Here is a 55,240-nt window from a genome sequence, read left to right as displayed (position 1 = left end):
GGCGAGTGCCAGGACGGCGAGCGAGAGCGGCAGGTTGACCAGGAAGACGGCGCGCCAGGAGGAGCCGAACAGGTCGGCGTGGGTGAGCAGCCCGCCGAGCACCGGCCCGGTCACCGCCGCGAGCCCCATCACCGGTCCGATCGCGCCGAGCGCCCGGGCCGTCTCCTCGCCCCGGTACATGGCCCTGATCAGGCCGATGGTCTGCGGCACGATCGCGGCGGCCGCGCCGCCCTGGACGGCCCGGAGGGCGAGCAGCGCACCGAGGGTGGGGGCGCAGGCGCAGGCCAGGGAGGCGAGCAGGAAGACGGTGACGCCGGTCCGGAACACCCGGCGCCGTCCGAACCGGTCGCCGAGCCGGCCGCCGGTGAGCAGCAGGACGGCGAACGGCAGGGTGTAGGCGGAGGTCAGCCAGGGCACGGCGGCCACCGGGCCGCCCAGGTCCGCGCGCATCAGCGGTGCGGCTACCTGGACGACGGTCGCGTCCAGCAGGTTCATCGCCTCGGCGGTGAGCAGTGCGCAGAGCGCGAGTCGGCGGTGCGGGTGGACGGGCATGGGAGTGCTCCGGAATAGGGCGGTCGGGACGTCGCCACCCTCGGTCCGGACGGCCTCCTCCGCCAGTAGCGCCCGCCCGGAACGACGAAAAGCTCCACCGGCCCCGCCCGTGGCGCCGAAAAGCGCCGCTCAGGCCGGGACGGTCACCGCCACCCCGGCGAGCAGGCCGGTGACCGCCGGGGACCAGGGGCGGCCGGTCGGCCCGGTGAGGGTCAGGGTCCGGTGCACGGCGGGCCGGATCGGGACGAGGACGCAGTCGGGCGGCAGCATGGTCAGCGCCAGCGCCGGCATCACCGAGACGCCGACGCCCGCGTGCACCATGCCGATCAGGGTGTTGAGGTCGCGGATGCGGTGGCGCGGCGCGAAGCGGGTGCCGGCCCGGCGGTAGGCCTCGCGGATGTGGCGTTCGCAGCCGCCCTCCGAGAGCAGGAAGTCGTCGTCCTCCAACTCGGCGACGTGGATGGACTCCTGACCGGCCAGCGGGTGGTCGCGGCGCAGCAGCGCGTGCATCGAGTCGGCGCCGAGCGTGACCGCCCCGGGCGGTGGCGACCCGGCGTCGACCAGGACGGCGGCGTCCACCGTGCCGGCCTCCAGCCAGGTGGGCAGCTCGGCGTCCTCGCCCTCGAAGACCCGTACGGTGAGCTGCGGGTACGCCGCCTTCCAGTCCCGCAGCAGCCCGGGCAGCAGCGCCTGGCAGACGGTGGTCGGGGCCGCCAGCCGTACGGTGCCGGTGAGGCCGCCGGAGTGTCGGGTGGCGATGGCGCGCACGGCGGCTGCGGAGGCGACGGCGGTGCGGGCGTGCGGCAGCACCTGCTCGCCGAGCGGGGTGGGCCGGCACGGGGTGCCGCGCCGCAGCACGGGGGCGCCGAGCGAGCGCTCCAGCGCGGCCACGGCGTGCGACACGGCGGACTGACTGATGCCCAGCTCGTCGGCGGCCGCGCCGAAGCCGCCGGTGTCGGCGACCGCGACCAGCGCCCGGAGCTGGGCCAGGTTGACCTCCGAGGCCATGAGAGTTGCTCATCCTTCCGGCACTGCCACTTGTTGGACTCATGTTCCGCCGCCGGGCCACGCTCTGTCCAGCACACGGAAGTGGGAACGGACGGGGAGGTGGTCGGGGTGCGGCGCTGGTTGCCGGGCTTCGTGGCACTGTCGGCGATCTGGGGCGCCAGCTTCGCCCTGATCAAGGTGGCGGTCGAGGCGGGCGTGCCGCCGCTGTGGGTGGCGCTGTCGCGCAGCGCGCTGGGCGCCGCCACGCTGTGGACGGTGCTGCTGCTGCGCGGCGAGCGGGCCCCGCGCGACCGGGTGCTGTGGGGGCACTCGGCGGTGGTCGCGGTGCTGCTCAACACCGTGCCGTTCACCCTGTTCTCGTTCGGCGAGACCAGGGTCAGCTCGGTGCTCGCCGGGGTGATGAACGCGACCACCCCGCTGTTCACCCTGCTGTTCGCGGTGCTGAGCGTCCCCGAGGAGCGCCGCCCGGGCGCCCGCCGGCTCGCCGGCCTCGGGCTCGGCTTCGTCGGCGTGCTCACCGTGCTCGGGGTCTGGCACGGCCTCGGCTCCGGCGAGACCGTCGGCGCCCTCGCCTGCCTGGCCGCCGCCTGCTGCTACGGCGCGGGCTTCGCCTACCTGCGCCGCTTCCTGTCCGGCCGCCCGGAGACCGTCACCACCCTCTCCACCCTCCAGATCACCTGCGCCACCGCCGAGTTGGCCCTGATCGCCCCGGCCGCCGCGGGCCTCCCGCACTGGCCGGGCGGCCCGGCCGCCGCCGCCCTGCTGCTGCTCGGCGCGCTCGGCACGGGCCTGGCCTACCTGCTCAACCTCGGCCTGGTCCGTACGGCCGGCACCGCCGTCGCCTCCGCCGTCACCTACGTCATGCCCCTGTGGTCCACCGCGCTCGGCGCGGCCCTGCTCGCCGAACCGGTCGGCTGGAACGCCCTGGCCGGCGGCATCCTGGTGATCGCCGCCGTCGCCCTCGCCCGCCCCCGCAGGGCCGCGGCCCTCGCGACCCGGAGGGTCCTCGGACGCTCGGGGGCGGCCGGGTGACGGACTTGGGGAGGGCGGGCGGACTGGGCGCGCAGGCGCCGGCCGACCTGTCGACCCGGCCGGAGTGCGACGTGGATCCCGAGCCGCGGGGTTCCACCGCCTCCACCGCCGAGGAGGTCGCCGCAGCGCAGGCGGAGGTCGCGGCCGACCTGGGGTGGTGGGGCTGACGTTCGGTGCCCGGTGGATTACCGGTCGTGCCCGGAGGGCCGCTAGGGTGGCCCCCGTGGTGAGGTCGTGGGATGCGGCGGTCGAGCGGGCGCAGGACCGGTTGGCGGCGGGGGTGCGGTTGCGGGCGGCCGTCGAGGCTGAGGAACGACGGTTCGCCCGCTGGGACTTGGCGTCCCTGGTGGAGGGCGAGCTGGGCGAGCCGGTGGACCCGGACGCGCTGGCGCCGCAGGCCGAGCGGGACTGGCGGGAGCGGCTGGGGGAGAGCGGCCGGGAGTGGCCCGGCGGGGAGCTGTACCGGCGCCGGTACTGGATCCGGGACGACCGGGGCGCGGTCGCCGGGACGGTCGCGGTGGACAACTGGACCAGGGGCCCGAGCCAGCTCGCCGTGTCCTCCCTGTACGTGCGGCCGCGGTCGCGTGGCCAGGGGCTGGCGGCCGCCGCGCTGGACGAGGTGTACGCGGCGGCCACCGCCGAGGGCCTGCCGGGCTTCCGGCTGGAGGCGCACTGGACCTGGCAGTCGGCCGTCCGCTACTACCTGCGCCGCGGGCTGTGGGTGGTGGGCTGGAAGCGCTCGCTGTCGCTCGCCCGGATGCCCCAACTGCCGCTCCACCGGGTGCGCGAGGAGGACGGGCGGCTGCTCCTGCTGGTCGCCGACCGGCAGCGCGGCTGGGTGCCGATACTGGCCGCCGGGCAGGAGGGCCGCTGGCTGCGGCTGGACGAGACGGCGGACTACCGGGGCTGTGACGGCTGGGTGCACGAGTACGCCCGCTCCACGCTGGCGCTGTACCTGGCGCTGGCGGGCCGTCCGCTGGTGCGCGGGCCGCAGTGGTGGGCGGAGGCGTGGCGCTGGGCGGACGCGGGCGAGCCGGAGGGGCTGGCGTCCAGGATCGAGGAGTTCGAACGGGCGGCCCGGGCGTCGGGCCGCACGGTCGTCAGCCCGTACCGGCCGGTGGTGCTGCCGGAGTCGACGCCCCTGGTCTCCCCGCGGCTGGCAGACTCGGGCGATGACTGAGATCGAGATCGACGGCGCGCCCGCCGACCCGGCGCGGCTCGCCGCCCTGGGGCTGCTGAACTACGGGCACTTCACCACGCTGCGGGTCGAGGCGGGCGGCGTCCGCGGTCTGGCGCTGCACCTGGACCGGCTGGTCCGGGACTGCCGGGCGCTGTTCGCCGCCGAGCTGGACCGGGCGGTGGTCAGGGAGCGGATCCGCGCGGTGCTGCCCGCCGACGGCTCCCCGGTGATCGTCCGGGTCACCGGCTACGACCCCGCGCTCGGCCTGGAACGCCCCGCCGCCCCCGCCACCCCCGCCCTGCTGGTGACCACCCGTCCGGCCGCGACCGCCGAGCCCGCCCCGCTGCGGGTGCGCACGGTGGCCTATCGGCGGGAACTGCCCGAGGTGAAGCACGTCGGCCTGTTCGGCCTGGTCCACCACCGTCGCACCGCCCAACTCGCCGGGTACGACGACGTGTTGCTGATCGACGAGGACGGTCTGGTGACCGAGGGCGCGACCTGGAACGTCGCCTTCCTGGCCGGAGACCGGCTGGTGCGGCCCACGGGCCCCAGCCTGCCCGGCGTCACCGAGGCGCTGCTGGCCGGGGCCTACGACGGCCCGCAGTCCCGCGAGCCGGTCCGCGCCGCCGACCTGGCGCGCTTCGACGCGGCCTTCGCGCTCAACGCGGGCGTCGGCCCGCGCCCGCTGGCGGCCGTCGACGGCACCGCCTTCGACCCCGCCCACCCGCTGCTCGCCGAACTGCGCGCCGCCTACCTCGGGATCGCCGCCGACCCGGTGTAGCGGCGGCCGCGCCCCGCCGAGGCGGTGGAGGTGCTGGTGCGCTTCACCGACTACGCGGGGACGTACCTGCTGCACTGCCACGACCTGGAGCACGAGGACATGGCGATGATGGCCGACTTCACCGTGGAGTGAGCCGGTCACACCCGAACGGCCGGCTGCCGGAAGGCGGTTGCCGCGCCGCCCTCCGGCACGCTTCGTCCCATCACCACGACCCGGGGCGGGTGAGCGCGGCGAGGCGCTCCAACTGCTCGTACTGGTCCGCGAGGTCGAGCGCGCCGAGCCGGGCGACGACGTGTTCGGCGCCCGCCTCGGTGTAGCGGCGCAGGGTGGCGGCGACCTGCTCGGGGGTGCCCATGGCGATCGCCTGGATCCGCTCCACCTCCTCCAGCGGCAGGCCGTAGTTGGAGCGGCCGTAGGCGTCCATGGTGCGGCGGGCCGCCTCGGCGTCGTCGTCGATCCGGACGTTGACGAACAGCGCCGGGGTGACGGCCTCCGGCGGACGCCCGGCCTCGCGGGCGGCCCGGCGGACGCCCGCCAACCCGGCGGCGTAGTCGGCCGGTTGGGGCGGGTAGGGCAGCCAGCCGTCGTAGCGGCGCCCGGTCCGGGCCAGCGCCGACGGGGTCGCGCCGCCGAGCCAGACCGGCGGTCCGTCGGGGCGGAACGGGAGTGTGGCGGGCGGGAGTTCGGGGAAGGAGTGGAACTCGCCGTGGAACTCCGTCGCCCCGGCCCACAGCGCCCGCCAGAGCGCGACCGTCTCGTCCAGCCGGGCGAAGCGGCGCTCCCACGGCACCTGGGACAGCTCGTGCAGCGGCTGCCCGAAGCGGCCCGGGAAGCCCGCCCCGACGGTGACCGTCAGCCGTCCGCCGGAGAGCAGGTCCACCGAGGCCAGCGCCTGCGCGGCCTGCACCGGGCGGCGCAGCACCGGCAGCAGCGCGCCGGTGCCGAGCCGGATGCGCTCCGTCACCGGGGCGACCGCCGCCAGCATGGTGAGCGGTTCGATCCGCGGGGTGAGCAGGGAGTCGTTGACGAAGAGCGAGGCGAAGCCCGACTCCTCGGCCCGGCGGGCGAATCCGATCAGGTCGCGCGGGTCGCCGGCGGGCTGCCACTGGGCCTGGCCGGTGGGGAGGAAAACACCGATGTCCATGTCGCTGATCCTGCGCCGTGGTGCGGCATGGGCTCAATTCCCCCGCGGGAATGGCGGGGCGCGCGGCACCCGGATAGAAGTGGGGAATGGACTTCCCCCGGGCGCTGCGCGAGCGCCGCACCGACCGCCGGCTCAGCCAACTCGACCTCGCCACCCGGGCGGGCACCACCCAGCGGCACCTCAGCTTCATCGAGTCCGGCCGCTCCGTGCCCGGGCGGGGCATGGTGGTGCGGCTCGCCGAGTCGCTCGACCTGCCGCTGCGCGACCGCAACGAGCTGCTGGTGGCGGCCGGTTACGCCCCCGTCTACCCGGAGACGCCGCTGGACGGGCCGCGGTTGGCACACGTCCGGGCGGCCATCGACCACCTCCTCGCCGGGCACCTGCCGTACCCCGCGCTGGTGGTCGACCGGCGCGGCGACGTGGTGGCGGCCAACGAGGCGTTGGACGTGATCACGGCGGGCGCCGACCCGCGACTGGTCGGGCCCGGCACCAACGCCTACCGGCTCGCCCTGCACCCGGACGGGCTGGCGCCGCGCATCCGCAACTTCGCCGCCTGGGCCCGGCACATCGTCGAACGCACCCGCCATCTGGGCGAGTTGCACGAGGAGTTGAGCACCTACGTGCCCGAAGCGATGGTCGGCGACCAGCACCTGGGCTTCGCGGTGCCGCTGGAGCTGCGGACCGGGCTCGGCGAGCTGCACCTGATGACGACGGTGACCACCTTCGCCACTGCCGTCGACGTCACGCTCGCCGAGCTCAAGTTGGAGGCCTTCCTGCCCGCGGACGCGCGGACGGCGGAGCTGCTGCTCAGAGCCCGGGGAACCGGTAGTCGGCGGTGATCCGCCCGGCGGCGTCGAGGAGGACGAACTCCACGCCGCCACCCGCGAGTTCACCGGTCTCGACGGACACCATCTCCCAGGCCGGCGTCGGGCTCCGTCCACAAGGCGGCGTAACGGTCGGCGAGTTGCTGGGCACTGGTGGTCATGGTCGGCTCCTTCACGGGTTCGGTCGGTCACTGTGTGCCCCCATCCTCGAAGCGGCGTCGTCACCGGACGATTCCCGCCGGGGAATGGCCGCCCGCTCCCGGAATGGCTTCTGCGGGGCGCCGGTGGGAGGGTCGAGGTGAGGGGGCCCTGGCCGCTGCCCGCAGGAGGTGGACGCGATGAGCGCCGAGGTCAACAAGCAGGTCGTGGAGCGCTTCGACGCGGTGGTCCGGGCCCGGGACATCGGCCTCCTGGACGAGCTCTGCACTCCGGACCTGGTCAACCACGCCCTGGACCCCAGCCGGCCCGCCGGGCTGGAGGGCACCCGGGAGTTCCTGTCCACGGCGGCCGGGCGGTTCGAGGACGACCACTGGCGCAGTTGCCGCACCGTCGCCGAGCACGACCTGGTGGTCCAGTTCGGCCTGCGGGTCGGCCACTGGACGGGTGGCGACTTCCTCGGCTTCCCCACCCACCACGGCGACTACGCCCGTGAGGCCGCCTTCGCCTACCGCCTGCGGGGCGGTCGGATCGCGGAACGCTGGGCGATCCGCGACGACCTGACCATGATCCGGCAGCTCGGCGGCATCCGGCTTTGAGCCGGCTCGGTCGCCCCTGGGCCGGACCGCGGCGAGCAGCGGGTCCACCGTGGCGCCGACGTTGAGGGCGGCCGCCGCGTAGGCGCCGGCCAGGGCGGGGCCGGCGGCCTCGTACCGGACCCGGGTGATCAGCGTGCCGCCGACCGCGAAGGACAGCGCACCGAGCACCAGCACCAGGGCGAACAGGGCGACCGGCGCGGGCGGCCGCGAGGGCGAGCAGCGGCCGGCCGAGCAGCAGCAGTGGCCCGGAGGACGCGGCGGAGGCCGTCGCCTACCGACGGGGGCGAGGCCTGAGTTCCCCGGGCGGCCGCCGCTGCCCGGGGAACGCTTGAGGGATCAGGGCACCAGCAGTCGCAGCGCCTCCCGCCGGACGGTGACCTCGATCGGGAGGGCGGTGATGAACTCGCCGTCGGCGTAGGCGGTGATGCCCGGGGACTCGATCCGCAGGGATGCGGTGCGCAGCGTGGTGACCTCGGGGTGGTGGATGTGGGTGCCCTTGAACAGGGTGGGGAAGAAGCGGGCGATCCGCAGGCGGGGCATGGCGTCGACCAGGGTGAGGTCGAGCAGGCCGTCGTCGGGGAGGGCGGCGGGGCAGATCAGCATGCCGCCGCCGTAGCTGCGGGTGTTGCCGACGGCGGCGAGGGTGAGGTCGCGTTCGATGACGGTGCCGTCGGCGAGGGTGATCCGGAACGGCAGGGGCCGCAGGTTGGCGAACTCGGCGAGGATGGCGAGGTTGTAGCGCATCCGGCCGCGGGGCCAGCGCAGCCGGTTGGCGCGGTCGCTGACCAGGGAGTCGAAGCCGGTGGCGAGGACCGAGCCGTACCAGCGGACGGCGCCGTCCGGACCGGTGATCCGGCCGAGGTCGATGCTCCTCACCCGCCCGGCGGCGATGACCTCGGCGGCGGCCTCGGGGTCGTCGAGCGGCAGGCCGTACTCGCGGGCGTGGTCGTTGCCGGTGCCGGCCGGTATGACGCCGAGCGGGACGGTGCCGTCGGCGAGGGCCTGGAGGGCGAGGTTGATCATGCCGTCGCCGCCGACCACGACCACCGCGTCCGCCCCGCCGGCCGCCGCCTCGCGGGCGAGGCGGACGGCGTCGTCGGCGGAGCGCCCGGCCCGCGGTTCGACCTCGACGCCGAGGGCGCGCAGCCGGGCGACGGCCCGGTGGGCGGCGGGTCCGGCGTGCCCGATGCCCGCCGCCGGGTTGGTGAGAACGGCGACCCTGCGGACGGTTCTCGGCCTCATGCGCCCGCCTCGCTTCGCTCGCCAGGGGCATTCGCCCGCCCGCCCCTTTCGACGACTCTCCCCCAGCCTCCGGCCGGGGGTGCCCCCATGCTGCGCTCGCTCATGAGGGGATCAGCTTGCCGGGGTTGAGGATGCCCGCGGGGTCGAGCTCGGCCTTGACGGCGCGCAGGATGCGCACGCCGAGGTCGCCGATCTCCTCGGTCATCCAGGGCCGGTGGTCGGCGCCGACCGCGTGGTGGTGGGTGATGGTGCCGCCCGCGCCGATGATGGCGTCACCGGCGGCCCGCTTGGCGGCGCCCCACCGGGTGAGCGGGTCCTCGCCGAGGGCGGCGACGACGGTGAAGTAGAGCGAGGCGCCGGTCGGGTAGACGTGCGAGACGTGGCACAGGACGAGCGCGCCGGGCAGGGCGCCGGTCAGGGCCTCGGTGACGGCCGTACGGAGCTGGGCCAGGTCGCTCCAACTGGCCGCCGTCTCCAGGGTTTCGCACAGCGCGCCCGCGTTGAGCAGCGAGTCGCGCAGGTAGGGGGCGCTGAACCGGCCGTGCTCCCAGGCGCGGGCGGGCGCCTCGCCGAGCGAGCTGCCGCCGGCGGCGAGCAGGACCTCGCGGGTGAGGTCGTGCCGGGCGGCGACCTGTTCGGCGTCGCCCTCGAAGACGGTGACGGCCAGACAGCCGCTGACCGCCGGGGAGCCGCCGATCTGCTCGGTCATGGCGAGGTTGACCATGGTCTCGGCCTCGTCGGAGAGCCGGATGACGGTCGGGCCGGTGCCCTGCTGTTCGACGGCGCGCAGCGCCGCCGTCCCGGTGGCGAAGTCGGGGAAGCTCCAGGCCTCGTGGGCCTTGACGGCGGGCAGCGGGTGGACGCGCAGGCGGACGGCGGTGATCACGCCGAGGGTGCCCTCGGAGCCGAGGAAGAGCTGGCGCAGATCGGGGCCGGCGGCGGAGGCGGGGCCGCGGCCGAGTTCGAGCGTCCCGGCGGGGGTGACCACGCGCAGGCCGCGGACCATCTCGTCGAAGCGCCCGTGGCCGGCGGAGTCCTGGCCGGAGGAGCGGGTGGCCGCGAAGCCGCCGATGGTGGCGAAGCGGAAGCTCTGCGGGTAGTGGCCGAGTTCCCAGCCGCGTTCGGCGAGCAGTGCTTCTGCTGCGGGCCCGGTGAGGCCGGCGCCGAGGACGGCCTCGCCGGAGGTCTCGTCGAGGGCGTGGAGGCGGTCGAGGCGGCGCAGGTCGAGCGAGACGACGGCTTCGAGGCCGCCGCGCTCGGGGTCCAGGCCGCCGACCACGCTGGTGCCGCCGCCGAACGGGACGACGGCGATCCGGCGTTCGGCGCACACGGCCAGCACGGCGGCGATCTCGGCTTCGTCGCCGGGCACGACCACGGCGTCGGGCGCGTCCTGCGGCTCGCGGCTGCGGCGGCGCAGCAGGTCGGGGGTGGACTTGCCGCCGGCCCGGGGCAGGCGGTCGGCGTCGGCGGCGCTGACGTGCGTCTCGCCGACGGCGGCGGCGAGCGCCTCCAGGGCGTCGGCGGTGATCCGGGACGGACGCAGCACGACCTCGGCGGCGCTCGGCCCGGGGGCGGCGTCGCCGGTGACGCCGAGGGCGGCGGCGAGCAGTCCCTTGATGTCCGCGGACAGCTCCTTGGCGAGGGCCGGGTCGCCCCAGGCGTCCCACTTCATCGGGGGGAGCGGCAGCGCGGCGCCGGCTGCCCCTGCTTGCGTCTCAGGTGCCATGCGTTACAGTTTCACACATCATGTCAAGTAGTAACGCCACGGCCGGAGCGCCGCGCAGCACCGACGACGCGATCCTGGACGCCGCCGCCGACCTGATCGTCCACCTCGGCGTCCGCCGCACCCAGCTGGCGGAGATCGCGCGCCGCGCCGGGGTCAGCCGCCCGACCGTCTACCGGCGCTGGCCGGACGTCCAGGCGGTGATCGGCGCGCTGCTCACCCGCGAGATCCTGGCCACCCTGGAGGGCACCTCGCTGGACGTCCACGACCGGGAGACCTTCGTGGACCGGGTGGTCGAGGTCGCCGTACGGCTGCGCGACCACCCGGTGCTCGGCGCGCTGCTCCACTCCGACGACTCCGACCTGTTGCTCCGGTACGTGGTCGAGCGGCTCGGCGCCAGCCAGCGCGGCCTGCTGGAGGCGCTGCGCACCGGCATCGAGCAGGGGCAGGCCGAGGGTTCGGTCCGGGCCGGCGAGCCGACCGAACTGGCCGCCATGGTCCTGCTGATCGCCCAGTCCACCGTCCAGTCGCACCGCATGGTCGCCTCCTTGCTGCCCGAGGCGGCCTGGCGGCGCGAACTGGCCAGAGCGCTGAACGGATACCTCGCCCCATGACCTCCACCGCAGGCCGTCCCACCGCAGGCCCGTTCGCGGGCACCACCCGACTCAACGGCGTCCGCCGGACGGTGGAGCTCGACGCGCTCGCCGACGACCCGCACGTCGACCTGCTGGTGATCGGCGGCGGGGTCACCGGCGCCGGGGTGGCGCTGGACGCCGCCGCGCGCGGCCTGCGGACCGTCCTGGTCGAAGCCCGCGACCTCGCCTTCGGAACGAGCCGTTGGAGTTCCAAGCTGGTGCACGGCGGCCTGCGCTACCTCGCCTCCGGGCGGGTCAAGGTGGCCCGGGAGAGCGCCGTCGAACGCGGCGTGCTGATGACCCGTACCGCCCCGCACCTGGTCCGCGCACTGCCACAACTGGTGCCGCTGCTCCCGGACTTGCTGCGCCCGGGCCAGGCCTCGCTGATCCGCGCGGGCTTCCATGCCGGGGACGCGCTGCGGCTGGGCGCCGGGACGCCGGGGGCACTGCTGCCCCGGATGCGCCGGATCGACGCGGCCCGCACTCGGCAGCTGGTCCCGGGAGTCCGGACGGCGGGCCTGCGCGGAGCGCTGGTCGCGCACGACGGCCAACTCGTGGACGACGCACGTCTGGTGGTCGCGCTGGCGCGCACCGCCGCGCAGTACGGGGCGAGCGTGCTGACCCGGGTGCGGGCGCAGGAGGTGACCGGGACCTCCGCCCGGCTGGTCGACGCGCTGAGCGGCCAGACCCTGACCGTCACCGCGGGCGCGGTCGTCAACGCCACCGGCGTGTGGGCGGGCGAGGTGGACACCTCGATCAAGCTGCGGCCCAGCCGCGGCACCCATCTGCTGGTGGACGCCGCGGCCCTGGGGCACCCGGTCGCCGCGCTCACCGTGCCCGTCCCCGGCTCCACCAGCCGCTTCGTCTTCGCGCTGCCGCAGCAGCTCGGCCGGGTGGCGATCGGGCTGACCGACGAGGACGCGCCGGGCCCGATCCCGGACCAGCCGCAGCCCACCGAGGCCGAGCTGAGCTTCCTCCTGGACACCGTCAACGGCGCCCTCGCCACCGCGCTCACCAGGGCGGACGTGCGCGGCGCCTACGCCGGACTGCGCCCGCTGATCGACACCGGGGGCGGCAGCACCGCCGACATCTCCCGCGAGCACGCGGTGCTGGAGTCCCCGTCCGGGATGATCACCGTGGTCGGCGGCAAGCTCACCACCTACCGGCGGATGGCCGAGGACGCGGTGGACGCCGCCGTCCGGCTGCGCGGCCTGCCCGCCCGCACCTGCTGGACGGCCCGCCTGCCGCTGGTCGGCGCCCCCGGCCACCGCGACAGCCGCCCGACCCCGGCCGGCGCGGTGCCCGCGGCGCTGCGCGCCCGGCACGGCGGCGCGGCCCACGAGGTGCTGGCAGCGGGGGAGTTGACGCCGGTGGCGGAGCGCCTGGAGGTCACCCGCGCCGAGGTCGCGTACGCGGTCACCCACGAGGGCGCGCTGGACGTCGCCGACGTCCTCGACCGCCGTACCAGGATCGGCCTGGTGGCCGAGGACGCCGAGCGGGCCCGGGGGGCGGTCGAGGAGATCATCGCGGAGCTCGCGGCGGGGTAGCGGCCCGTCGCGGGCCCTCGCGCCGCAGGGCGCGGTCGGGGCTCAGCCGGCCCGGGGGAACGGGGCGAGGTCCGGCTCGACCCGGGTGCTGCGGGCCCGTTCGCCCGCCGGCGTCTCGGGCATGGCGGTTCAGCGGGCGGTGCGTTCCGGCATCGGGTGCTCGGCGCCCGCGAGTTCCAGCACGCAGGCCAGCGGGTGCTCCGCCCGGCCCGTGCGGTCCAGCCGTACGGACAGCGGCCGCGGTGGCTCCTCGGCGAGTTGCCCGGACAGGGTCAGCGGGTAGCTGCCGTGGCCGTGGACGCGGTGGAAGGCGCACTCCTTGCCGTCCACCAGCAGCTCGGTCTCGGTGATCCATCCGGAGCGGACGTTGACGGTGACGGAGTGCCCGCTCCGGTCGAGGTGGAAGCTGTACCGCTGGCGCATGGGAACCTCCCGCGAAGGCCTCGGATCGAGGCGGCCACCGGGCTTGAGGCGATTCACCGCCAGTCTAGGTCTGCCCCGTGGCCCGGGCGCCCCGGCAGGTGAACTGGCGGTTCCCTCCCGCGCCCCTGAGAAATCCCCGGGCCGGGCCCGCCTGCAGGCGGATTCTCGTGATCTCTACAGTGCTGTAGATTCGTCCGCAGGGAGAGATCCGAGGAGGGCATTGTGGGAGTTTCGCTGGCCAAGGGCGGCAACGTCTCGCTGAGCAAGGAGGCGCCCGGTCTGAGCGCCGTGATCGTGGGCCTCGGCTGGGACGTGCGCACCACCACCGGGGCCGACTACGACCTGGACGCCAGTGCGCTGCTGTGCAACGCGCTCGGCAAGGTGGTCTCGGACCAGCACTTCGTCTTCTTCAACAACCTGCGCAGCCCCGAGGGTTCGGTCGAGCACAGCGGCGACAACCTGACCGGTGGCGGCGACGGCGACGACGAGCAGATCAAGGTCGACCTGGCCCGGGTGCCGGCCGACGTCGCCAAGGTGGTCTTCCCGGTGTCGATCTACGACGCCGACGCCCGGCTGCAGAACTTCGGCCAGGTCCGCAACGCCTTCATCCGGATCGTCAACCAGGCCAACGGGCAGGAGATCGCCCGCTACGACCTGACCGAGGACGCCTCGACCGAGACCGCGATGGTCTTCGGCGAGCTGTACCGCAGCGGCGCCGAGTGGAAGTTCCGGGCGATAGGCCAGGGTTACGCCTCCGGCCTGCGCGGCATCGCCACCGACTACGGCGTGAACGTCTGATCCACGCAGCTCGACGGGCGGGCCGGCTCAGAGACTGCCCCCAGGGCCTGTCCTAGCCGGTCCGCCCGAGCGCGTGGCCGCCGAAACCGCCGCTGCCGCTGAGCTGTTCCCGCCACCAGGCGGTCATCGCCGGCTCGTCCATGGCCGACCAGTCGGGCGCCCCGGTGACCTGCGCCCGGCCCAGGGTCCGGCCCAGGTTCACCAACTCCAGCCCGGCCGCGGTCCGTTCGCGGTCGTAGGCGGCCAGCAACGGCGCCCACGAACCACCGCCGAGCCGCCGCCCGGCCTGCTCGAAGGCGTGCGCGTCCTGCAGGGCCTTCACCGCGCCGCTGGTGTTGTGCGGGCGGACGATGGTCGCCGCGTCCCCGCCGATGAGCAGCCGGCCGGCCGTGCGGTGCGGGGTCGCCAGGTCGTAGACCGGCTGCAGCAGGGTCCGTTCGCGCGGGGTCAGCGCGACCACGCCGGCCCAGTACGGCGGCAGCCGCCGCTCGGCGAACTGCCGTAGCCCCTCCAGCTGTTCGTCGCTGAGGGCGCCCGCGGCGACGGCGGTGGGGCCGTCCAGGCGCAGCCAGTCCGGGGTGGGGGCGTAGAACACCCAGTTCACCTGGGTGGTGCCGGGGGTGAGCCCGGGGATGCGGTAGATCACCACCTGGCCGCCGCGGTAGCAGACCGTGATGCACTCCTCCTCCGGCCAGACCCCGGCCCCACCGGGCAGTTCGGCCAGCAGCGCGGAGTCGAAACTGCCGCGCCAGCACACGTACCCGGCGTACTCCGGCAGGGCCTGCGGGCAGACGGCCGCGCGGACCACCGACCGGTAGCCGTCCGCCCCGATCACCAGGTCGTACGGGGTGCGGGTGCCGTCGGCCTGCTCGGTCCAGGCGCCGCCGCCACCATCGCCATCGTCACTGGCGTTGCCGACGGCGGTGACCGTGCTGCCCAGCCGGTACTCCACCGCCGCGGGCGCGCTCTCGCGCAGGGCCTGCCAGAGCACCGCCCAGTGGTGGGAGTGGAACGGGAACGGCTGGGCCCAGAGCAGCCGCCCGCGCCCGTGCGGGCCGTCGCCGTGGCCGGCCGGCTCCCGGGTGACCCAGCTGCGCACGGTGAGCCGGTGGCGCCGGGTGTCCGGGGCGAGATGGCCGGCGTCGACGAGTTCGGCGAAGCGGTCGTTGTGGGTGCAGATCCCCAGCCCGCGGTCCTCCAGTCGGCCCGGGCTGCGTTCCAGCACCACGACCCGTTCCGCGCCGAGCCGGGCCGCCGCCCCGGCGAACGCGCTCCCGGCGATGCTGCCCCCGACCACGGCCACCGAGCCACCCCGCACGGTCGCCCCCTCTCCCGAGCCCGCCGACAGTGCCGTCGGTGATGTCGGGACACGACGATACGCCGCCGGGCCGGGGCGCGGGCGGTACGGGCGTCCGCGCCGAGCGAAGGCTATGCAACTAGTTGCATAGCGCGACGGCCGTCCCCTACTCTGCGGTAACCATCCGGGAGGCACCTCCCCCCGGCCGCCCCCTCAGGAGACGTCGATGAGTGCGACCCCCGGCAGCAGCCGCTACCCGCACCTGCTCAGCCCGCTCGACCTCGGCTTCACCGCCCTGCCCAACCGGGTGATCATGGGCTCGATGCACGTCGGCCTGGAGGAGGCCCCCGGCGGCTACCAGCGGATGGCCGCCTTCTACGCCGAGCGCGCCCGCGGCGGCGTCGGCCTCATCGTCACCGGCGGCATCGCCCCCAACGAGGCCGGGCGGCCCTGGGAGGGCGGCGCGATGCTGACCACCGAGGAGGAGGCCGACGAGCACCGGGTGATCACCGACGCCGTGCACGCCGCCGGCGGGAAGATCGCCCTGCAGATCCTGCACTTCGGCCGCTACGCCTACCACAAGGACCTGGTCGCCCCCAGCGCCCTGCAGGCCCCGATCAGCCCCTTCGTGCCCAACGAGCTCACCGCCGAGCAGGTCGAGCAGACCGTCGAGGACTTCGCCCGCTGCGCCGAACTCGCCCGCCGGGCCGGCTACGACGGCGTCGAGATCATGGGCTCCGAGGGCTACCTGATCAACGAGTTCGTCGTCGCCGCGACGAACCACCGCGAGGACGAGTGGGGCGGCCCCTACGAGCGGCGGATGCGCTTCCCGGTGGAGATCGTCCGCCGGGTCCGCGAGCGGGTCGGCGAGGACTTCATCATCGTCTACCGGCTCTCCATGCTCGACCTGGTCCCCGGCGGCTCCACCCTGGACGAGGTCGTCCAGCTCGCCCAGGCCGTCGAGGCCGCCGGGGCCAGCATCATCAACACCGGCATCGGCTGGCACGAGGCCCGCATCCCCACCATCGCCACCTCCGTGCCGCGCGGCGCCTTCGCCTGGGTCACCAAGCGGGTGATGGGCAAGGTCGGCATCCCGCTGGTCACCACCAACCGCATCAACACCCCGGAAACCGCCGAGCACTTGCTCGCCGACGGCTGCGCCGACCTGGTCTCGATGGCCCGCCCGCTGCTCGCCGACGCCGACTTCGTCGCCAAGGCGCGCGAGGACCGCGCCGAGGCCATCAACACCTGCATCGGCTGCAACCAGGCCTGCCTGGACCACACCTTCAACCTCCAGATCACCTCCTGCCTGGTCAACCCGCGCGCCTGCCACGAGACCGAACTCGTCCTGGCCCCCACCAGGTCGCGCAAGGACCTCGGTGTCGTCGGCGCCGGACCGGCCGGCCTCGCCTTCGCCGTCTCCGCCGCCGAACGCGGCCACGCCGTCACCCTGTACGACGCCGCCGAGAGCATCGGCGGGCAGCTGAACATCGCCCGGCGCATCCCCGGCAAGGAGGAGTTCGACGAGACGCTGCGCTACTTCCGCACCCGGCTGGCCGAGTTGGGCGTCACGCAGCGACTCGGTGCGACCGTCACCGCCGAGCAGCTGGCCGGGGCCGGGCACGACGAGATCGTCCTCGCGACCGGCGTCACTCCCCGAACTCCCGCCGACATCCCGGGAATCGACCACCCCAGCGTGCTCGGCTACCTGGACGTGCTGCGCGACGGCGCACCGGTCGGCGAGCGGGTCGCCATCCTCGGCGCGGGCGGGATCGGCTTCGACGTGGCCGAGTACCTCACCGACCAGGGCGACCAGGCGAGCCTCAACCCGCCGGTGTTCCAGGCGAAGTGGGGCATCGACCCGGAGTACCGCGAGCGCGGCGGCCTGCGCGCGCCCGAGCGGCCGACGCCCCCGCGCAGCGTCCACCTGCTGCAGCGCAAGACCGGCAAGGTCGGCGCCGGACTCGGCAAGACCACCGGCTGGATCCACCGCACCGAACTCAAGCACCGCGGCGTCACCATGGTCGCCGGCGCCACCTACGACCTGATCGACGACGCCGGGCTGCACTTCACCGTCGACGGCGAGCGCCAACTCCTCCCCGTGGACACCGTGGTGCTCTGCACCGGCCAGGAGCCGCGCCGCGACCTGGACGAGGCGCTGCGCGAGCGCGGCCTGTCCGTGCACGTGATCGGCGGCGCGGACGTGGCGGCCGAGCTGGACGCCAAGCGGGCCATCAAGCAGGGCACCGAGCTGGCCGCGACCATCTGACGTCGGGTGGCCGGGGGGCTACCCGGCGCACCGGGGCCCGCGGCACCGCGCCGCGGGCCCGGTCCGCTGTTCCTCCCGACTCCCGATCCCGGTCGCTGAACCGCTGACCTGCCGACCCGCTGACCTGCGCCGATGCCCGCCCGCGCGCCCGGCCCGACCCCCGGTGGGAGACTGGTGCCCTGTCCCTGTCCTGACTCTCGACCGGGGGGCCAGCATGTCTCTCCCGAGGCCTCTCCACGCCCTCACCGCCGCCGTCCTGGTCGTTGCGGCCGCCCTGGGCCCGGCCGCTGCCGCCGGGGCGGCCGGCGCCGTCGGTGACGCACCCACTCCGACGCTGCCCTCCGCCGACCAGCTGAAGCCGGCGTTGCTCACCGTGGACGACGTCGGCCCCGGCTACACCGAGGTCCCCAGCACCGAGAGCCCCAGCCCCAGCCCCAGCGCGAACCCGACCCCGGTCAGCGGCTGCGACGCGCTCAGCGCCCTGATCAACATGCACGCCACCGCGCCCGGCCCCGGGACCCCGCACGCCGAGACCGAACTCGACGGCCAGGACGGCAACCCGATGGTGATCGAGTCCCTCACCGCCGAGGACCCGGCCAAGCTGACCACCGACTTCAACACCGCCACCGACGCCTTCAAGACCTGTCACACCATCACCTTCAACGCCGGCACCGAGGACTCGGTGACCTTCACCGTCACCCCCGTCACCCTCGGCGACCGCCCGGACGCCCCGGCCGTCCGCCTCGACGGCACCGTCGCCGGTGTCCAGCTCAACGCCTACCTCGGCGTCGAACGCTTCGGCACCGTCGCCATGGCCTACGGCTTCTTCCAGCGCCAGGCGTCGGACTCCCAGACCGCCTCGATGCAGTACCGCACCGCCGTCGCCAAGGTCGAGCACATCCTCGGCACCACCGCGGGCAGCACCACCCCGCCCACCGCCGTCGCCACCCAGGGCATGTCGGTCTGACGCCGCCGCGAACACGGCGCGGCCCCCGTCGAGCAAAGCGCTCGACGGGGGCCGGGGTGTGCCCGGTCAGTACGAGCCGGTCCGCTCCCACCCGTTGGCGGTCGTGTCCTTGGCCTGCGAGGTGAGGTCCGCGTCGTTGACCATCCGGGTCCAGAGGGGGCCGCCCGAGGGCGAGGAGACGCCGTAGGACTGGCCGGCGCTGTTGGTGACGGTCAGCAACTCGCCGGGGACCGAGTACCGGTCGCGCCCCCACGCGGCCCGACAGGACGGGCTGTAGCGCAGCTCCAGCGAGCCGCTGGTGGAGACGGTGACGGCGTCGTCCGCACAGGTGGTGGCGGCCGGGTCCAGGCCGTTGCAGCCGCTCGCGTAGCAGTTGGTGGCGGCGGAGGCCGGGCCGGCCGCGAGCACCGCCCCCGACATCGCCAGCACCAGGGTGGCGCCGGCCGTGATCGTCTTTCGGGCGATGGAACGCATGGGGTCCTCCGGAACGGTGCGGGATGGAACGGATCAGCACCCCAATCTCGGGCCCCGCGCCACCGTCCCGCTAGCCTTCGCGGGTCCCGGGGACGTCCCCGCCCGTCCCGGGACACCCACCGCGAGCGGGCGGCCGCACCCCCGTCGCGGCCGCCCGGTCCCGTCCCCCGTGCCCGGTGTCACGGAAGGAACTTGACCTCCGGGAAGCGCGGCGACGGTCCGTCGAGCAGGGAGCCACGGCGGTGGCGGAGGTGGAGGTCGAAGAAGGCGAGCGGGTAGGCCTGCTGGATGCGGGTGGAGCTGTCGGCGGGGAGCGTGCCGACCATCTGCTGGACCTGCTGCTCGGGGATGCCGAGGAGCTTGCCCACCTGGGGTATCAGCACCGCGGCGTCCTCGTACGAGAGGTGGCGGACGCCGTCGGCCTGGATGTTGAGCCGCCAGCCGCGCAGGTGGTTCCAGAAGGTCACCGCGTTCGGGTTCTGGTCGCGGTCGAACTCGGCGGTCAGCATCAGGAAGGGGCGGTCGACGTCGGTGATGGTGATGCCTCCCATCGGCCCGTCGATGCTGAGGCCGGCCCGGACGCGGCGGTCGGCCATGATGACGGCGGCGGTCGCCGAGCCGCCCTTGGACCAGCCGAACATGCCGACGTCGAGCGGGTCGGGGGCGCCGAGCAGGCCGTCGGGCAGGGCCTTTCCGTCGACGTCGGGGTTGCGTCCGGCGGCGAGTTCCTCGACGCAGTCCAGCACGAAGCGGGCGTCGGCGGCGTAGTCCCGCGGGCTCAGATTGGGCGCGCCGTCGATCCACGGGGTGAGGACGCGGCCGTCGGGGAACTCGGTGAAGGCGTCCCAGGTGTGGTCGACGGTGACCACGACGTAGCCGTGGCTGGCGAGCTCCTGGACGGTGATCGTGTTGGCGGCCCGGTTGGCGTGGGCGCCGTGGGAGTAGACGACGACGGGCAGGCGCTGGCCGAAGCGGTGGACGGGCGCGCCCACGTGCCCGGCGGTGAGCGGGCCGGCGGTGACGGGGAGCGGGTAGTTCTGGTCGTCCAGGAAGGCCTTCAGGGCGCCGTCGGTCATCCAGGGCGCGAGCGGGAAGTCGCCGGCGTGCTGGGCGGGGTACCAGACGCTCGCCATCAGCTCGCGGTAGCGGCCGGGGCCGGCGAACGGGTCCGGCCGGGAGGTGTCGCGCAGGTGCAGGGCGACCGTGCCGACCCGGTGCGGGCCGGTGGGCTCGGGCAGGGTGATCCGCCCGGGCGTGGGGGACGGGGCGGGGGAGGGGGCGTCCGCCGCCCGTGCGGTGGAGGCCAGGCCGAGTGGGGCGGCGGCACCCAGGGCCAGTGCGGTGCCCAGCATGCGACGGCGGGTCAGTCCGTTGGGGCGGGTGAACGGCGTGGTGTCCATGCGGGGAACGCTGTCACGCGGCGCGGGCCGGCAGCATCGGCCCACCGATTGATCTCCCGGGCGCCCGCATTGGTCCACGGGTCTACATCCCCGGGCTGATGACGGGTCACGACGAAGCCCGGGCGCGCGGTGGGGTTCCGCGGGCCCGGGCTCCGCTTGCCGGTGGGGTCTCCGGCCGTGTGCGTCAGGTCAGTTGAAGACCAGGACGTCGGTGCGCATCGGCAGCGAGCTGCCCCAGTCGATGTTGATCTTGAAGGTCACCACGCCGTTGCCGGGGGCGATGCTCGAGACCTGGAAGGCGGCGGCGCCGACGAACCGGTTCCCGCTGGAGTCGATCTCGGAGGCGGTGATCACGACGGTCGAGTTGATCCCGATGACGTTCCACGGGAGCTGGAGGTTGAAGATCCCGTGCGCCGGGGTCCAGGTCCACCAGGCCCGCCACACGGCACCGACGTTGCCGCCGACGTCCGCGAGGTTCTCGCGGTGGATGGTGGGCTGGGAGTGGTCCGCGATCTGCGGGATCTCGGAGGCGGAGGATTCGGTTGCGGTCATGGCGGCAACTCCTTACGCCGGGAGAGCCTCAAGAAGCCCTCCGATTACTCCGAGTGTCCGTCAGTGTGCGGAGTGTCGCAATCACTCGTCCGGGTGAAGCTCCGGCGCGTCGGCGCACATCGACCCGCTCCCGACCTCCCCCCCATCTCGGGCATCCGCATCGGGTCAAGTAGCCTCGCGCGCCGCCCAGTTGACCGCCCCGGCGTCGAGCCTCTCGCGCCCATGTGCTGACGGGTCCGAACTCCCGTCGGCACGGACCGGGTTGCCGGGCGGGGATCAGGCCGGTTCGTACGTCGCCCGCCGGACCAGCGCCCGCGCCCGGGGCCCGTCCATCGGGTGTGCGAAGAGGTACCCCTGCCCGAGCGGGCAGCCCATGGCGGCGAGCAGGTCGCGCTGGTCCGGGTGCTCGATGCCCTCGGCGATGACCTGGACGCCGAGGGTGTCGGCGATCCGGGTGATGCCCTCGACCAGGGCGTGCTGCTGGGGGGAGAGGCCGAGTCCGTCGATGAAGGACTTGTCGATCTTCAGCAGGGAGATCGGGAACTCCCGCAGGTAGGACAGCGAGGAGTAGCCGGTTCCGAAGTCGTCGATGGCGAGGCCGATGCCGAGGTCGCCGAGGGTGTCCATGTCGGCGCGCAGCCGGTCGTCGCGGCGCATCAGGACGGATTCGGTGAGTTCCAGGACGAGGGTGCGCGGGTCGATGCCGGAGGAGTCCAGGGCGTGGCGGACCACGTCCACGAAGCCGGCGTCGCGGAACTGGCGGGCGGAGACGTTGACGTTGACCCGCAGTGGGGGGAGGCCGGCGGCGGCGCGGGCGGCGTGCCAGACCGCGGCCTCCTCGGCGGCGCGTTCCAGGACCCACGCGCCGAGCGGGACGATCTGGCCGCTCTCCTCGGCGAGGGCGATGAACTCGTCGGGCAGCACCATGCCGCGCCGGTCGTGCGGCCAGCGGACCAGGGCCTCGAAGGCCACCAGGTCGCCGGTTCGCAGGTCGACGATCGGCTGGTAGTACAGGTGGAAGGCCGCTTCCGCGATGGCGGAGTCCAGGTTCTCGTTCAGCTCGTGCCGCTCCACCAGCCCGGCCTGCAGGGCCGGCCGGTAGTGGCACCACTGGCGGCGGCCGGCCGCCTTCGCCGAGTAGAGCGCGAGGTCGGCGTGGGTGAGCAGTTCGGCGGCGTCCACGCTGTCCTCGGTGGTCGCCACGCCGATGCTGGCGCTCACCCGGACGGCGCCCGCGCTGAGCTTGAACGGTTCGGCGAACACCGAGAGCACCACGCCCGCGATGGTGTCCACGTCGCTCGGGCACAGCGCGTCCTCGACCAGGACGGCGAACTCGTCGCCGCCGAGCCGGGCGGCGGTGTCCGAGCTGCGCAGCGCGGTGGAGATCCGCAGCGAGACGGCGACCAGCAGTTCGTCGCCCACCGCGTGGCCCTGGGTGTCGTTGACCACCTTGAAGTCGTCCAGGTCGATGAACAGCACCCCGGTGACGGCCCCGCTGCGCTCGCCGCGCGAGAGCGCGTGGCCGACCCGGTCCTGGAACAGCACCCGGTTGGCGAGGCCGGTCAGCGAGTCGTGGAAGGCCCGGTGGGTCAGCTCGCGCTCCATCTGGCGCTGCTCGGTGACGTCGCGCAGGGTGAGCACCAGGCCGCCGACCGTCGGGTCGTCGCGCAGGTCGGTGTAGCGGACCTCGGCCTCGATCGGGGTGCGGTCCTGGCGCAGCAGCCGCCAGTGCTCGCGCGGTTGGTCGCCCCGGTGCGGGTCGGCGGGGCCGCGCATCCGGGCCAGCGCCTTGCCGACCTCCCGGCTGTCCTCGGGCGGGACGAGGTCGGTCAGCAGGGTGCCGTCCAGGCTGGGGTGGCCGAGCACGCGCTCGGCGGAGGAGGAGGCGTAGCGGATGCCGTCGCCGGCGTCGAGGATCAGGATGACGTCGCTGGCGTTCTGCACCAGGGTGCGGAAGTACAGCTCGCTGTTGCGCCGGGCGATCTCCCGGCTCAGCACCACGCGTTCGACGGCCAGGGCGGCCTGCGCGGCCAGGATCTCCAGCGAGCCCCAGAGGCTGGTCAGCTCCTGCTCGGTGCCGGTGACCACGAGCGCGCCGATCAGCGGGTCGCCGGAGGGGCGTTCGGCCAGCACGAGGGGGCAGACCAGGGCGGCGGGCATGCCGCCGAGGTGGGCGGGCAGGTCGACGGAGCCGACCGGCAGCAGGCGGGTCTCGCGGTGGGCGGCGAGGCGGGCGAGCACCTCGGCCTCCCGGGGAGCGAGCACCTCGGCCTCCTGGTGGACCTCCGCCCGTCCGTCCTGAGCGGCGTCCGTGCCGTTGCCGGCCCGCCGGACGTGCAGCACCCCCGACTCGGTGACCGCGAGCAGCGCGACGTGCCCGCGCTCGGCGGGCATCAGGGTGGAGGCGGCGGACTGGACGGCGTCCGCGACCTCCGCCACCGTGACGGCCGCGGTCAGTCGGGCGCCGGCCTCGCGCAGCGTCCGTTCGCGGGCCACCGCCTGGCGCCGGGCGACCACCACGACGGCCAGCCGGGCCAGCACCAGCAGGTAGAGCAGGGCGGAGAAGGCGCCGATCACGCCCGCGTTGCTGGTGTTCGCGGCCAGCGACTCGATGATCAGGATGGCGGGCGCGATCAGCGAGGCCAGGGTCAGCAGGGCGAGCCGGGTGGCCGAGAGGTCGGGCTGCTGGGTGGGGACGGGCCTGGTCAGCTCGACCATCGAGGGGTGCAGCGCGGCCGCGCCCCAGGCGGTGTAGAAGGCGGCCCAGCCGAGCTCGACGCCGGTGCCGATGTGCCAGGTGCCGTGCAGCTGGATCAGTCCGTACAGGACGTCCGAGGTGAGCAGGCCGAGGGCGCCGGCGGTGAGCAGTTGCAGCGAGCGGGAGTTGCCGCCGCGCGGGGTCAACAGCCGCAGCAGCAGGGCGAGCACGACCACGTCGCCGAGCGGGTAGGCGATCGAGACGGCCTTCTGGAACCAGGTGAGGTCCGGGTTCCGGGCGTACGGGAGGATCAGGTAGATCCAGACGAGCAGGGCCAGGCCGAGCGTGATGATCAGGGCGTCGAGCAGTCCGGCGCGGTCCTGACGGGCCGTGCGCCAGCGGATGAAGCCGAGCAGGCCGATCGCGTACAGCACGAACTCGGCCAGGTAGAAGCCGTCGGCGACGGACGGGAACGGGTTCTTCAGGTGCAGGATGTCGAGTTGGAGGGCCTGCACCGCCTCGCCGGTGGTGAAGCTGAGGTTGGCCAGCGCCAGCAGGTACCAGAACAGCGGGTGCCGGGGGCGGTTGAGCCGCACGCCGGCCACGATGGCGGCGACGCCGCCCAGGCCCGTGCCCGTCCACCAGATGATCCGCAGACCGGGGTCGGCGAAGTAGATGCCGGTGAACAGCACCATCCAGAGCAGGTAACAGGCCATCAGGCGTTGTCGCCGGCGAGTCAACGAGGCTACCTCCTCCACGGCATCACCCTGCCGCCGGGGCGGGGGAGTTCGGTGAGGGCGGGCTTTTCGGGGAACGATCCGGCCACGGTCGAGCAGCGCCCGGCGGATTGATGCGACGGACGTTCTCGGTGCGCCCTGAGTGCGTATAGTCGGAATTGTCGCACTCCCAGCATTCTGCCGCTCCAGCACGAGGTCAAGCCGGTGGACGACGCAGCCGACAGCGCACGGGGCGTACGCACGGATGTGAACTCCGGGCGTCACGCCGTGGTACGGAACGAAGACGGTCAGTACGCGCTCTGGCCCGGGGACTTGACCCTGCCGGCCGGGTGGCGGCAGGTGTACGGGCCGGCCGGGCGGGCGCAGTGCCGGGCCTGGGTGGAACGGAACTGGCAGGGCACGCCGGTCCGCCGTGCCCGCGCCGGCTTCGCGGAAACCGTGCACGGGCTGTTCCGGGCCAGGGCCGCGCACGATCCGGCGGCGGTCGCGGTGGTGGGGGAGGGCGCCACCGCGCTGAGCTACCACGAGCTGGACCGGCGCAGCGACCGGCTGGCGGCCGCGCTGCGGGCCCGGGGGGTCGGGCCGGAGCAGGTGGTGCCGGTCTGCCTGGGGCGCGGGGTGGAGCTGGTGGTGGCCTGGCTGGGGGTGCTCAAGGCGGGCGCGGCCTTCCTGCCGCTGGATCCGGCGCATCCACCGCGGCGGCTCGCCGGGCTGGTGGCGGACTGCGGGGCGCGGGTGGCGGTCACGGACGGTCCCGGGTTCGACGGGGTGGAACGGGTGGAGCCTACTGGGGAGGTTCCGGGAGCCGGGGCGCCGCACGGCGGCACCCCGGCTCCCGCGCCGGACGAGGCCTCCCCGGACGACCTCGCCTACCTGATCTACACCTCCGGCACCACCGGCCGCCCCAAGGGCGTGCCGGTCACCCACCGTTCACTGGTGTTCACCCTCGACCGGGTCATCCGCGCCTACGGCCTCGCCCCCGGCGAGCGGGTGCTCCAGCTGGCCGCGCTCGGCGCGGACACCGCACTGGAGCAGGTGTTCTCCGCGCTGCTCGCGGGTGCGACCGTGGTGCTCGGCGGCCGGGACACCTGGGCGCCCACCGAGCTGGTCCGGCGACTGCCCCGGCTCGGACTGGCCGTCGCCGACTTCACGCCCGCCTACTGGCACCACGTGCTCGACCTGCTGCCGCCCGGCGGCCCCGCCCCGGCCGGACTGCGGCTGGTGGTGCTCGGTGGGGACGTGGTGCACGCCGACGACTGCCGGGCCGGTCTGGAGCGGCTGCCGGGGGTTCGGCTACTCAACGCGTACGGGGTCACCGAGGCGGCCGTCACCTCGTTGCACGGCGAGGTCACTCCAGAGCTGCTGGCCGCGCCGACCGCGCCGGTGCCGATCGGCCGCCCGCTGCCAGGGGTGCGGGTGCACGTGCTGAACCGGCGGCTGCGGCCGGTGCGGCCCGGCGAGCGGGGCGAGATCCACCTCGGCGGGCCGGGCCTGGCCCGCGGCTACTGGCGGCAGGTCGGGCTCACCGCCGAATCGTTCCTACCCGATCCGTACGCGCCGCTGCCCGGCGAGCGGATGTACCGCACCGGCGACGCCGGGCGCTGGCGGGCGGACGGGCAGCTGGAGATCCTCGGGCGCTTCGACGACCAGGTGAAGGTGCGCGGGCACCGGGTCGACCCGGCCGAGGTCGAGGCGGTGCTGGCCGACCACCCGGCGGTGCGGCAGGCCCGGGTCGCGGCCGACGGCAGCGCGCCGGACGGCAGCCGGGTGCTCACCGCCTACTACACCCTCGGGGACGCGGCCGTGGGCCCCGAGCGGCTGCGGGCGTTCCTGGCGGAGCGGTTGCCGGAGTACCTCGTCCCGGCCGAGTTCGTACCGCTGGAGGCCATGCCGCTCACCGCGGCCGGGAAGATCGACCGGCGCTCGTTGCCGCAGGCGGTCCAGGTGCGGACGGCCCCGGTCCCGGCCCCGGGCGCGGCTCCGGCTCCGCTCCCAGCCCCGCGGGCGGGCGCGGTCGTGGGCGCGGTCGCGGGAGAACCCAGCGCCGTGGAGTCCGCCGTCGGGCACCTGTGGGCGGAGCTGCTCGGCTCCGAACTCGTCGGCCCCGACGACGACTTCTTCGCCCTCGGCGGCACCTCGCTGCTCGCCATGGAGATGCTCGCCCGGAGCCGGATGATGTTCGGCCTGGACGTCGGCCACGTCCGCACCCTCACCCGGGCGCTGCTGCGCTCGCCGGTGCTGCGCGACTTCACGGCCGCGCTGCAGGCCGCCCGCACCGGCGTCGTCCGGGGTGAGGCCGCCGTCGACTGGCACGCCGAGGCCGAACTCACCCAGGCCGTCGGGCAGTCCTGGAGCCCCGCGCCCTCCCGGGCCGAGCCCGCCGAGATCCTGCTCACCGGCGCCACCGGCTTCTGCGGCACCCACCTGCTGGACGCCCTGCTCGCCACCACCCGGGCCCGGATCCACTGCCTGGTCCGCGCGCCCGACCAGGAGCACGCCCTGGAACGGCTGCGCGCCAGCCGACAGCGCTTCCTGCGGCGGGACCTCACGGACGCCCGGGTGGTGCCGCTGGTCGGGGACCTCGCCGCGGAACGATTAGGTCTGTCTTATCGTCAGTTCGACTGGCTGGCCGCGCACCTGGACGCGGTCTACCACCTCGGCGGGCAGGTCAACTTCCTCTACCCGTACCACCAGTTGCGCGCGCCCAACGTCGGCGGCACCCGGGAGGTGGTCCGGCTCGCCGGGCACGGCCGGGGCGTGCCGGTGCACTACCTCTCCACCCTCGCCGTGCTGGCCGGCTTCGGCGCGGCCGGCGTCCGCGAGGTCACCGAGCGCACTCCGCTCGCCCACCCCGAGCGGCTCGGCGTCGGCTACGTGGAGAGCAAGTGGGTCGCCGAGCAGCTGCTGCACAACGCGGCGGCTGGCGGGCTGCCGGTCACCGTGCTGCGCACCAACGACGTCACCGGGGACCTGGCGGCCGGGGTGATGAACACCGGCACCGAACTGTGCGCGCTGATCAAGTACTTCGCCGACAGCGGCACCTGCCCGGACGTCCGGCTGCCGCTGGACTTCGTCCCGGCCGACCGGTTCGCCCGCGCGGTCGCCCACATCGCCGCGCACGCGCCCGCCGGCGGCGAGGTCTACCACCTCACCTCGCCGAACCCGGCCGGCCTGCCCGACCTGGTCGACCGGCTCCGGTCGCACGGCCACCCGGTCACCGAACTCCCCTACCGGGCCTGGGTGCAGCGGCTGGTCCGGTTCGCCGCCGGGCATCCGACGCACCCGATCACGCCCTTCGTCCCGCTGTTCGTCGAGCGGGCGCCGAGAACGGAACTGTCCATCAGCGAGCTGTACTTCCAGCCGGTGTTCCCGCGCTTCGACCGGTTGAACGCGGAGGCGGCGCTGGAGGGCAGCGGGATCGAACTGCCGGGCGTGGACGGCGCGCTGCTGGACCACTACCTGGAACGACTGGCGGATGAGGGTTTCCTGTGACGGCCTTCGCTGCGCTGGACCTCCGACTCGCCTCCGGTGACCGGCCGGTGGCGTTCGGCGGGACGCTCGGACCGGAGCAGCTGCTGACGGCGTACCGGCACGGGCTGTTCCCGCTGCCGGCGGCGGACGAGTACGCGAGCGCCTACAACGAGGCGGTGCACGGGGAGGCGGTCGGGGCCGGGGAGGTGGCCCTGCTGCCGGGCGCGGCGGACCCGTACGCGCTGGCCTGGTGGTCACCGGACCCGCGGCCGGTGCTGCGGCCCGGGGAAGTGCGGCTGCCCCGCCGGCTCGCCCGGCGGCTGCGCGGCGCGGCGCAGTGGTTCACGACCGTGGACGCGGCCTTCGGCGCGGTGCTCGAGGCCTGCGCCGAGGGTCGCCAACCCGCTTGGCTCACCGATGGGTTGCGGACGGCGCTGGTGGAGCTGAACGCGCTCGGCGCGGCCCACAGCGTGGAGGTGTGGGAGGACGAGGAGCTGATCGGCGGGGTGTTCGGGGTGGCTGTCTGGCCGGTGCTGAGCCTGGACTCGATGTTCCACCGGCGGCCGGACGCCGCCCGGGTCGCCGTCGCCGACCTCGGCGCCAGGTTCGGCGCCGCGGGCGGGCGGCTGCTCGACGCCCAGTGGGACGGGCCGTACGTGCGCAGCCTCGGGGCGGTGCCGATGGCGCGCTCGCGCTACCTCGCCGAGCTGGCCGGCACCCCCGCGACGGGTACTCTGCCGGGGGGTCGGCTGCCCGTCGCTCGGCTGGTCTGACCAGTCCTTTCGCGGCGACTTGAGCTCACTTCGACAAACTTATTCCTCGTCAGTAACATGACGCTGCGTGTTCAAGCCCTCGATACGCCGGGCCGCACCCGCAGCCCTGCTCACCCTCATCCTCGCCGGAACGGCCGCCTGCGGGCCGACCTCCCCCGGCAACGCCCCGCAGGCCGCCGGTGAACCGGCCGCCGCCGCCAGCACCGCCGACACCGGCGCGACCACCGCCGGGGGCAGCCCGGCGGGTGCCGCGACCGCCCCCGGCGCCCCGCACGCCCGGGCCGGCGTCCCGGCCTCCGGCCGTCCGACGCCGGTCGGCACCAACGTCACGGCCGCGCCGGCCGGCGACAAGCAGGCCGCCATCGGCACCCCCGGCAAGGACGGCGGCGCGGTCACGGCCGCGACCAAGGCCCTCCAGCTCACCGCCTACGACCCGGGCAAGGGCACCGCGGTGCTCACCGCCGGCGGCGCGAGCGCCTCGCCGACCGCCTCTCAGACCGCTTCGCCGACCGCCGGCCCGTCGGCATCCGCGTCCGCCTCCGCCACCGCCGCTGCCGCCGCCGTCCAGCCCGGCCAGCTGATCGCCAGTCCGCCCACCGCCGCCGCCCCGCAGGGCGCGCTGGTCGCCATCACCGGCGTCAACCCCGGTGCGGGCAACACCGTCAACCTCACCACCCGCCCGGCCACCCTCTCCGAACTCCTCGGCGGTACCGAGGCGGACGGCCAGGTGCCGATCGACGTGCACGGCATCCAGGTGACCCCGCTGGTCAAGGACCTCAAGGCCACCGTCGGCGCCGACCTGGGCGGCGTGAAGGCCGACGCCTCCGGCACCCTGGAGGTCGACGTCAACGCCCCCGTCCCGCTGCCCGGCGGCGCCAGCCTGGACGCCTCCGGCTCCCTCCAGCTGCACCCGGCCGTCCACTTCGCCTACCACGGCGCGGCCGCCACCAGCCCGCGCACCGCGTCCATCGGCTTCGACCTCGGCGCCCACGCCAACTGGAAGGTCACCGGCGACGTCGCCCGCAACACCGGCGCGGCACCGATCCGCGTCCCCTTCGCCAAGCTGCAGGCCAGCCCGGTGCTGACCGTCGCCGGTCTGCCCGTGGTCGTCAACCTCGGCCTCACCTGCTACCTGGAGGTCGGCGCCGACGGCCAGGTCCACCTGGAGGTGGCGCAGGACGCCACCGGCACCTGGACCGCGCGCGCCGACTACACCGGCGGCAAGGGCTGGACCTCGGCCACCAGCGCCGACACCAAGATCTCCCCGGTCCACCTCCGCCTCAGCGGCAAGGCCTCCGTCCGCGCCGCCCTCGGCGCCGAGATCAGCCTCGGCCTCTACGACACCGTCGGCGTCGAGACCACCGTCGCCCCCTACCTGGGCGCCAAGGCCGACGGCTCCCTCGCCGTCGACCTTCCCGGCAACACGCCGCAGCTCCAGGGCAGTTGGTCCCTGGTCGGCGGCGTCGACCTGAACGGTGCCCTGACCGCCCACCTGAAGGTCTTCGGCACCCCCATCATCGAGGGCAAGATCCCCTTCCCGCCCTTCCACAAGGAATGGCCCCTGCTCACCGGCTCGGCCTCGCTGCCCGCCCCGCGCCCCAGCAGCAGCTGATCACCCGTAGACGAGCGAGGAGTGGGAAGTCGGCCCCGCCGACTTCCCACTCCTTTCGTCGTTCGGGCCGGCGTCAGTCCTCGATCGCCTGGTAGACCGTGGTCCAGAAGTCGTGGATCATCTGCGCCGAGTTCGGGACGGACATGCCGACCTGGGTGAGCAGGATCCCGGTGAGCCGGTTGTGCGGGTCGGCGTAGGCCGTGGCGCCGCTGCCGCCGTCCCAGCCGAACTGGCCGACCGGTGCGTAGTCGCCGCGGTAGGTGCGCACCGCCATCCCGAAGCCCCAACCGCCGTGCTGCCCCTGGCCGTACGAGAGGTGGACGTTGTCGCGGGCCAGGGCGGTGCGGGCGGCGTTCTGCTCGGGTGTGAGGCGGTCGGTGGTCATCAGCTCGACGGCGGGCCGGGACAGGATCCGCTCGCCGCCGTGGGTGCCGTGGTTCAGCAGCATCCGGAAGTAGGCGTGGTAGTCGTCCACGGTGGAGACCAGCCCGCCACCGCCGCCCGGGAACGCCGGGGGCTTGCTCCAGCGGCCGTCCGCCGCCTCGTCCCAGACGTGGAACTCCCCGCTCCGCGGGTCGGGCGCGTAGAGGGTCGGCAGCCGGTCGATCTTGTCGGCGGGCACGTGGAAGCCGGTGTCCGCCATGCCCAGCGGCTCGAAGACGCGCTCGTGCAGGAAGTCCTCGAACGGCCGCCCGGTGACCCGGGCGACGAGCACGCCGAGCAGATCGCTGGCGATGTGGTACTGCCACCGCTCACCGGGCTGGTGCATCAGCGGGAGCGTGCCGAGGCGGCGCAGCCACTCGTCCGGCTCGGGCATCGGGGTCGGCAGGTCCGGGGTGAGCCCCTGCTCGAAGACCGCGTTCATGATCGGGGTGCCGAGTGCGGTCATGTCCATACCGAGCCCGAAGGTGGAGGTCAGTACGTCCCGTACGGTGATCGGCCGCCGCGCCGGCACGCTTTCGTCCAGCGGGCCGTCGACCCGCTGCAGCACCCGCCGGTTCGCGAGTTCCGGCAGCCACTGCTCGACCGGGTCGTCCAGCCGCAGCCGGCACTCGTCCAGCAGGACCATCGCGGCAGCCACCGAGACCGGCTTGGACGTCGAGGCCATCCGGAAGATCGTGTCCCGGCGCATCGGTGCGCCACCGTCATGGCTCATCGTGCCGAGCGCTTCGACGTGGGTCCCGTCGCCCCGGCCGATCAGGGCGACGACGCCGGGGATCCGCCCGGAGTCGACGTGCCGCGCCAGGACGTCGCGGACCTTGCGCAGCCCTGCCGCGGAGAAGCCGCCGTTGCTCGTGCTCATCATGATCTCCCCCTGGGTGAATGTTCGGGAATCGCTGAACGGCAACGAAGCTACATTGCGTTCACTGATCCGTCAACGCTCCTCCGATGGCAAAAATGCTTGATGTAGCAGCGATTATCGCTCGATATTGCAATGAGTCTGACGATGAATGCAATGTTCGATCGAGCCCTGCGTTGCAATGAGCTGTGAGTGAAGCGAACTCCTGCGCTCACGCATCCGGGTGACGGGCGGTTGATTCCACCAGGCCCACTGCCCCTACGCTTTGCCCATGCTGAGTGTCGTGGTGGCCCCTTGGGCGGGCGATGCCGAGCCGGTGTTCACGCGCGCGCCGGACGAACTGCACGATGCCGCGAGCACCATGAAGGTCGCGGTGCTGGCGGCGCTCGCCCGTGGCGGGGCGGACCTCGATGCCGAGGTGCCGGTGGTGAACCGGTTCGAGTCCGTGGTCGGCGGGGAGTTCGGCAACGACCCGGATCGGGACAGCGATCCGCTGCCCTGGGAGCTCCTCGGCACCCACGTGCCGCTGCGGCTGCTGGCCGAGCGGATGATCACCCACTCCTCCAACCTGGCGACCAACCTCTGCCTGGCCCGCACCGACCAGCGGGCGGTGGCGGAGGTCTGGCGCCGGGCGGGGGCCACCCGCAGCGCCAGTCCGCGCGGGATCGAGGACTACGCGGCGCGCGCGGCGGGCGTCCACAACCGGGTGAGCGCCCGTGACCTGGTCCGGCTGCTCCGCTCGCTGGGCGACGAGCCGGAGCTGCTGGCACTGCTGGAGCGCAACGACTTCCGGGTGGACCTCGCCGCCGGCCTGCCGCCGGGCATCCCGATCGCGTTCAAGAACGGCTGGGTCCCCGGCGCCCGGCACTGCGTGGGGCTCGTCCACCCGTACGACTGCCCGCCGTACCTGCTCGCCGTCTGCTACACCGGCCCGCTCGCCACCGGCGCGGACCGCACCGACCCGGCGGCCCGCCTGCTGGCCCGCATCTCGGCGGCGGTCTGGAGGCGGCGCCGGGAGATCAGCCCGTACTAGGGCCTGTCCGAGCCCCGGGCCCCGCGCGGACGCAACTCCCGCGCGGGGCCCGGAATCACGGCACCGGCCTCAGTACGGCTGGACGAGGACGTGGGCCGCGCCGGGGATGCCGATCTTCAGCAGCTCGTCCTCCTCCGGGGTGGTCGGGGTGCCGGTCTCCTGCTTGAGGATCGCCCGGGACAGCGCCTGCACCCACATGGCGCGGGGGCGGCGCCTGGCCTCCCAGGCGGTGAGGGCGGCCGGGACGTCCTCCGTCGTGTCCAGGCTCTCGGCCAGCACCAGGGCGTCCTCGACGGCCATCGCGGCGCCCTGGGCGAGGTGGGGGGTGGAGGCGTGGGCGGCGTCGCCGGCGAGGGCGATGCGGCCGACGTGCCAGGGCTCCTCGACGGTGACCTGGGAGATGCGGGAGTAGACCACCGCGGCCGGGTCGGTGACCTGGGCGAGGGCCTCGGCGATCGGGCCGCCGAAGCCGGCCAGCCGTTCGTGGAGCTGCCGGTGGGCGGTCGACGGGTCCGGGCGGAAGTCCTCGGCCTCGGCGAACACCGAGCCCAGGTACATGAGTTCTTCGTCGATCGGGGTGAGCAGCGCCTTGGCCTCGAGGTTGCCGGCGGACATCACCACGCCCCGGACCTCGGGCGAACGCGGCAGCGTGACCCGCCAGTTGGCGAAGCCGGTGTACTCGGGGACGTACTTCTCGCCGTACAGGTGCCGGCGCAGCGGCGAGCCGATGCCGTCGAAGCCGACGACCAGGTCGTAGCGGCCGCGGTGGCCGTCGGTGAGGGTGACGTCGACTCCGGAACCGTCGTCGGTGATCGCCGAGACGGTCGTCCCGAAGCGGACGGTGGCGCCGGCCGAGGTGGCGGCCGCGGCCAGCACCCGGGCCAGCGCGGGGCGGGGGATGCCGTTGTTGGCGGGGGCGTCGCCCATCCGGGGCTGGGGGATCCGGGCGAGGGTGGCGCCGGCCGGGTCGCAGATGGTCAGCACCTCCCACTCGAAGCCGACGGCCAGGCATTCCTCGAGCACGCCGATCTCGCGCATCACGTGCAGGGCGTTGGAGGGCTGGATGATGCCGACGCCGAGGGCCTCCAGCTGGTCGCGCAGTTCGGCGACCTCGACGTGGTGGCCGCGCCGGGCGAGGGCGGTGGCGAGGGTGAGGCCGCCGATGCCGCCGCCGTGGACGAGGACGCGGAGGAGAGAGGTCATGGGGTGACTCCGGTACGGGGGAGGGGAGTTCAGCCGACGGGCGCGACGGCGGCGAGGTCCATCAGGTGGTCGACCAGGGCGAGCAGCAGGTCACGGCCGAAGTCGCGCTCGCGCACGTCGCCGATCAGCATCGGGACCTGCGGGTCGAGGTCGAGGGCGGCCCGGATCTCCTCCGGGGTGCGGGTGTTGTGGCTGTGGAAGCAGTTGATCGCGACCACGAACGGGATGCCCCGGCTCTCGAAGAAGTCGATCGAGGCGAAGCTGGTGTCCAGCCGCCGGGTGTCGGCGATGACGATCCCGCCGAAGGCGCCGTTGACCAGGTCGTTCCACATGAACCAGAAACGTTCCTGCCCGGGCGTGCCGAACAGGTAGACCACCAGCTCGGGGCTGACGGTGATCCGCCCGAAGTCGAGGGCGACGGTGGTGGTGTCCTTCTGGTCGACTCCGTCCAGGTCGTCGACGCCGACGCTGGCCGTGGTCAGGTACTCCTCGGTGCGCAGCGGGGCGACCTCGCTGACCGAGCCGACCAGGGTGGTCTTGCCGACGCCGAAGCCGCCCGCGATCAGGATCTTGACGGCGGCGGGGGCGGCGGCCAGGGCGGCGGTCGGAGCGCCGGTCGGATCGTCAACGGCACTGCGGGGGTGGGGTGTTGCCATCGTCAGAGTCTCCGGAGTCCTTCGCGTACGGCCGTGAGCAGGCCGAGGTCGACGCCCCCGGCGGCCCGGGCCACCGAGAGCGGTGCCCGGGCCTTCAGCAGGCCCTGGGCGATGAGGTCGCCCAGCAGGATCTTGGTGACCGAGACCGGGAGGTCCAGGCCGGCCGCCACCTCGGCGACGGCGGCCGGGCGCCGGCAGCGGTCGAGGATCAGCCGGTGCTCGGGCTGGAGGCCGCGGGCACCGGCGCGGCTGCCCCGCGCCAGGGCCGCGTCGGCCTCCGCCTCGGCCGTGGTGAGCACGGTGATGAGGGTGAGGTCGTCGCGCTCGGGCGCGGTCCGGCCGCGGGTGATGGTGTACGGGCGCACCATGATGCCCGTGTCGTCCTCCGCGTCCGGCTCCTCCAGTTCGCTCCAGTGCGGCACCCGGCCGCGCGCCCACGCGCCCCCCTCCTCACCGGGGGAGCCGGGGGAACCATGGGGGCCGGGGGAGCCGTGGGAGTCGTCACCGTACGGGCCCACGCGGCGTCAGCCCCGGTTCCGGGTGGCGAACGCGTCGAAGGACGCGGGTGCGCCCTCGGTGCGGGCGGGGGTGGTGAGCTTCTGGCCGACCTGCTGCACCAGGGTGTGCATGGCGACGGACATCACCTCGGCGTCCACCTCCTGGGAGGCGACCACGGCCAGGTGGGTGCCCTGGGCGGCGGCGATGACGAACAGCCAGCACTCGGCGAGCTCGACGATCACCTGGTGCACCGGCCCGCCGTCGAACAGCTGGCCGACGCCCCGGGCGAGCGACTGCTGACCGGTGGCCACGGCGGCGAGGCGCTCGGCGTCGGCCCGCTCGATGGTGCGGGAGTGGCTGACCACGAGGCCGTCGTCGGAGAGCAGGACGGCGTTGCGGGTCCCGGGCACCGAGTCGACGAGTCCGTCCAGCAGCCAGTCCAGGTCCTGGTGGGTGGCGGTCGTGCGGTTCATCACTGCTCATCCGTTCGTGTGGTTCGGGGTTCCGCGGCCGGCAGGGCCCAGGGGGAGGGGTCGGACGCGGAGGCGGGGGGACCGGCGGGTAGGGCGGGGAGAGCCGGCGGGGTGGCGGGGGCGGGCAGCGGGTGTTCGCCGCTGTCCTGGGCCCGGGCGGCGCGGGACTGGCGCTGGAAGGCGCCGATGGTGGCGCCCGAACGCCGGACGGGCCGCCCGTTCTCGGCCCGTCCGTGCTGGGCCCGTCCGTTCCCGGGCGCTGCGGGCTGCTGGAACGGCCCGCCCGCGGGCTGCTCGGCGGCCGGTTCGACCCACTGCTGCCGGGCCGGTGGCGGCACCCGCAGCTCGGCGGCGAGGCTGGCCTGCCGGATGCGCTGCGGCAGCGGTGGCTGCCCGCCCTCGACCGGGCTCACCGGTACGGCGGAGGGGTACTCGCGCCCGCGGCGCCGCTCGGCCAGCCGGTAGTGGTCGGCCGGGCGGTACTGCTCGTCGGCGTACGGGGCCTCGGCCTCGGTGACCCGGGCGTAGGCGATGTCGGGGTAGGCCGGGGAGGGGGTGGGCGGCGCCGTCCCCGTGCCCTGCTGGGCGGCCGGGGCGGCCGGGGTGGCCGGGGCAGTGTCGTACGACGGCGGCGGGTCGGCGGGGGAGCTGTGCTGGATCGGCTGCTCGGGGACGCCGGGCGGGTACGGCTGCCGGTACGCCGGGCCCTGGTGCCGCTGCTCCTTGTGTGCCTGCTCCTGGTAAGGGGGGTCCTGGAACGCCGCGGCGACGCACTGGACCGGCGCGCCGGTCCCGAGCGCCCCGCCGTTCCCGCCGTTCCCGAAGCCCTCGACGTGCCCGAACGCCTCCACCGGCGCCACCGGCGGCGCGACCGGCCCGAACGGCTGCGGCACCTCGTCGGAGGCGGAGCGAACCGCCCGGCGCGAGCGCCGGACCAGCGGGATCGGTTCGGCGGGCGCGGCGTCCGGGAGTCCGGCGTCGCCGTTGATGACCAGCTCGTCCGGTACGAGCACGACCACCCGGGTGCCGCCGAAGGCGGACGGCCGGAACTCGATCTTCAGCCCGGTCAGCGCGGCGAGCCGGGCGACCACGTGGAAGCCGAGCCGGATGTCGTCGGCCCGGGCGAGCACGTCGGTGCGCGGCGGGCGGCTCATCAGCTCGTTGGCCGCGTCGTACTGTTCCGGGTCCATGCCCAGGCCGCGGTCCTCGATCTCGACCGCGAGTCCGCGTCCGACCAGGGCGGCCCGGACCTCGACCGGGGTGGGCGGCTTGGAGAAGGTGGTGGCGTTCTCCATCAGTTCGGCGAGCACGTGGGCGACCGGCCCGACGGCCCGCTCGGAGAGCCACGGGTGGCCCTCGACGTCGATCATGATCCGGCGGTAGTCCTGCACCTCGCCCTGGGCGGAGCGCAGCACGTCCAGCAGCGGTACGGGCTTGCGCCAGCGCCGCTGCGGCTGGCCGCCGGCCATGATGACGAGGTTCTCCTCGTAGCGGCGCAGGCGGGCGGTGAGGTGGTCGAGGTCGAACAGACCCTCCAGGACCTCCGGGTCCTCGTGCTTGCGCTCCAGCTCGTCGAGTTTGCGCAGCTGGCGGCCGATCAGCAGCTGGGTGCGGCGGGCGATGCGCTGGAGGAGGCGTTCGAAGCCGCGGTGCTGGTCGGCCTGCCGGACGGCGGCGGCCAGGGCGGCGGAGCGGGCCAGGTTGAGGGCCTGGCCGAGGCGGGCGACTTCGTCGGTGCCGTTGCCGTGCTCACCGGCGGTGACGGCGCGGCTCTCGGCCTCGACGTCGACCTGTTCGCCGCGGCCGAGGCGGTCGACCACCTCGGGCAGGGTGCGCTCCATCTCCTCGGCCTGGGTCTGGAGTTCCCTGATCCGGCGGCGCAGCGAGCGGCTGATCCGCCAGGAGGCGATGACGACGGCGATGACGGTGATCAGGCCGATGACGGCGGTCAGCACGACGCGGGTGAGCAGGTCGAGGATGGTGCCCTTGCCGACCTCGACGATGGCGCTGGTGCGGGTCTCGATCGCCTTGACCAGCTGGGGGTTGAGCTGGTCGACGCCCTGGCGCCACTGGTCCTGGACGGCGGGCAGTCTGACGGTGCCGTTGGACTCGGCGGCGGGTCGGGTGAGTTGCTGTTCGACGGCGGCCTTGGCCTGCCAGGCGGGGCCGTTCATCAGGTCGTGCCAGCCGGCCGCCTCGGCGTCGGGGACGTACGGGACGACCTGGACGGTGAAGAGGTGGTCCTCGGCGCCGATCAGTTGCTGGACCTGCTGGTAGTCGGCGGTGCTGAGCCGGCCGCTGGGCCAGCCGCGGGCCAGGATGGCGTCCTCGCGGGCCAGCATCTCCTTGGCCCAGAAGGAGTTGACCAGGGTCTTGGACACCCAGGTGACCTCGCCGGCGTCGACGTGGCTGAGCGCGGTGAACAGCCGCAGGTCGACGGCGATCAGGTCGGTGTAGTAGGTGAAGACGCTCTGCTGGTCGACCGAGCCCTTGTCGACGGCGGCGCGTTCCTCGGCGAGCTTGCCCATCGCCTGCCGGGCCTCGGCGACGGCGCTGCGGACGTCGTCCGGGGCGCCCTCGGTGCTCTCCCCGGACAGGGTCTGGAACTGGCGGACGGCGTCGTCGGTCAACTGCCGCTGGTGGCGCAGCTGGTCGGCGTTGGCGCCGGGTCGGGCGAGCGCCTCGGCGCTGAGCCGGCGCTCCTCCTGGAGGTTGTAGTAGACGATGTTGGACGGCTGCCCGGCCTTCTGGGCGAGCATGCCCTGGGCGGCCTGGCGCTGGAAGTCGAAGACGGTCTCGCCGCTGGTCACGGCCCAGAGGGCGACCAGGGCGAGGCTGGGGACGACGGCCAGGACGAGCAGCGCCGACCGCAGGGACAGGCGTGGACGCCTGCGGGGGGCCTTCGGCGTCGGGGGCCGCCGATTCGCACGCGCGCGCAGAGCAGACTCCTTGGGGCTGGCGGCCGACCGGTGAGGGGCGGGCCGTCCGGGCACGGGCTTTTGACGAAGCGATACTAGTCATACCGTGTGATAGGAGTGAAAGCCCGTTCGCCTCCTGGGCCGCACTTGCGCACGTACCGGACACAATGCCACCCGTGCGTGGACCGTTCGGGCCCGAAGCGACCCAGTTCAGTCCTGCTCGCCCCAGTGTCGACTCCGCCCGCAGCCGCGGGATGGCCGTGGTGTGAAAACTGTGTGACGCCGCGTCCGGCGGCCTTCGGGGAGGGGGTCGGTAACTCCCTCAGCGGCCGAGCAGTCGCGCCCTCGGCGGCCCGGCGGCCCGGCGGCCGCGCCCTCAGCGGCCGAGCAGGCGTGCGCGGGTGGACTCCAGCTCCGCCGCCAGCACCGGGCCCGACGCGGTCGCGTACGTGGAGGCGCGGATCGGGGACCTCGTCGTCTGGGGAGCCGGGCGGGACGCCTCGATGCTGGGGGCGGGTGTCCGGGCGGTGCCGAGCGCGGCCGACCGCGTCGCGGGCCGGGCCGCCGCCGGGCGCGGAAAACCGTCTTGACGTGGAAGGCATGATGGGGCGATGAGTTCACCCCTTCCCGCACGAAGCATCGCGGTCGCCGAGGCGCTGGCGGCGGCCGGCGTCACCGGTGAGATCGTCGTCCTTCCCGACTCCGCCCGGACGGCCGCCGAGGCCGCCGCCGCCCTCGGCTGCGAGGTCGGGGCGATCGCCAACAGCCTGGTGTTCAGCTGCGACGGCGAACCGCTGCTGGTGATGACCAGCGGCGCCCACCGGGTCGACACCGCCTACCTGTCCGCACGGTTGGGCGTCGGCGAGATCACCCGAGCCTCCGCCGCCCAGGTCCGCGAGGCCACCGGCCAGGCCATCGGCGGCGTCGCCCCCACCGGCCACCCGGCGCCGCTGCGCACCGTCGTCGACACCGCGCTGGAGCAGTACCAGGTGCTGTGGGCGGCGGCCGGGCACCCGCACACCGTCGTGCCGATGTCGTACGAGGAACTGCTGCGGGTCACCGGCGGCGCGCCGAGCGCCGTCGTGCCGACCGGCTGACGCATCACACGAGGGGTCCGTCGTACGGCCCACCGCCCACGGGCGGTGGGCCGTCGCGCGTCCCCGGGACGGGGGAGGGACGGGGGACGCTGGAGGGACGACTCGCAGGGCTCCTAACGTCGGTACGGCAGCAGCCGGTCGCGGCCGGCGCATCTCACCTCAGGAGACCTCCATGCTCAAGTCATCGATGATCAAGCGCGCCGCAGTGGTGATGGCCTCCGCCGGGCTGGCGCTCGTCACCCTGAGCGGTACGGCCAGCGCCAACTCGACGGCCGGCGACATCTCCATGGGCGACACCGGAGTCGGCGTCAAGTGCGTCCAGATGGCGCTGAACGACTCGAACGTGAACGCCGGCCTCAAGGTCGACGGCATCTTCGGCCAGCACACCAAGGACGCCGTGATGCAGTTCCAGCGGACGAACAACGCCAAGTGGGGCTGGTCGCTCGACGTCGACGGCATCGTCGGCCACAACACCGGCTCCGCGCTGATGGAGATCATCGTCCACAACGAGCACGACTGGGGCAACACGTGCTGGGAGAACATGCCCTCCTGACGGCCCGGGCCCTTCCCCTTCCTTCCCCCCCCGCCCGTACTCAGTCCCAGTGAGGAACCGTCATGAAGCGCATCCCGGCCCTCGTCGCCGCGATGTTCGCCGCGCTGCTCGCGGCAGTGCTCGTCGCCCCCGCCGCCCAGGCGGCGAGCTGGCCCACCGTCCACAACGGTGACAGCGGCACCAACGTGACCACCGTCCAGTACCTGCTGAACGCCCACGGCGCCGGGCTGTCCGTGGACGGCGCCTTCGGTCCCGGTACCGAGGGCAAGGTGCGCAACTTCCAGCAGTCCGCCGGCCTGAACCCGGTCGACGGCATCGTCGGCCCCGACACCTGGTCCAAGCTGATCGTCACCGTCCGCAACGGCGACAACGGCGACGCCGTCAAGGCGCTCCAGGTCCAGCTGAACGCCCACGGCGCCGGGCTGTCCGTGGACGGTGCCTTCGGCCCCGGCACCGACGCCAAGGTGCGCAACTTCCAGCAGTCCGCCGGTCTGAACCCGGTCGACGGCATCGTCGGCCCGGCGACCTGGGGCGCCCTGCTCGGCGGTGGCGGCAGCACCGGTGGCTCCGGCAGCGACACCCTCAGCCAGTCGCAGGCCGCCGCGATGCTCTCGTCCGCCGGGATCACCTGGTCCTCCTCGGGCAACTGCTCCGACCGCAACAACAGCAGCTGCACCTCCTTCGACGGCATCCGCCGCGCCACGGTGGACGGCGCCATCAACCTCAAGCACGCCGTCGGGGGCTGCCCGCTGAACATCACCGGCGGCACCGAGACCGGCCACGCCGGCGGCACCTACAGCCACGGCAACGGCTACAAGATGGACTTCGCCATGATGAGCTGCCTCACCGACTACATCCACGGCACCTTCACCCACAGCGGCACCCGCGGCGACGGCGCCGACCTGTGGACCTCCTCCTCCGGCAACATCTACGCCAACGAGGGCAGCCACTGGGACGTCGTCTTCATGAACTGACGCCTGCGGCGCGTTCCATGGCGAGGGGCAGGGCCATCTGGTGGTCCTGCCCCTCGTGCTGTTCCGGTCGGGTCTGGGGGATACTGCCGGGATGCTGCTGACCTGGATCGCCGAACTGGCGGACGAGCCGCTGGCACTGGAACCGGCCGACCGGCCGATGGAGTGGCGGACCAACACCTGGTGGCTCGCCGCCGAGGCCGAGGACCGGCGGGCGCTCACGGTCGACGAGGTGGTCGCCGCCTTCGAGCGGACGGCCGCGCGGCTGCGGGAACAGGTCCGCGACCTGGCCTACCCGGGGACGGCGACCTTCTACGTCTGGCACGACGAGCAGGCCGGGCAGTTGAGGTGCTCCACCGCCTCGGTCGGCCCCGACGAGCTGCCGTTCGGCGGAGCGTACCGGCCGGTCGAGGACCTCCGCCCGATCGTGGCCGGCTTCCTGGCCGACGCCGAGCCCGGGGTCGTCCGGCTGTCGGACGTGTCGCTGGAGGAGCCGGCTTGGGAGGAGCCGGCTTGGGAGGAGCCGGTGCTCCCGCCGTTCCCGGTCTGGGTCCGCGCCGTGGGCGCGCCGGAGGCGCGCTGGAGGCGCGCTGGCCCAGGTTCCTGAGTAGTGCCGTGACCGGATGGGTCCACCGTGTCGTGAGGGGTGTCCGCTACAGTCCCCGGATGATGGAACTGGACTCCCTCCCCGCGACCCGCGAGGCCTACGACGCCGTCGCCGAGCGCTACGCCCAGCAGTTCACCGACTCCCTGCGCGACCGGCCGCTGGAGCGGGCCCTGCTCGCGGCGTTCGCCGAGTCGGTGCGCGCGGGCGGCGAGGGCGAGGTCGCGGACCTGGGGTGCGGGCCGGGGTATGTCACCGCTCATCTACGGGGGTTGGGGCTGGAGGCCTTCGGCGTCGACGCGTCGCCTGCGATGATCCGGCTGGCCCGGGAGGCCAACCCGGATCTGCGGTTCGAGGTGGGTTCGATGGCCGCGCTCGACATCGAGGACGGCGTGCTGGGCGGGGTGCTTTCGCGGTTCTCGATCATCCACACCCCGCCGCAGGAACTCCCGGCAGTGGTCGGGGAGTTCGCCCGGGTCCTGGCCCCCGGAGGCCAGTTGCTGATCAGCTGCTACGCCACCGACGACCCCGCGGTCCCGGCGCAGTCCTTCGACCACACGGTGGTGACGGCCTACCGCTGGTCGCCCGACCACCTGGCGGGGCTACTGCGCGACGTCGGCGTGACCGAGGTCGCCCGGGTGCTGTGCGAGCCGAAGCCCACCGACAGGCGGCAGTTCCAGGAGCTGCAATTGCTGGCCGCCAGGAACCACTGCCCTGACCAGTAGGTCCGTCACCCCCCCCGCCGACGGGATTGTCCATCCGGCGAACCTCATGGTCTCGGTAGTGCAGAACGTGGCGATGAGCTTTCCGGCTCAGACCTCGGGGGAACGCCCGCTTCCCACTTCGAGCTCAAGCACCGCCACCCCCCTGAAACGCCGAGGAGTGGGAAGTCGGCCAGGCCGACTTCCCACTCCTCGCACTCACCGCCCGCCGCACCTACAGCGCGGTGCGGTACGCCTCCAACCGCTCGGCCAGTTCCTTCGGGTGGCCGAGCATCGGCATGTGGTCGCCGGGCATCTCGTCCGGTTCGAAGCCGAGCCGCTCGGTGATCACCCGCCGCATGAACTCCGCAGGGAAGAACCGGTCGCCGGACGACAGCAGGGCCCTGGTCGGCACCTTCGGCCAGGCTGGCAGCGGCCATGCCGTACCGAACGGGGTTCCGGCTTGCCCGCGCTGATGGTTCGCCAGCAGTTCGGTCGCGAGCGGCTCCGGGGTGTCGTGCAGGTAGAAGGAGCGAGGATCCTCCTCCGTCCCCTCGGGAACGCCCCTGCGTCGGTCGGCCTCCTGCCGCGTCGGCCCGTACCCCGTGTTGTCCCACCACTCACCCGGTGTCTCACCCGGGGCCGGCACCTGGGCCTGGAGCATCACCAGCAGGTCCACCGGCACCCGGTCGCACACCAGTGGTCCGGTGAATCCACCGAACGAGTGGGCGACGACCACGAGTTCGGTCCGGTCGCCGATCGCCTCGACCACCGCGTCCGCGTACTCCGCGAGCCCGGCCGACTCGTCGTCGCACGGCAGGTCCGGCGCGACCACCTCATGGGCCCGGGAACGCAACTCGGCGGCCAGCGGGCCCCAGTACCACGCGTCGGCCGCCGCGCCGTGGATCAGTACGTACGTTGCCACCGTGCACTACCTCCGTCATCCGGGACTCAACGCTCGTCAGCGGCACTTCACCGTCCGCAACCTACTCGGAGGCAGTGACGCTCGCCGTGTCCCACTCGCGTCGGCGCGTCGAGTCCATCCGCGCGCCTGCGGGGCGAAGGCGGCGGTCTGCCCGGGTTTGCCCCCGGGGCCCGGGAGGCACTTCCCCTGTGGACGACGATGGGTGACGCGTCCCACTGGGAGGGACTGGGGGATCGGTACGATGGGCGCATGGCATGAGCAACTGCGGCCGTGGCTGAGGGCGTTGATCCTTGCCGCGGCGGTGGCAGGACTCGTCGGATGTTCGCTGTGGGTGGCCGAGGCGTACGACGATGTCGTCGCGTTCCGGTACGCGTCCGCCTGTGCGAGCGGGCCGGAAGACAACTGCGTCGCGAAGGTGACGGGGACGGTCATCGACAAGGAGACCGGCCAGTCGTGCACCTCGGACTCCAACACCTCCAGTTCCTGCACGACCTACTACCGGCTGCGGCTGCGCTACGGCGATCGCACGGAGGTGCGCGTCGTCAGCTCGGACACTTACGACGACGTGCAGCGCGGTGATCTCGCGGAGCTGGGCACCTGGCGCGACGCGGTGGTGAGCCTGACGGTGCGGGGGCACACCAGCACGTATGAGCCCCCGTCCGACGATTCCACGATGTGGCGGCTGCGGGCTGCCTGGCTGGTCCTGGGGGTGGCGGTGTGGGCCGTGGTGAGCGGGCGGCCGGCGCATCTGTTCGCGTTCCCCAACTTCGCATGGCTCTGGCTGGCCCTCCCGATCTCCTGGCTGGTGCACGGCGCGCTGCTCGGGGCGGGTGTCCTGGAGTGGATCTGGTCAACGGGGTTCGCCGTTTTCGGAGTCCTCTTCGCGTACGCGCTGTGGCGTGAGGGCGGCCGCACGCGGTGGTCGAAACGGTCGCGGCGACGCCGGCCAGGACTCGGGCTCAGACCATGGAGATCGAGATGATCCACATGGTCGAGCAGCATCCCCCGGCCGGGCGGCCGCCGTGTCATGCCTCGATCTGCTCGAAGATGTGCGGATACGACACGACGTCGTCGGGGGACTCGGCCATCATGCGCTGGAACTCCGTCTGGCCGAACGCCGTGGCGAGCGCCTCGGCCGACTCCCAGGCCGCGACGTTCATCAGAAGCTGACCGGCGGCATCAGCTCTGCTGATGTGCATTGAAGCAGGCCGCGTTGGACGTGATCGCGGCCCTGGCTTCAGGATGGCCGCATGACCGTTTCCTCCGCCATCGCCTCTTTCGCCGTCGTCGCCGGCATGCTGACCATCATGCCGGGGCTGGACACCGCCCTGGTGCTGCGCTCCGCCATCACCCTCGGCAGGCGGCGGGCGTTCGCGACGGCGTTGGGGATCCTCTGCGGAGTGCTCGTGTGGGGGGTGGCCGCCGCGGTCGGCGCCACGGCGGTGCTCACGGCCTCCCATCTGCTGTACGACGCGCTGCGCGTGGCCGGTGCCGGGTACCTGGCGTGGCTGGGGATCGGCATGGTCCGCCGGACGTTGAAGGAGCGCGGCCGGCCCACCGCGGGGGATGCGGACGGCGCGGCCGCAACCGCGAACACGGAGACGACGTGGGCGCGGTCCTGGGCCCGCGGGCTGGGCACCAGCCTGCTGAACCCGAAGAACGGCGTCTTCTACATGGCGATGCTGCCCCAGTTCATCCCTGCCGGCGCCCCGCACCTGCTGATGGGGGTCGTCCTGGCGGCCGTGCACGACCTGGAGGGCCTGATCTGGTTCAGCGCGCTGATATTCGGCACCCAGCTGGTCCGCCGATGGCTGAACCGTGCCTCGGTGCAGCGGGCCATCGACGCGATCACCGGCACGGTGCTGGTCGGCTTCGGCATCAAGCTGGCGCTCGCGGACAACTGACCACCGAGGTGGCTCGGCGGGCGGTCTGGCCGACTTCCCACGCCTGAGCCCGTGGCGGCGGGCAGGGGCCGGTTGTGGTGGCGCGGCGTTCTGCGGTGCCCGGACTATCCGAGGAGGGCGCCGGGGTCGACGCCGGTCAGGTCGCGGCTGGCGTCCCACAAGCCTGCCGCGAGGGTCGTGTCTGCGAGGTGGTTCCACATCGCTTCACGTCGGGGCTCGCCGCGCAGTCCGAAGGCACGCGGGCCCCACAGCTGGCCGCCGCGCACGGCCGGGTCGAGTACCGCCCGTACGGCGGGCCATGCGCCGGCGTGCTTGCCCTGGATGAGAAGGGCCGCAGGTGCCGCGCTCAGCCGCGCGGCGGTCGTCCGCACGTGGATCGGCGGCCGTGAAGGGGTGAGGGCGTCCAGCGCGCCGCCGGGGTGGACCACCACGCTCGCCACCGGGCTGCCGGCCGCGCGGAGGCGGCGGTCGAGTTCGAGGCCGAAGGACATCTGTGCCAGCTTGGAGCGCCCATAGGTGCGCTTGGGCCGGTAGTCCTTCCGGGACTGCAGGTCGTCCAGATCGAGGCGCTCGGACTTCGCCGCGAAACTGCCCATGGTCACGACGCGGGCCGCCGGAGCGGCCGACAACAGCGGCATCAGCCATCGGGTCAGCGCGAAGTGCCCGAGGTGGTTCGTGCCGAACATGAGCTCGTGACCGTCCACGGTCTCCTGACGCGGCGGGTCATCGAGCGCGACACCGGCGTTGTGGACCACCGCGTCGAGGCGTTCCACCCCCAGTGAGTCGGCGACCGTTGTCAGCGAGGAGAGGTCGGCGAGGTCCAGCCGGATGGCCCGCACCCGCGCGCCGGTGACACGCGCACGGATCGAAGCCATGGCCTCCCCGGCCTTCGCGGGGTTCCGGCTGCCGAGCACGACGGTCGCTCCGGTGGCCGCCAGCTGCTCCGCGACGAAGTACCCGATCCCGGCGTTGCCGCCGGTGACGAGGAAGACGCGGCCATCGGCGCGCGGCGGCCGGTGGACATTCCAGGGCGTGATGGAGGGGGCGGACGACACGGCGACGGAACTCTCTTGCTGGTGACGACGGCTGCGGCTGCCTGCGGGGCAGCTCGACGCCCACGGTTCCAGCGACCGCCTGCATGTCGCTCACGGATCACTGCCGATCCTGCCGGACGGCCGACATCCTGCCGACAGGGATTCCCCCACGCCCCTGAGGCTCCACGACACCTGTAGTTACTGCAGCTGTAGTCCCGCCGGCTCCTCCGGCGAGAGCGCGAGCCCGGCTGCTGTCGCCAGTTGCGGAGGCGGGCCGCCCGGGGTGCCGGGGATCGGGAGGGTGACCGCGGACTGCGCCAGGTGCCGGGCGAGGTGCACCTGCTGTGGGTCGGGGTGTTGAGTGTTCGTCGCGGCCGGTACTACAGGTGTAGTTCGGCCAGTTCCTCCGTCGACAGCGTGAGCTCGGCTGCCGCTGCCGAGTCGCGGATGGAGGTGGGTCGGCGGGCGCCGGGGATCGGGAGGGCGGCCGGGGACTGGGCCAGGTGCCAGGCGAGGCAGATCTGTTGCGGGCTGACGCCTCGGGTGCGGGCCAGGGCGTGGAAGGGGGTGTCCGTCGAGGGGGTGTCGCTGTCCGGGGCGTCGACGGCGCTGCGGGAGATGCCGCCGAGGGGGCTCCAGGGAAGGAAGGCGAGGCCGAGTTCGGTGCACAGGTCGAGGGTGTCGCGGGTGGCGGTGTGGGCGGGGGAGAAACGGTTCTGCACGGCGACCAGGCGCTCGCCGAGGATCTCCCGTGCGGCGCGGATCTGCTCGCCGTCGACGTTGGACAGTCCGACCATCCGGATTGTGCCCGCGTCGGCCAGGTCGCGCAGCGCGCCGACGGATTCGGCGAACGGGACGGCCGGGTCGGGCTTGTGCAGCTGGTAGAGGTCGATCGCCTCGACGCCGAGCCGGGTGGCCGAGGCCTGGGCGGCGCGGCGCAGGTGGCGCGGGTCGCCGCAGACCGTCCAGCTGCCGTCGCCGGGGCGGCCCCGGCCGCCCTTGGTCGCCACCAGGACGCCGTCCGCGCCGCCGTGAGCGGCCAACGCGCGGGCGATCAGGCGCTCGTTGTGGCCGACTTCGTCCGCGTGCCAGTGGTAGGAGTCGGCGGTGTCGATCAGCGTCACGCCCGCGTCGAGGGCGGCGTGGACGGTGGCGATCGCCTGTTCCTCGTCGGGCCTGCCCTCGACGGACAGCGGCATAGCGCCGAGGCCGATGGCGCTGACGGTGCGGCCACCGATCGTGCGGGTGGCGGCAGTTGCCCGAGTGGCCTGGTCGGGGGTCATGCGTGGGCCTCCTTGATGGCCTGGGGCAGCCAGTCGGTGACGGCGGAGAAGCGGAAGCCGAGACGGCCCGACCGGCCGGTGTCCATCGCGTAGCAGCGGTCGAAGGAGAACGGCGAGGGCTGCTGCCCGTCGTCTCCGACGACCAGCCGGGGCGAGGTGCCGGTCACCCGGCCCACGGCCGCGCACAACTCCTTTGCGTCCAGGGTTCCTTGGCTGGCCGCGTTGATCGGCCCGGTGAAGTCCGCCGTCGCGGCCCAGGACAGGAAGTGGGCGATCTCCGCCTCGTGGACGAAGGACGCGCGCTGTGGTGCGGCATGGACGGCGACCGGCAGGCCGCGTCCGATCCGCTCGACGTAGTGGGCCAGCCGTCCGGTGAAGTCGGCGCCGCCGAGGACGTGCGCCGTCCGGACGGTGGCGACGTCGAAGGACGCCTGCCGGGTGAGCAGTGCCTCCGCCTGGCGCTTGCCCTCGGCGTAGTGGTCCGCGACGAACTGCTGGTCACTCCAGGGGAGTCGCAGGTCCACCGGCTCCGCCGACAGGTCGAGCGCCGCCTCCGTGAGGGGCGGACCGCCGGGCCGGCCGAGGTGGGCGTAGACCTCGACGGTGGAGGTGAGCACGTAGCGCGGGGTGCGGTCGGCGAACACCCGGGCGGCGATCGCGGCCTGGACGGGCGTGTAGCAGACCTGGTCGATGACGGCGTCGAAGCGCCGGTCGGCGAGCACGGTGCGCAGGGCGGCCTCGTCGTCGCGGTCGGCGCGCAGGTGGGTCACGCCGTGCGGGGCGGGGGACGAGCCGCGGTTGACGACGGTCACCGTCCCGCCCGCGTCCCGGAGTTCCTCGACCAGCCGCCTGCCGAAGTAGCGGCTCCCGCCGATCACGCACACGTCCATGCCCTCGATCCCTTCTCATCGCTTTCGACGGGGGCCAGACTGCCGTGGATCGGCGATCAGCAGTAGTGTCGAGCTGACGGGATCGTCATTAGGAGAACTGTTGATCGACGTCCAGCGACTGGCCGTGCTGCGGGAGGTTTCCCGCCGTGGCAGCTTCAACCAGGCGGCCCTGGCGCTGCACTGCACCCCCTCGGCCGTCTCCCAGCAGGTCGCCGCGCTGGAACGCGGCCTCGGCGCGCCCGTCGTGGAGCGCTCCACCCGAGGGGTCACGCTCACCGACGCGGGTCGGCTGCTGGTGGAGGCCGCCGACGCGATCGCCGCCGAACTCACCGACACCCAGCAGCGCATCGCCCGGCTGACCGCCGAGCGGACCGCCCTGACCGTCGCCACCTTCGCCAGCGGCGGACGACGACTGCTGCCCGCGGCGCTCGCCGGCTTCGCCGCCGACCATCCGGGGGTGGAGCTGACCATCCTGGAGGCGGAACCGGAGGAGAGTCTGCCCGCCGTCCGCGAGGGACGGGCCGACCTCGCCCTCGCCTACCACTTCGAGGGCCCGCCGCCCGCCCGCCCCGGCGACCGGTCCGGGCTGGACTGGACGAAGCTCGGCGAGGACCCGCTGCGGGTCGTGCTGCCGCGCCTCCACCCCGCCGCCGCCCGCTACCGGGACCGGCCCGAGGCGCCACACCTGGTCGAACTCGCCGACCAGCGCTGGATCCTGGGCTGCCACAAGTCCGCCGGCCAGCTCGCCCGGTACGCCGACCTGGCCGGCGTCGACCTGCGGATCTGCTGCACGGCGACGGACTACGACTTCGCCCAGTCGCTGGTCCATGCCGGGATCGGCATCGCGCTGATCCCCGAGATCGGCCTGGCCCGGGACCCGGAGCTGGTCGCCCTGCCGCTGGCCGGCCCCAGCCCGCGCCGCCACCTGGGACTGGCCCTCGCCCGCCGCCGGCGTGGCCAGGTCGCGCGCCTGGCCGAGGAATTGGCGTGCCGTCTGGTCGCGGAAGCGGGAGCAGGAGCGGGAGCGGGAGCAGGAGCAGGAGCAGGTACCGGAGGTACCGGAGGAGCGGGAGGAACCGGAGGCGCGGGCCGGGCGGAAGGAGAGGCGGAGGCGCCCGGCAGGACCCCGGCGGGTGCCGTACGGCGGTGAGCAACTCGATGCCTCCCGGGTGGTACCCGGTCCCCGCTGCGGGCGGCACTTCCTCCGAGGACCCGACCGCACCGGACCGGGCCGTGCTCGAGCAGATCCTCAGCGGGATCAAGTAGGGGCTCCGGACGTCCGCGACCTCGTGGTCCGGCCTCGACGGGCCGGGCTGCGGGGCGGAGCCGTGGATTCGATCCACCGGAGCCCGATTGGCAGTTGATGGATCCAGCAGCAGGGCCGATGGTAGGTACTTCGGGTGCGTGGTACGTCAACAGGAGTGGCACATGGGCATATTCGGGCGGAAGAAGAAGCAGTCATCGCCGGCCGGGCTCGACATCGGCGGCGGGATGCGCCTGCACATCGAGGCCTCGCCGCAGGAGATCAAGCGGATGGTCAAGGACCTCCGGGTCCGGGCCGAGGCCGGGGACGTCGAGGCGATGGCCGACCTGGGGCGGATGCTCGAGTACCAGGGCAAGCTGGAGGAGGCCATGCTGTGGCACCAGCGGGCCGCCGTCGCCGGTGACGTGGACTCGGCCGCCTGGCTCGCCGACCGACTGCTCAAACTGGGGCAGACCGAGACGGGCCTCGACTACCTGCGCCGCGCCGCCCGCGGTGGACACCTCTCGGCCACCTTCAACCTCGGTGCCATCCTGCTGAGTCAGGACCAGAACAGCGAGGAGGGCGCCCGCTGGATGCTGCGCGCCGCGGAGGCGGGCCACCAGAAGGCGATCGACTACCTCGGCATCGACATGGCCAAGGTCCGGGCCACCCGGGAGGACGTCGCCCGGGACGTCGCCAAGGCCGAGCAGGGCGACGCCGAGGCCGCGCACCGGGCGGCGAGGGTGCTGCTGGACCTCGGCGAGGGCGAGCAGGCCGAGCGCATGCTGGAGATCGCCGCGAACGGCGGGATCGCCGACGCCGCATGGGAGTTGGCGCTGCGAGTGCACGACCGCGGCGACACCCCGCGGGCCGTGGAACTGCTGGAGCAGGCCGGTCGCAACGGGCGCGCCGGGGGTGCCAAGCTCGCCGGGATCTGGCTGTACACCGAAGGCCAACCGGCGGCCGCGGTGCCGCTGCTGCGCCGGGCGGTCGCGGAGGGGGAGGAACTGCTCACCCCGGTGCTCGGCGCCGCCCTCAGCGCCGCGGGCGACTTGGACGGCGCGGAGGCGGTACTGCGCCCGTCGGCCGAGGCGGGCGACTGGCAGGCGCAGTACAACCTGCTGGCCGTCCTCCAGCAGAAGGCGGCGCGTACGGGCGGTGACCAGACGACCGAGGAGATGTGGAGTCTGCTCTCCCGGGCCACGGTCGGTCTGCACGCACAGGCCCAGGAACGCCTGGACGCCGGAGAGCCGCAGCGGGCGATCGACCTGCTGCTGATCGGCGCCCGGGCGGGCGACCCGGCGGCCCAACGGTCCCTGGGAGAGCTGCTGTTGTCCATCGACCCGAAGGATCCCGAGGGGAAGGAGTGGCTGCGGCGCTCGGGCGGCCGGCGCTGACGGCCGGAATTCCCGGACAGGGGGCGGCCGGGGTGGGCCCATGATGGCGCCATGGACGCCGTGTTCACCCTGGCCTGGCAGTACGCCGCCGGTCAGCTGCTCCCCGAGGACCTGCCGATGGCCGCCGCCGAAACTGCTGGCGGTCGGCGAGGTTTCGCCCGCCCTGTGCAACCTCGCGGGGCGGGGCCGGGGTGAGCCGACCGCCGAGCTGGAGGAGCTGTTCCGGGAGGCGATGGCCGAACTCGGTGTCCCCGTACCGGACGAGGCCTGGCCGAGCGCTCCCGGGAACGCCGCTGGAGCGGGAAGTCGGCCGCGCCGACTTCCCGCTCCGAATTCTCGCGCCGCGCGAATCCGCTGGCCCGGCGGCCCGTCCAGCCGTCAGACTGCCCGTCATGCAAGGGATCGACGAACACATCGAGGAGATGGCGGCCCGACTCGCCGACGTACCGGGCGTGGTGGGGGTGATGCTCGGCGGGAGCCGGGCGCGCGGGGAGCACCGGCCGGAGTCGGACTGGGACCTCGGCGTCTACTACCGCGGCGAGCCCGATCTCGCCGCGCTGCGGGCGCTGGCCGGGCCGGAGGTGGAGGTGGCCGGGCCGGGCGGCTGGGGGCCGTGGGTGAACGGCGGGGCGTGGCTGCGCGTCGACGGAGTCGCCGTGGACTGGATCCTGCGGGACCTCGACCGGGTCGAGCGGGTGTGGGCGGACTGCCGGGCCGGTCGGTACGAGGTCGGGGTGCAGGCCGGTCACCCGCTGGGGTTCTGGTCGCCGTGCTACCCCGGCGAGGTCGCGCTCGGGCGCGTACTCGCCGACCCTGCAGGGGAGTTGGCCGCCCTCCAGGCGCAGACCGTCCGGTACCCGGAGCCGCTCCGCGACGCCCTGACGGGTGGGGCGTGGGAGGCGGAGTTCCTGGTCGGGGTCGCGGCGAAGGGCGCGGCCCGGGGCGACACCCTGTACGTCTCGCTCTGCCTCTCCCGGGCGATGGGCGTGTTGGTGCAGGCGCTGTACGCGCGCGATCGCCGCTGGTGCCTCAACGAGAAGGGAGCGCTGGCCGTCGCCGAACAATTCCCCGGCGTGCCAGCGGACTTCGGGGCACGGGTGGGTCGACTGCTGGGTGCTGCGGGGCAGACCCCCGAGGTGCTGACCGCGACGGTGGACCGGGCACGGGAGTTGGTCGGGGAGGTAGTGGCCGTCCTGCGCGGATGACCGCACGCGCTTTCCGCCACTCTCAACTTATAGCGCACGGGGGGCCTTGCCGCAAGGCCCCGGTCATGTCGCAGAATCTCCAACTCCAGGGCGGTCCCTGGGTGAACGGGAGGAATGACGACATGCGAGTGGTGCTGTCCACGTACGGGTCGCGCGGCGACGTCCAGCCGCTGGCGGGTCTCGCGGTGGAGCTGCGGAAACTCGGCGCGCAGGTGCGGGTGTGCGCGCCGCCGGACGAGGAGTTCGCGCAGCGGCTGGCCGCCGTCGGCGTCGAGCTGGTGCCTGTGGGGGGCTCGGTGCGGGGCCTGGTGAGCGGGACGCCGCCGGCACCGGAGGACTTCCCCCGCCGGGTGGCCGCGCTGGTCGCGCAGTTCCACGAGGCGGTCGCGGCGGTGGCCGAGCCGGGCGGCATCGTGCTGGCCACCGGGATCTTCCCGGCCGTGGCCGGGGCGCAGGCGGCAGCGGAGTCGGTGGGCGCGCGCTTCGCGTGCGTCGCCCTCCAGCCGACCATGCTGCCCTCCCCGCAGCACCGGCCGTTCGAGTACCCGAGCCAGCCGTACCGGGCTGGGCTGACCGACAACCGGGAGCTCTGGGAGGACAACATCCGGACCATGAACGCGCTGTTCCGCGAGCAGGTCAACGCCCACCGGGCGTCGGTCGGCCTGCCGACCGTGGACAACGTGCGCGACCACGTCTTCACCGACCGCGCCTGGCTGGCCACGGACCAGGTGCTCGACCCCTGGCGGCAGTCCACCGACCGCGAGGTCGTGCAGACCGGCGCCTGGCTGCTGGCGGACGAACGCCCGCTGCCCGCCGACCTGTCGGCGTTCCTGGACGCGGGCGAGCCCCCGGTGTACGTGGGCTTCGGCAGCATGCCGATGCGCGGCGCGCCGGGCGCCGCCCGGGTCGCCGTCGAGGCGGTCCGGGCGCACGGGCGGCGCGTCGTGCTCGCCCGGGGCTGGGCCGAACTGGCGCCGACCGACGGCGGGGCGGACTGCTTCGCCGTCGGCGAGGTCAACCAGCAGGCGCTGTTCCCCCGGGTCGCCGCCGTCGTCCACCACGGCGGTGCGGGCACCACCACCGCGGCCGCGCTGGCGGGCGCCCCGCAGGTGGTGGTGCCGCAGATCGTGGACCAGCCGTACTGGGCCGGGCGGGTCGCCGAGCTGGGCATCGGAGTCGCCCACGAGGGGGCCGTCCCGACGGTCGAGTCGCTGTCCGCCGCCCTCGGGCAGGCCCTGACGCCGGAGGTCGGCGCGCGTGCGGCGGTCGTCGCGGGCGAGGTCCGCACCGACGGCGCGGAGGTCGCGGCGAAGCTGCTGCTGGGCTGAGAGGAGACGTCCCCTGGCGCCGCAGCAATTCCCTGACTAAGGTCAGAGAATGGATGCGGCGCAGATTCAGCAGGTGCGGCGATTCAACCGCACCGTCACCCAACGCGTGGGCGTGCTCCACGACCACTACCTCGGCCAGGACCGGCCCGTCGGCGAAGCCCGGCTGCTCTGGGAGATCGGTGAACAGGGCCAGGACGTACGGCAGTTGCGCGAACGCCTCGGACTCGACTCCGGATACGTCAGCCGGCTGCTGCGCTCCCTGGAGACCGCCGGCCTGGTCACCGTCGAACCCCACCCCCAGGACCGGCGGGTCCGCAGCGTCCGGCTCACCGCCACCGGCCGCACCGAACGCGCCGCACTCGACACCCGCAGCGACGAACTCGCCGCCTCCCTCCTCGAACCGCTCAACACCGCCCAACGGTCCCGGCTCACCGCCGCCATGGCCGAGGTCGAGCGGCTGCTCACCGCCGCGACCGTCACCCTCGACACCGTCGACCCGGACCACCCCGACGCCCGGCACTGCCTGCGCTCCTACTACGCCGAACTCCAGGAACGCTTCGACACCGGCTTCGACCCCGCCCACAGCCTCCTGCCCGACGCCGGTGAACTCCGCCCACCCCGCGGCCTCCTGCTGGTCGCCCGCCTGCACGGCGAACCCGTCGGCTGTGCCGGCCTCAAACTCCCGCCCGACGCCCCCGCCGAGATCAAACGCATGTGGGTCGCCCCCCGAGCCCGCGGCCTCGGCCTCGGCCGCCGCTTCCTCGCCGAACTCGAAGCGAGGGCCGCGGACCACGGCCGCACCGTCCTGCGCCTCGACACCAACAAGGCCCTCACCGCCGCGATCGGCCTCTACCACTCCGCCGGCTTCCACGAAGTCCCCGCCTTCAACGACGAGTTGTACGCCCACCACTGGTTCGAGAAGCGGATCGGCTGAGCGGGAGCGGGAAGTCGGCGCCACCGGCTCCCCGCGCCCGTCTCCCTGTCGCGCGCCGCAGGGCGAGGTGGGCCAGCCAGGCCAGGCCGAAGGTGAAGGGTGCGGCGGTGTCGTCGGCCGGGCCGGGGACGGCGGTGCAGACGGCCAGGACGGCCAGCGGCAGCCAGACCCGCAGGAGCAGTCGGGGGGCAAGCCCGCTGTTGGGTAGGAGCGTTGCGGCAACCGGAACGAGGAAGCCGGCCGCTGCGAGCGGGATCGTCAGGCCCGTGTGCTTCACCGCCTCGAACACCGCCCAGGCGAGCAGGAACAGTCCGAGCCCGCCCCATCCACACCGGACCGCCCACGGCGCCCGCGTCCTCTGAACCGTCACCCCTTCACGGAAGCACACCACTGCCAGTCACGCGTCACACCACAGGTGGAGTCAGTACGTCAGGAATCGCCCCCTGGAGCGGCCGTCTCCCACTGTTCACGGCAAAGCCGGAGATACGCCGCGATGCCCTCCGGGGTGCGACGGGTCGCGCCATCGGATTCCCGCTCTTAAGTGGCTCGCGTCCGAGCGGTCCCGCTGGCTACCATCCGCCGAATGATCCTCTCTCACGACGATGCAGGTACCGGGCCGGCCGTTCTGCTGCTGCACTCCTCGGTGTGCGACCGGCGGATGTGGGACCCGCAGTGGCAGGCCCTCCTCGACGCCGGGCACCGCGTCGTCCGCTGCGACTTCCGCGGCTACGGCGACACCCCGCTCGCCGACGGCCCCTACGGCGCCGCGGCCGACGTGCTCGCCCTGCTCGACCACCTGGGCATCCGGAGCACCGCCCTGATCGGCGCCTCCTACGGCGGCCGGATCGCCCTCACCGCGGCGGCCCTGCGGCCGGAGGCGGTCACGGCCCTCGCCCTGCTCGGCGCCGGTCGGCCGGGCCACGAACCCACCGAGACCCTGCTCGCCTTCGGCGCGCAGGAGGACGAACTGCTCGAGGCGGGCGAGGTCGAGGCCGCCGTCGAACTCAACGTCCGCACCTGGCTGGGCCCGGAGGCCGACGAGGAGACCCGCGAGCTCGTCCGCCGGATGCAGCGCCACAACTTCGAGGTGCAGCTGGAGGCGACGGGCGGCCCGGACAAGGAGGACGTCGACCTCGCCCGGATCACCGCTCCCACCCTGGCCGTCTCCGGCGCCCACGACCTCCCCGACTTCCGCC

53 protein-coding genes and 1 pseudogene (2 of these 54 running past the window's edge) are annotated in these 55,240 nt (G+C 73.9%); 31 read left to right on the top strand and 23 right to left on the bottom strand.

Annotated elements, in window-relative coordinates; translation table 11 throughout:
• Positions 1–552, bottom strand: the start of a protein-coding gene (locus ACWCYO_RS12880) for an MFS transporter (protein WP_449784263.1). 855 nt of this gene lie to the left of the window's left edge; only the first 552 of its 1,407 coding nucleotides appear in the window; its start codon is at positions 550–552; the stop codon falls past the left edge of the window.
• A 129-nt stretch (positions 553–681) separates the two neighbouring features.
• The gene (locus tag ACWCYO_RS12875; protein WP_449784262.1) at positions 682–1,560 is read right to left on the bottom strand and encodes a LysR family transcriptional regulator; all 879 of its coding nucleotides are present in this window, start codon (positions 1,558–1,560) and stop codon (positions 682–684) included.
• Positions 1,561–1,641: 81 nt separating this feature from the next.
• Between ACWCYO_RS12875 and ACWCYO_RS12870 the strand changes: the two genes are divergently transcribed.
• The 5 genes from ACWCYO_RS12870 to ACWCYO_RS12850 are packed head-to-tail and all read left to right on the top strand — an operon-like array spanning position 1,642 to position 4,685.
• Positions 1,642–2,592, top strand: a complete 951-nt coding sequence (locus ACWCYO_RS12870) for a DMT family transporter (protein ID WP_270142539.1) — start codon at positions 1,642–1,644, stop codon at positions 2,590–2,592.
• Entirely contained in the window at positions 2,589–2,759 is a 171-nt protein-coding gene (locus tag ACWCYO_RS12865) for a hypothetical protein (protein WP_449784261.1), read from the top strand. Before ACWCYO_RS12870 ends, ACWCYO_RS12865 begins: the two co-directional genes overlap by 4 nt.
• A gap of 56 nt (positions 2,760–2,815) precedes the next feature.
• On the top strand, positions 2,816–3,772 hold the full coding sequence (locus ACWCYO_RS12860; protein WP_270142536.1) for a GNAT family N-acetyltransferase: 957 nt from the start codon (positions 2,816–2,818) through the stop codon (positions 3,770–3,772).
• Complete coding sequence (locus tag ACWCYO_RS12855) at positions 3,765–4,553, top strand: aminotransferase class IV (RefSeq protein WP_270142535.1); 789 nt, start codon at positions 3,765–3,767, stop codon at positions 4,551–4,553. The genes ACWCYO_RS12860 and ACWCYO_RS12855 overlap by 8 nt, the downstream gene beginning before the upstream one ends.
• Before the next feature lie 36 nt (positions 4,554–4,589).
• Positions 4,590–4,685: a multicopper oxidase domain-containing protein gene (locus tag ACWCYO_RS12850; protein WP_449784260.1), complete on the top strand. Its 96-nt coding sequence runs from the start codon at positions 4,590–4,592 to the stop codon at positions 4,683–4,685.
• 70 nt (positions 4,686–4,755) lie between these two features.
• Here ACWCYO_RS12850 and ACWCYO_RS12845 read toward each other — a convergent pair whose 3' ends face one another.
• Entirely contained in the window at positions 4,756–5,697 is a 942-nt protein-coding gene (locus ACWCYO_RS12845) for an LLM class flavin-dependent oxidoreductase (RefSeq protein WP_449784259.1), read from the bottom strand.
• A gap of 86 nt (positions 5,698–5,783) precedes the next feature.
• Between ACWCYO_RS12845 and ACWCYO_RS12840 the strand changes: the two genes are divergently transcribed.
• Both ACWCYO_RS12840 and ACWCYO_RS12835 read left to right on the top strand, forming a co-directional pair.
• Positions 5,784–6,536 carry a helix-turn-helix domain-containing protein gene (locus ACWCYO_RS12840; protein WP_449784258.1) on the top strand — a complete coding sequence of 251 codons (753 nt, stop codon included), beginning with the start codon at positions 5,784–5,786 and terminating at the stop codon, positions 6,534–6,536.
• A 323-nt stretch (positions 6,537–6,859) separates the two neighbouring features.
• Positions 6,860–7,276 (top strand): ester cyclase, encoded by a 417-nt coding sequence (locus ACWCYO_RS12835; protein WP_270142531.1) that lies wholly within the window; start codon positions 6,860–6,862, stop codon positions 7,274–7,276.
• 27 nt (positions 7,277–7,303) lie between these two features.
• On the opposite strand, the pseudogene ACWCYO_RS12830 reads toward ACWCYO_RS12835, so the two are convergent.
• The 3 genes and pseudogenes from ACWCYO_RS12830 to ACWCYO_RS12820 all read right to left on the bottom strand — a co-directional run.
• Positions 7,304–7,532, bottom strand: a pseudogene (locus tag ACWCYO_RS12830) (Cmx/CmrA family chloramphenicol efflux MFS transporter); the annotation flags it as partial.
• A gap of 80 nt (positions 7,533–7,612) precedes the next feature.
• Entirely contained in the window at positions 7,613–8,518 is a 906-nt protein-coding gene (locus tag ACWCYO_RS12825) for a diacylglycerol kinase (RefSeq protein ID WP_449784257.1), read from the bottom strand.
• Between the two features lie 100 nt (positions 8,519–8,618).
• Positions 8,619–10,244: an FAD-binding oxidoreductase gene (locus tag ACWCYO_RS12820; RefSeq protein ID WP_405000617.1), complete on the bottom strand. Its 1,626-nt coding sequence runs from the start codon at positions 10,242–10,244 to the stop codon at positions 8,619–8,621.
• 20 nt (positions 10,245–10,264) lie between these two features.
• Between ACWCYO_RS12820 and ACWCYO_RS12815 the strand changes: the two genes are divergently transcribed.
• Together ACWCYO_RS12815 and ACWCYO_RS12810 are read left to right on the top strand one after the other, a co-directional pair.
• Positions 10,265–10,855 (top strand): TetR/AcrR family transcriptional regulator, encoded by a 591-nt coding sequence (locus tag ACWCYO_RS12815; protein ID WP_270142529.1) that lies wholly within the window; start codon positions 10,265–10,267, stop codon positions 10,853–10,855.
• Entirely contained in the window at positions 10,852–12,423 is a 1,572-nt protein-coding gene (locus tag ACWCYO_RS12810; protein WP_449784256.1) for a glycerol-3-phosphate dehydrogenase/oxidase, read from the top strand. Before ACWCYO_RS12815 ends, ACWCYO_RS12810 begins: the two co-directional genes overlap by 4 nt.
• 129 nt (positions 12,424–12,552) lie before the next feature.
• Here ACWCYO_RS12810 and ACWCYO_RS12805 read toward each other — a convergent pair whose 3' ends face one another.
• Positions 12,553–12,846, bottom strand: a complete 294-nt coding sequence (locus ACWCYO_RS12805) for a hypothetical protein (protein WP_270142527.1) — start codon at positions 12,844–12,846, stop codon at positions 12,553–12,555.
• Positions 12,847–13,068: 222 nt separating this feature from the next.
• Between ACWCYO_RS12805 and ACWCYO_RS12800 the strand changes: the two genes are divergently transcribed.
• On the top strand, positions 13,069–13,644 hold the full coding sequence (locus ACWCYO_RS12800; protein ID WP_270142526.1) for a TerD family protein: 576 nt from the start codon (positions 13,069–13,071) through the stop codon (positions 13,642–13,644).
• 52 nt (positions 13,645–13,696) lie between these two features.
• On the opposite strand, the gene ACWCYO_RS12795 is transcribed toward ACWCYO_RS12800, so the two are convergent.
• Complete coding sequence (locus ACWCYO_RS12795) at positions 13,697–14,947, bottom strand: FAD binding domain-containing protein (protein WP_449784255.1); 1,251 nt, start codon at positions 14,945–14,947, stop codon at positions 13,697–13,699.
• 220 nt (positions 14,948–15,167) lie between these two features.
• On the opposite strand from ACWCYO_RS12795, the gene ACWCYO_RS12790 reads away from it, so the two are divergent.
• A complete protein-coding gene (locus ACWCYO_RS12790; RefSeq protein WP_449784254.1) occupies positions 15,168–17,210 on the top strand; it encodes an oxidoreductase in 2,043 nt (680 codons plus the stop codon).
• 214 nt (positions 17,211–17,424) lie between these two features.
• On the top strand, positions 17,425–18,177 hold the full coding sequence (locus ACWCYO_RS12785; protein WP_449784253.1) for a hypothetical protein: 753 nt from the start codon (positions 17,425–17,427) through the stop codon (positions 18,175–18,177).
• Between the two features lie 66 nt (positions 18,178–18,243).
• Here the strand turns inward: ACWCYO_RS12785 and ACWCYO_RS12780 are convergent, their stop codons facing one another.
• The 4 genes from ACWCYO_RS12780 to ACWCYO_RS12765 all read right to left on the bottom strand — a co-directional run bounded on the left by ACWCYO_RS12780 (position 18,244) and on the right by ACWCYO_RS12765 (position 24,041).
• Positions 18,244–18,651 carry a DUF2690 domain-containing protein gene (locus ACWCYO_RS12780; protein WP_270142522.1) on the bottom strand — a complete coding sequence of 136 codons (408 nt, stop codon included), beginning with the start codon at positions 18,649–18,651 and terminating at the stop codon, positions 18,244–18,246.
• Between the two features lie 179 nt (positions 18,652–18,830).
• On the bottom strand, positions 18,831–20,051 hold the full coding sequence (locus ACWCYO_RS12775) for an alpha/beta hydrolase family protein (protein ID WP_449784252.1): 1,221 nt from the start codon (positions 20,049–20,051) through the stop codon (positions 18,831–18,833).
• 189 nt (positions 20,052–20,240) lie between these two features.
• Positions 20,241–20,603 (bottom strand): hypothetical protein, encoded by a 363-nt coding sequence (locus ACWCYO_RS12770; protein ID WP_270142520.1) that lies wholly within the window; start codon positions 20,601–20,603, stop codon positions 20,241–20,243.
• Positions 20,604–20,879: 276 nt separating this feature from the next.
• Positions 20,880–24,041, bottom strand: a complete 3,162-nt coding sequence (locus ACWCYO_RS12765; RefSeq protein WP_449784251.1) for a putative bifunctional diguanylate cyclase/phosphodiesterase — start codon at positions 24,039–24,041, stop codon at positions 20,880–20,882.
• Positions 24,042–24,242: 201 nt separating this feature from the next.
• Here ACWCYO_RS12765 and ACWCYO_RS12760 point away from each other — a divergent pair, with 201 nt between their 5' ends.
• From ACWCYO_RS12760 to ACWCYO_RS12750, 3 genes are all read left to right on the top strand, one after another.
• Positions 24,243–27,530, top strand: coding sequence for an amino acid adenylation domain-containing protein (locus ACWCYO_RS12760; protein ID WP_449784250.1), 3,288 nt, complete (start codon positions 24,243–24,245; stop codon positions 27,528–27,530).
• The gene (locus ACWCYO_RS12755; RefSeq protein WP_449784249.1) at positions 27,527–28,282 is read left to right on the top strand and encodes a leucyl/phenylalanyl-tRNA--protein transferase; all 756 of its coding nucleotides are present in this window, start codon (positions 27,527–27,529) and stop codon (positions 28,280–28,282) included. The genes ACWCYO_RS12760 and ACWCYO_RS12755 overlap by 4 nt, the downstream gene beginning before the upstream one ends.
• 67 nt (positions 28,283–28,349) lie before the next feature.
• A complete protein-coding gene (locus ACWCYO_RS12750) occupies positions 28,350–29,894 on the top strand; it encodes a hypothetical protein (protein WP_449784248.1) in 1,545 nt (514 codons plus the stop codon).
• A 73-nt stretch (positions 29,895–29,967) separates the two neighbouring features.
• Here the strand turns inward: ACWCYO_RS12750 and ACWCYO_RS12745 are convergent, their stop codons facing one another.
• Complete coding sequence (locus ACWCYO_RS12745) at positions 29,968–31,197, bottom strand: serine hydrolase domain-containing protein (protein WP_449784266.1); 1,230 nt, start codon at positions 31,195–31,197, stop codon at positions 29,968–29,970.
• Between the two features lie 268 nt (positions 31,198–31,465).
• On the opposite strand from ACWCYO_RS12745, the gene ACWCYO_RS12740 reads away from it, so the two are divergent.
• Entirely contained in the window at positions 31,466–32,227 is a 762-nt protein-coding gene (locus tag ACWCYO_RS12740) for a serine hydrolase (protein WP_270142516.1), read from the top strand.
• A gap of 69 nt (positions 32,228–32,296) precedes the next feature.
• Here ACWCYO_RS12740 and ACWCYO_RS12735 read toward each other — a convergent pair whose 3' ends face one another.
• The 5 genes from ACWCYO_RS12735 to ACWCYO_RS12715 form a co-directional block, all read right to left on the bottom strand.
• Positions 32,297–33,430, bottom strand: coding sequence for an FAD-dependent monooxygenase (locus ACWCYO_RS12735; RefSeq protein ID WP_449784247.1), 1,134 nt, complete (start codon positions 33,428–33,430; stop codon positions 32,297–32,299).
• Between the two features lie 29 nt (positions 33,431–33,459).
• Positions 33,460–34,086: a GTP-binding protein gene (locus tag ACWCYO_RS12730; protein ID WP_449784246.1), complete on the bottom strand. Its 627-nt coding sequence runs from the start codon at positions 34,084–34,086 to the stop codon at positions 33,460–33,462.
• A 2-nt stretch (positions 34,087–34,088) separates the two neighbouring features.
• Positions 34,089–34,454: a DUF742 domain-containing protein gene (locus tag ACWCYO_RS12725; protein WP_270150886.1), complete on the bottom strand. Its 366-nt coding sequence runs from the start codon at positions 34,452–34,454 to the stop codon at positions 34,089–34,091.
• Positions 34,455–34,610: 156 nt separating this feature from the next.
• A complete protein-coding gene (locus ACWCYO_RS12720; RefSeq protein ID WP_270142513.1) occupies positions 34,611–35,057 on the bottom strand; it encodes a roadblock/LC7 domain-containing protein in 447 nt (148 codons plus the stop codon).
• The gene (locus ACWCYO_RS12715; RefSeq protein WP_449784245.1) at positions 35,057–37,867 is read right to left on the bottom strand and encodes a nitrate- and nitrite sensing domain-containing protein; all 2,811 of its coding nucleotides are present in this window, start codon (positions 37,865–37,867) and stop codon (positions 35,057–35,059) included. The genes ACWCYO_RS12720 and ACWCYO_RS12715 overlap by 1 nt, the downstream gene beginning before the upstream one ends.
• Before the next feature lie 509 nt (positions 37,868–38,376).
• Between ACWCYO_RS12715 and ACWCYO_RS12710 the strand changes: the two genes are divergently transcribed.
• The 6 genes from ACWCYO_RS12710 (at position 38,377) to ACWCYO_RS12685 (ending at position 41,925) form a co-directional block, all read left to right on the top strand.
• Complete coding sequence (locus tag ACWCYO_RS12710) at positions 38,377–38,565, top strand: hypothetical protein (protein ID WP_270142510.1); 189 nt, start codon at positions 38,377–38,379, stop codon at positions 38,563–38,565.
• Between the two features lie 21 nt (positions 38,566–38,586).
• A complete protein-coding gene (locus ACWCYO_RS12705; protein ID WP_270142509.1) occupies positions 38,587–39,072 on the top strand; it encodes a YbaK/EbsC family protein in 486 nt (161 codons plus the stop codon).
• Between the two features lie 172 nt (positions 39,073–39,244).
• A complete protein-coding gene (locus tag ACWCYO_RS12700) occupies positions 39,245–39,625 on the top strand; it encodes a peptidoglycan-binding domain-containing protein (protein ID WP_449784244.1) in 381 nt (126 codons plus the stop codon).
• A 62-nt stretch (positions 39,626–39,687) separates the two neighbouring features.
• The gene (locus ACWCYO_RS12695) at positions 39,688–40,599 is read left to right on the top strand and encodes a peptidoglycan-binding domain-containing protein (protein ID WP_270142507.1); all 912 of its coding nucleotides are present in this window, start codon (positions 39,688–39,690) and stop codon (positions 40,597–40,599) included.
• A 91-nt stretch (positions 40,600–40,690) separates the two neighbouring features.
• Positions 40,691–41,203 (top strand): hypothetical protein, encoded by a 513-nt coding sequence (locus ACWCYO_RS12690; RefSeq protein ID WP_449784243.1) that lies wholly within the window; start codon positions 40,691–40,693, stop codon positions 41,201–41,203.
• 59 nt (positions 41,204–41,262) lie between these two features.
• Entirely contained in the window at positions 41,263–41,925 is a 663-nt protein-coding gene (locus ACWCYO_RS12685) for a class I SAM-dependent methyltransferase (RefSeq protein ID WP_449784242.1), read from the top strand.
• Between the two features lie 211 nt (positions 41,926–42,136).
• On the opposite strand, the gene ACWCYO_RS12680 is transcribed toward ACWCYO_RS12685, so the two are convergent.
• Positions 42,137–42,826 (bottom strand): alpha/beta fold hydrolase, encoded by a 690-nt coding sequence (locus tag ACWCYO_RS12680; protein ID WP_449784241.1) that lies wholly within the window; start codon positions 42,824–42,826, stop codon positions 42,137–42,139.
• A 241-nt stretch (positions 42,827–43,067) separates the two neighbouring features.
• Here ACWCYO_RS12680 and ACWCYO_RS12675 point away from each other — a divergent pair, with 241 nt between their 5' ends.
• Positions 43,068–43,808 carry a hypothetical protein gene (locus ACWCYO_RS12675; RefSeq protein WP_449784240.1) on the top strand — a complete coding sequence of 247 codons (741 nt, stop codon included), beginning with the start codon at positions 43,068–43,070 and terminating at the stop codon, positions 43,806–43,808.
• 43 nt (positions 43,809–43,851) lie between these two features.
• Here the strand turns inward: ACWCYO_RS12675 and ACWCYO_RS12670 are convergent, their stop codons facing one another.
• A complete protein-coding gene (locus ACWCYO_RS12670) occupies positions 43,852–44,025 on the bottom strand; it encodes a hypothetical protein (RefSeq protein ID WP_449784239.1) in 174 nt (57 codons plus the stop codon).
• A 51-nt stretch (positions 44,026–44,076) separates the two neighbouring features.
• Between ACWCYO_RS12670 and ACWCYO_RS12665 the strand changes: the two genes are divergently transcribed.
• On the top strand, positions 44,077–44,730 hold the full coding sequence (locus ACWCYO_RS12665; RefSeq protein ID WP_449784238.1) for a LysE family translocator: 654 nt from the start codon (positions 44,077–44,079) through the stop codon (positions 44,728–44,730).
• A 104-nt stretch (positions 44,731–44,834) separates the two neighbouring features.
• Here ACWCYO_RS12665 and ACWCYO_RS12660 read toward each other — a convergent pair whose 3' ends face one another.
• From ACWCYO_RS12660 to ACWCYO_RS12650, 3 genes are all read right to left on the bottom strand, one after another.
• The gene (locus tag ACWCYO_RS12660) at positions 44,835–45,785 is read right to left on the bottom strand and encodes an SDR family NAD(P)-dependent oxidoreductase (RefSeq protein ID WP_449784237.1); all 951 of its coding nucleotides are present in this window, start codon (positions 45,783–45,785) and stop codon (positions 44,835–44,837) included.
• A gap of 359 nt (positions 45,786–46,144) precedes the next feature.
• On the bottom strand, positions 46,145–47,047 hold the full coding sequence (locus tag ACWCYO_RS12655) for an aldo/keto reductase (RefSeq protein ID WP_270142498.1): 903 nt from the start codon (positions 47,045–47,047) through the stop codon (positions 46,145–46,147).
• A complete protein-coding gene (locus ACWCYO_RS12650; protein WP_270142496.1) occupies positions 47,044–47,937 on the bottom strand; it encodes an NAD-dependent epimerase/dehydratase family protein in 894 nt (297 codons plus the stop codon). The genes ACWCYO_RS12655 and ACWCYO_RS12650 overlap by 4 nt, the downstream gene beginning before the upstream one ends.
• 100 nt (positions 47,938–48,037) lie before the next feature.
• Between ACWCYO_RS12650 and ACWCYO_RS12645 the strand changes: the two genes are divergently transcribed.
• From ACWCYO_RS12645 to ACWCYO_RS12615, 7 genes are all read left to right on the top strand, one after another.
• Complete coding sequence (locus ACWCYO_RS12645; RefSeq protein ID WP_449784236.1) at positions 48,038–49,087, top strand: LysR family transcriptional regulator; 1,050 nt, start codon at positions 48,038–48,040, stop codon at positions 49,085–49,087.
• 278 nt (positions 49,088–49,365) lie between these two features.
• Positions 49,366–50,577 (top strand): tetratricopeptide repeat protein, encoded by a 1,212-nt coding sequence (locus ACWCYO_RS12640; protein WP_270142493.1) that lies wholly within the window; start codon positions 49,366–49,368, stop codon positions 50,575–50,577.
• Positions 50,578–50,628: 51 nt separating this feature from the next.
• Positions 50,629–50,772 carry a hypothetical protein gene (locus ACWCYO_RS12635; RefSeq protein ID WP_449784235.1) on the top strand — a complete coding sequence of 48 codons (144 nt, stop codon included), beginning with the start codon at positions 50,629–50,631 and terminating at the stop codon, positions 50,770–50,772.
• Positions 50,773–50,969: 197 nt separating this feature from the next.
• Positions 50,970–51,782: a nucleotidyltransferase domain-containing protein gene (locus ACWCYO_RS12630; protein ID WP_270142491.1), complete on the top strand. Its 813-nt coding sequence runs from the start codon at positions 50,970–50,972 to the stop codon at positions 51,780–51,782.
• A 122-nt stretch (positions 51,783–51,904) separates the two neighbouring features.
• Positions 51,905–53,110 carry a glycosyltransferase gene (locus ACWCYO_RS12625; protein ID WP_449784234.1) on the top strand — a complete coding sequence of 402 codons (1,206 nt, stop codon included), beginning with the start codon at positions 51,905–51,907 and terminating at the stop codon, positions 53,108–53,110.
• Between the two features lie 49 nt (positions 53,111–53,159).
• On the top strand, positions 53,160–54,044 hold the full coding sequence (locus ACWCYO_RS12620) for a bifunctional helix-turn-helix transcriptional regulator/GNAT family N-acetyltransferase (protein WP_449784233.1): 885 nt from the start codon (positions 53,160–53,162) through the stop codon (positions 54,042–54,044).
• Positions 54,045–54,627: 583 nt separating this feature from the next.
• A protein-coding gene (locus ACWCYO_RS12615; protein WP_449784232.1) for an alpha/beta fold hydrolase crosses the window boundary here: on the top strand, positions 54,628–55,240 show its 5' portion. It continues 146 nt past the right edge of the window; 613 of the gene's 759 nt are visible here — the first part of the coding sequence; it begins with the start codon at positions 54,628–54,630; its stop codon lies off the right edge, out of view.

Source organism: Kitasatospora sp. NPDC001683, assembly GCF_053596495.1.
Note: the sequence above shows the minus strand (reverse complement) of the source record. Positions and strands in the feature narration are given on the sequence as shown.

Coding starts and splice junctions, on each gene's coding strand:
- ACWCYO_RS12875 (WP_449784262.1), bottom strand. CDS start 1,560: ATGGCCTCGGAGGTCAACCTGGCCCAGCTCCGGGCGCTGGTCGCGGTC.
- ACWCYO_RS12855 (WP_270142535.1), top strand. CDS start 3,765: ATGACTGAGATCGAGATCGACGGCGCGCCCGCCGACCCGGCGCGGCTC.
- ACWCYO_RS12845 (WP_449784259.1), bottom strand. CDS start 5,697: ATGGACATCGGTGTTTTCCTCCCCACCGGCCAGGCCCAGTGGCAGCCC.
- ACWCYO_RS12840 (WP_449784258.1), top strand. CDS start 5,784: ATGGACTTCCCCCGGGCGCTGCGCGAGCGCCGCACCGACCGCCGGCTC.
- ACWCYO_RS12835 (WP_270142531.1), top strand. CDS start 6,860: ATGAGCGCCGAGGTCAACAAGCAGGTCGTGGAGCGCTTCGACGCGGTG.
- ACWCYO_RS12825 (WP_449784257.1), bottom strand. CDS start 8,518: ATGAGGCCGAGAACCGTCCGCAGGGTCGCCGTTCTCACCAACCCGGCG.
- ACWCYO_RS12820 (WP_405000617.1), bottom strand. CDS start 10,244: ATGGCACCTGAGACGCAAGCAGGGGCAGCCGGCGCCGCGCTGCCGCTC.
- ACWCYO_RS12815 (WP_270142529.1), top strand. CDS start 10,265: ATGTCAAGTAGTAACGCCACGGCCGGAGCGCCGCGCAGCACCGACGAC.
- ACWCYO_RS12810 (WP_449784256.1), top strand. CDS start 10,852: ATGACCTCCACCGCAGGCCGTCCCACCGCAGGCCCGTTCGCGGGCACC.
- ACWCYO_RS12805 (WP_270142527.1), bottom strand. CDS start 12,846: ATGCGCCAGCGGTACAGCTTCCACCTCGACCGGAGCGGGCACTCCGTC.
- ACWCYO_RS12790 (WP_449784254.1), top strand. CDS start 15,168: ATGAGTGCGACCCCCGGCAGCAGCCGCTACCCGCACCTGCTCAGCCCG.
- ACWCYO_RS12785 (WP_449784253.1), top strand. CDS start 17,425: ATGTCTCTCCCGAGGCCTCTCCACGCCCTCACCGCCGCCGTCCTGGTC.
- ACWCYO_RS12780 (WP_270142522.1), bottom strand. CDS start 18,651: ATGCGTTCCATCGCCCGAAAGACGATCACGGCCGGCGCCACCCTGGTG.
- ACWCYO_RS12775 (WP_449784252.1), bottom strand. CDS start 20,051: ATGGACACCACGCCGTTCACCCGCCCCAACGGACTGACCCGCCGTCGC.
- ACWCYO_RS12770 (WP_270142520.1), bottom strand. CDS start 20,603: ATGACCGCAACCGAATCCTCCGCCTCCGAGATCCCGCAGATCGCGGAC.
- ACWCYO_RS12745 (WP_449784266.1), bottom strand. CDS start 31,197: ATGAGCACGAGCAACGGCGGCTTCTCCGCGGCAGGGCTGCGCAAGGTC.
- ACWCYO_RS12740 (WP_270142516.1), top strand. CDS start 31,466: ATGCTGAGTGTCGTGGTGGCCCCTTGGGCGGGCGATGCCGAGCCGGTG.
- ACWCYO_RS12735 (WP_449784247.1), bottom strand. CDS start 33,430: ATGACCTCTCTCCTCCGCGTCCTCGTCCACGGCGGCGGCATCGGCGGC.
- ACWCYO_RS12730 (WP_449784246.1), bottom strand. CDS start 34,086: ATGGCAACACCCCACCCCCGCAGTGCCGTTGACGATCCGACCGGCGCT.
- ACWCYO_RS12725 (WP_270150886.1), bottom strand. CDS start 34,454: ATGGTGCGCCCGTACACCATCACCCGCGGCCGGACCGCGCCCGAGCGC.
- ACWCYO_RS12720 (WP_270142513.1), bottom strand. CDS start 35,057: ATGAACCGCACGACCGCCACCCACCAGGACCTGGACTGGCTGCTGGAC.
- ACWCYO_RS12705 (WP_270142509.1), top strand. CDS start 38,587: ATGAGTTCACCCCTTCCCGCACGAAGCATCGCGGTCGCCGAGGCGCTG.
- ACWCYO_RS12700 (WP_449784244.1), top strand. CDS start 39,245: ATGCTCAAGTCATCGATGATCAAGCGCGCCGCAGTGGTGATGGCCTCC.
- ACWCYO_RS12695 (WP_270142507.1), top strand. CDS start 39,688: ATGAAGCGCATCCCGGCCCTCGTCGCCGCGATGTTCGCCGCGCTGCTC.
- ACWCYO_RS12690 (WP_449784243.1), top strand. CDS start 40,691: ATGCTGCTGACCTGGATCGCCGAACTGGCGGACGAGCCGCTGGCACTG.
- ACWCYO_RS12685 (WP_449784242.1), top strand. CDS start 41,263: ATGATGGAACTGGACTCCCTCCCCGCGACCCGCGAGGCCTACGACGCC.
- ACWCYO_RS12675 (WP_449784240.1), top strand. CDS start 43,068: ATGGGCGCATGGCATGAGCAACTGCGGCCGTGGCTGAGGGCGTTGATC.
- ACWCYO_RS12670 (WP_449784239.1), bottom strand. CDS start 44,025: ATGCACATCAGCAGAGCTGATGCCGCCGGTCAGCTTCTGATGAACGTC.
- ACWCYO_RS12665 (WP_449784238.1), top strand. CDS start 44,077: ATGACCGTTTCCTCCGCCATCGCCTCTTTCGCCGTCGTCGCCGGCATG.
- ACWCYO_RS12655 (WP_270142498.1), bottom strand. CDS start 47,047: ATGACCCCCGACCAGGCCACTCGGGCAACTGCCGCCACCCGCACGATC.
- ACWCYO_RS12650 (WP_270142496.1), bottom strand. CDS start 47,937: ATGGACGTGTGCGTGATCGGCGGGAGCCGCTACTTCGGCAGGCGGCTG.
- ACWCYO_RS12640 (WP_270142493.1), top strand. CDS start 49,366: ATGGGCATATTCGGGCGGAAGAAGAAGCAGTCATCGCCGGCCGGGCTC.
- ACWCYO_RS12635 (WP_449784235.1), top strand. CDS start 50,629: ATGGACGCCGTGTTCACCCTGGCCTGGCAGTACGCCGCCGGTCAGCTG.
- ACWCYO_RS12630 (WP_270142491.1), top strand. CDS start 50,970: ATGCAAGGGATCGACGAACACATCGAGGAGATGGCGGCCCGACTCGCC.
- ACWCYO_RS12625 (WP_449784234.1), top strand. CDS start 51,905: ATGCGAGTGGTGCTGTCCACGTACGGGTCGCGCGGCGACGTCCAGCCG.
- ACWCYO_RS12620 (WP_449784233.1), top strand. CDS start 53,160: ATGGATGCGGCGCAGATTCAGCAGGTGCGGCGATTCAACCGCACCGTC.